General features: G+C 39.6%; 34 protein-coding genes. 16 read left to right on the forward strand and 18 right to left on the reverse strand.

The window, feature by feature from the left end:
- Nucleotides 1-537 precede the first annotated feature (537 nt).
- The 4 genes from U859_RS0107560 to U859_RS0107575 are packed head-to-tail and all read right to left on the reverse strand — an operon-like array spanning nucleotide 538 to nucleotide 2,358.
- Complete coding sequence (locus U859_RS0107560; RefSeq protein ID WP_029985557.1) at nucleotides 538-1,119, reverse strand: peroxiredoxin-like family protein; 582 nt, start codon at nucleotides 1,117-1,119, stop codon at nucleotides 538-540.
- Nucleotides 1,120-1,166: 47 nt separating this feature from the next.
- A complete protein-coding gene (locus U859_RS0107565) occupies nucleotides 1,167-1,430 on the reverse strand; it encodes a hypothetical protein (RefSeq protein WP_025142801.1) in 264 nt (87 codons plus the stop codon).
- 60 nt (nucleotides 1,431-1,490) lie between these two features.
- On the reverse strand, nucleotides 1,491-1,757 hold the full coding sequence (locus U859_RS0107570) for a zf-HC2 domain-containing protein (protein WP_025142802.1): 267 nt from the start codon (nucleotides 1,755-1,757) through the stop codon (nucleotides 1,491-1,493).
- 1 nt (nucleotide 1,758) lies between these two features.
- A complete protein-coding gene (locus U859_RS0107575) occupies nucleotides 1,759-2,358 on the reverse strand; it encodes a sigma-70 family RNA polymerase sigma factor (protein WP_025142803.1) in 600 nt (199 codons plus the stop codon).
- Between the two features lie 130 nt (nucleotides 2,359-2,488).
- Between U859_RS0107575 and U859_RS0107580 the strand changes: the two genes are divergently transcribed.
- The 3 genes from U859_RS0107580 to U859_RS0107590 are packed head-to-tail and all read left to right on the forward strand — an operon-like array spanning nucleotide 2,489 to nucleotide 4,806.
- Nucleotides 2,489-3,277 (forward strand): DUF1223 domain-containing protein, encoded by a 789-nt coding sequence (locus U859_RS0107580; RefSeq protein ID WP_205314378.1) that lies wholly within the window; start codon nucleotides 2,489-2,491, stop codon nucleotides 3,275-3,277.
- A 37-nt stretch (nucleotides 3,278-3,314) separates the two neighbouring features.
- Nucleotides 3,315-4,031, forward strand: coding sequence for a cytochrome b/b6 domain-containing protein (locus U859_RS0107585; RefSeq protein ID WP_025142805.1), 717 nt, complete (start codon nucleotides 3,315-3,317; stop codon nucleotides 4,029-4,031).
- Nucleotides 4,015-4,806, forward strand: a complete 792-nt coding sequence (locus U859_RS0107590) for a molybdopterin-dependent oxidoreductase (RefSeq protein ID WP_025142806.1) — start codon at nucleotides 4,015-4,017, stop codon at nucleotides 4,804-4,806. Before U859_RS0107585 ends, U859_RS0107590 begins: the two co-directional genes overlap by 17 nt.
- Nucleotides 4,807-4,858: 52 nt before the next feature.
- Here the strand turns inward: U859_RS0107590 and U859_RS0107595 are convergent, their stop codons facing one another.
- The gene (locus tag U859_RS0107595; protein WP_025142807.1) at nucleotides 4,859-5,041 is read right to left on the reverse strand and encodes a twin-arginine translocase TatA/TatE family subunit; all 183 of its coding nucleotides are present in this window, start codon (nucleotides 5,039-5,041) and stop codon (nucleotides 4,859-4,861) included.
- 156 nt (nucleotides 5,042-5,197) lie between these two features.
- Here U859_RS0107595 and U859_RS0107600 point away from each other — a divergent pair, with 156 nt between their 5' ends.
- The 12 genes from U859_RS0107600 (at nucleotide 5,198) to U859_RS0107655 (ending at nucleotide 13,958) form a co-directional block, all read left to right on the forward strand.
- Nucleotides 5,198-5,428, forward strand: coding sequence for a hypothetical protein (locus U859_RS0107600; protein WP_025142808.1), 231 nt, complete (start codon nucleotides 5,198-5,200; stop codon nucleotides 5,426-5,428).
- A gap of 144 nt (nucleotides 5,429-5,572) precedes the next feature.
- On the forward strand, nucleotides 5,573-6,688 hold the full coding sequence (locus tag U859_RS0107605) for an XdhC family protein (protein WP_025142809.1): 1,116 nt from the start codon (nucleotides 5,573-5,575) through the stop codon (nucleotides 6,686-6,688).
- Nucleotides 6,689-7,279 (forward strand): NTP transferase domain-containing protein, encoded by a 591-nt coding sequence (locus U859_RS0107610; protein WP_025142810.1) that lies wholly within the window; start codon nucleotides 6,689-6,691, stop codon nucleotides 7,277-7,279.
- Nucleotides 7,276-8,256 carry a GTP 3',8-cyclase MoaA gene (gene moaA, locus U859_RS0107615; protein ID WP_025142811.1) on the forward strand — a complete coding sequence of 327 codons (981 nt, stop codon included), beginning with the start codon at nucleotides 7,276-7,278 and terminating at the stop codon, nucleotides 8,254-8,256. The genes U859_RS0107610 and moaA overlap by 4 nt, the downstream gene beginning before the upstream one ends.
- Before the next feature lie 9 nt (nucleotides 8,257-8,265).
- Entirely contained in the window at nucleotides 8,266-9,444 is a 1,179-nt protein-coding gene (gene glp / locus U859_RS0107620; protein ID WP_025142812.1) for a gephyrin-like molybdotransferase Glp, read from the forward strand.
- Nucleotides 9,445-9,446: 2 nt separating this feature from the next.
- Nucleotides 9,447-10,187: a sulfite exporter TauE/SafE family protein gene (locus tag U859_RS0107625; protein WP_025142813.1), complete on the forward strand. Its 741-nt coding sequence runs from the start codon at nucleotides 9,447-9,449 to the stop codon at nucleotides 10,185-10,187.
- A gap of 1 nt (nucleotide 10,188) precedes the next feature.
- Complete coding sequence (locus U859_RS0107630) at nucleotides 10,189-10,686, forward strand: molybdopterin-binding protein (RefSeq protein ID WP_025142814.1); 498 nt, start codon at nucleotides 10,189-10,191, stop codon at nucleotides 10,684-10,686.
- Between the two features lie 4 nt (nucleotides 10,687-10,690).
- The gene (locus U859_RS0107635) at nucleotides 10,691-10,924 is read left to right on the forward strand and encodes a MoaD/ThiS family protein (protein WP_025142815.1); all 234 of its coding nucleotides are present in this window, start codon (nucleotides 10,691-10,693) and stop codon (nucleotides 10,922-10,924) included.
- A gap of 5 nt (nucleotides 10,925-10,929) precedes the next feature.
- Complete coding sequence (locus tag U859_RS0107640) at nucleotides 10,930-12,036, forward strand: ThiF family adenylyltransferase (RefSeq protein WP_025142816.1); 1,107 nt, start codon at nucleotides 10,930-10,932, stop codon at nucleotides 12,034-12,036.
- Between the two features lies 1 nt (nucleotide 12,037).
- A complete protein-coding gene (locus U859_RS0107645) occupies nucleotides 12,038-12,481 on the forward strand; it encodes a molybdenum cofactor biosynthesis protein MoaE (RefSeq protein WP_025142817.1) in 444 nt (147 codons plus the stop codon).
- 1 nt (nucleotide 12,482) lies between these two features.
- Nucleotides 12,483-13,391 (forward strand): bifunctional molybdenum cofactor biosynthesis protein MoaC/MoaB, encoded by a 909-nt coding sequence (moaCB, locus tag U859_RS0107650; RefSeq protein ID WP_025142818.1) that lies wholly within the window; start codon nucleotides 12,483-12,485, stop codon nucleotides 13,389-13,391.
- A 225-nt stretch (nucleotides 13,392-13,616) separates the two neighbouring features.
- Nucleotides 13,617-13,958: a hypothetical protein gene (locus U859_RS0107655; RefSeq protein ID WP_025142819.1), complete on the forward strand. Its 342-nt coding sequence runs from the start codon at nucleotides 13,617-13,619 to the stop codon at nucleotides 13,956-13,958.
- Between the two features lies 1 nt (nucleotide 13,959).
- Here the strand turns inward: U859_RS0107655 and U859_RS0107660 are convergent, their stop codons facing one another.
- The 9 genes from U859_RS0107660 to U859_RS0107705 all read right to left on the reverse strand — a co-directional run bounded on the left by U859_RS0107660 (nucleotide 13,960) and on the right by U859_RS0107705 (nucleotide 29,000).
- On the reverse strand, nucleotides 13,960-14,493 hold the full coding sequence (locus U859_RS0107660; RefSeq protein ID WP_162799896.1) for a hypothetical protein: 534 nt from the start codon (nucleotides 14,491-14,493) through the stop codon (nucleotides 13,960-13,962).
- Between the two features lie 384 nt (nucleotides 14,494-14,877).
- Entirely contained in the window at nucleotides 14,878-15,066 is a 189-nt protein-coding gene (locus U859_RS0107665) for a cold-shock protein (RefSeq protein ID WP_025142821.1), read from the reverse strand.
- A 137-nt stretch (nucleotides 15,067-15,203) separates the two neighbouring features.
- Nucleotides 15,204-15,479: a hypothetical protein gene (locus U859_RS0107675; RefSeq protein WP_025142822.1), complete on the reverse strand. Its 276-nt coding sequence runs from the start codon at nucleotides 15,477-15,479 to the stop codon at nucleotides 15,204-15,206.
- Nucleotides 15,480-16,851: 1,372 nt separating this feature from the next.
- Nucleotides 16,852-19,275: a DUF4982 domain-containing protein gene (locus U859_RS0107680; RefSeq protein WP_410477221.1), complete on the reverse strand. Its 2,424-nt coding sequence runs from the start codon at nucleotides 19,273-19,275 to the stop codon at nucleotides 16,852-16,854.
- 20 nt (nucleotides 19,276-19,295) lie between these two features.
- Nucleotides 19,296-21,791 (reverse strand): hypothetical protein, encoded by a 2,496-nt coding sequence (locus tag U859_RS0107685; RefSeq protein ID WP_025142824.1) that lies wholly within the window; start codon nucleotides 21,789-21,791, stop codon nucleotides 19,296-19,298.
- Between the two features lie 241 nt (nucleotides 21,792-22,032).
- A complete protein-coding gene (locus U859_RS0107690) occupies nucleotides 22,033-23,085 on the reverse strand; it encodes an arabinogalactan endo-beta-1,4-galactanase (RefSeq protein WP_025142825.1) in 1,053 nt (350 codons plus the stop codon).
- Nucleotides 23,086-23,240: 155 nt separating this feature from the next.
- Nucleotides 23,241-24,353, reverse strand: coding sequence for a SusE domain-containing protein (locus U859_RS0107695; protein WP_025142826.1), 1,113 nt, complete (start codon nucleotides 24,351-24,353; stop codon nucleotides 23,241-23,243).
- An 11-nt stretch (nucleotides 24,354-24,364) separates the two neighbouring features.
- Entirely contained in the window at nucleotides 24,365-25,972 is a 1,608-nt protein-coding gene (locus U859_RS0107700; RefSeq protein ID WP_025142827.1) for a RagB/SusD family nutrient uptake outer membrane protein, read from the reverse strand.
- A gap of 28 nt (nucleotides 25,973-26,000) precedes the next feature.
- Nucleotides 26,001-29,000 (reverse strand): SusC/RagA family TonB-linked outer membrane protein, encoded by a 3,000-nt coding sequence (locus tag U859_RS0107705; protein WP_029985562.1) that lies wholly within the window; start codon nucleotides 28,998-29,000, stop codon nucleotides 26,001-26,003.
- 1,935 nt (nucleotides 29,001-30,935) lie between these two features.
- Between U859_RS0107705 and U859_RS0107715 the strand changes: the two genes are divergently transcribed.
- Nucleotides 30,936-35,018, forward strand: coding sequence for a two-component regulator propeller domain-containing protein (locus U859_RS0107715; RefSeq protein ID WP_025142830.1), 4,083 nt, complete (start codon nucleotides 30,936-30,938; stop codon nucleotides 35,016-35,018).
- A 296-nt stretch (nucleotides 35,019-35,314) separates the two neighbouring features.
- On the opposite strand, the gene U859_RS0107720 is transcribed toward U859_RS0107715, so the two are convergent.
- The 4 genes from U859_RS0107720 to U859_RS0107735 form a co-directional block, all read right to left on the reverse strand.
- Complete coding sequence (locus tag U859_RS0107720; RefSeq protein ID WP_025142831.1) at nucleotides 35,315-36,205, reverse strand: SMP-30/gluconolactonase/LRE family protein; 891 nt, start codon at nucleotides 36,203-36,205, stop codon at nucleotides 35,315-35,317.
- Between the two features lie 128 nt (nucleotides 36,206-36,333).
- Nucleotides 36,334-38,094 (reverse strand): ABC transporter ATP-binding protein, encoded by a 1,761-nt coding sequence (locus U859_RS0107725; protein ID WP_025142832.1) that lies wholly within the window; start codon nucleotides 38,092-38,094, stop codon nucleotides 36,334-36,336.
- Nucleotides 38,078-39,814, reverse strand: a complete 1,737-nt coding sequence (locus tag U859_RS0107730; protein WP_025142833.1) for an ABC transporter ATP-binding protein — start codon at nucleotides 39,812-39,814, stop codon at nucleotides 38,078-38,080. Before U859_RS0107730 ends, U859_RS0107725 begins: the two co-directional genes overlap by 17 nt.
- Before the next feature lie 172 nt (nucleotides 39,815-39,986).
- Entirely contained in the window at nucleotides 39,987-40,589 is a 603-nt protein-coding gene (locus tag U859_RS0107735; RefSeq protein WP_025142834.1) for an LURP-one-related/scramblase family protein, read from the reverse strand.
- Between the last annotated feature and the right edge of the window lie 164 nt (nucleotides 40,590-40,753).

Consider the following 40,753-nt stretch of genomic DNA (forward strand, 5'->3'; position numbering starts at 1 on the left):
ATCTTAAAAAAAGATGCAATAAAATTATTATATAAGTTCTTTCCCCTAAAAGATGGTCCACCAACTAATTGAAAAACAAACCAAATAGTTTTTTGAAGCGCAATACCTGTGCAAGCAAATCAGTTGATTCCTGTGTTACGCTTTACGCTTTCCCGAAAGTTCGGGATGCCTCGTTGCTGTCCCGAAACTTCGGGATAACGTTTCACCCGGGGCTAAATGGTTATTACAACATTTCATTTTAACGGTTGCAGGGGCACAAACCCTTATTCCTAAACCCGATTGTAGCGAACATCCCGATTTTTTCTATCGGGATAAAGCGAAAAGCGGGACCAAAGCTGCCAAGAACCACAAGCCATCCATTTCCAAATCATAAAAAAGATACAGTAGCGTTCAAAATTTTATTTGGCAAGAATTGCGTTTAAGATTTGTATAAATTCCCGCTCTTAAACGAAAATGTAAATACCGAAAAATATTCCAACAAAAAACACCCGGCTACATTAAAATAACCAGGTGTTTTTAAACTAATCAATAAGTTTCTTAAAGTTTCGAAAGCAGAAGCTGTACCGAAGCCCTTTTTTGATAATTTGGGTCGAAATGTACATACTTGATCTTACCCGATCGATCAATGATATAGGTTGCTGGTACAGGTAGTATATGGCGATTATTGCCATTGTTAGCTTCCAAATCGATACCATAACCCTTATATTTGGTAAAAGTGGCCTCATCCATCATAAAATTCACTCCATAAGCTTTCATAATTTCGTCGTCTTTATCCTGCACAATCGAAAAGCCTGCTTTTGTCTTTTTAATGGTCTTATCAATATTTTCTTTTGTTTCGGGCGTGATGCCGATTACATAAGCATCTTTTGCAGTAAGCAGGTTTAAAGAATCCTGAAGTTCTTTGATGTGTTTGTTGCAATACGGACACCACTGCCCGCGGTAAAAAAACAGTACAACAAAACGGTGCGTTTTAAGTGCACTTTTCAGGCTCACCGTTTTGCCGTTTTGATCGATCCCGGTAAATATCGGGGCCTTATCTCCTTCTTTTAATCCTTTTTGAGCTTTTACCTGTAACGAAACAGCAACAATTAAGCTTAGAAATAGTATAATTTTTTTCATATTAGGTGATTAAATTTAGGGAGGCTTTAACCTCCCTAAAGCTGTTTTTACATTTTACTTTTCGACATTTTATCTTTAGCCATTTTAGATTTCTCCATTTTGGCTTTTTTCATCGAATCGGTTTTCATTTTGTCCATTTTACTTTTTTCCATTTTATCCATTTTCTTTTTGTCCATTTTTTCTTGTTTCATTTTAGACATTTTTTCCTGAAGCGGACTGTTTGCTGAAGCAAATGTTGGTAACGAAAGACTAGCCACAACTAAAGTAGCCATAAACAATTTTCCTGCTGATTTTAAGATTTGATTTTTCATGTTGTTTTGTGTTTTATTTAGTCCTTAGTCGAAGCAAAAATTAAAACCTTACAATTAAAATCAATTTTTATTTATTTCTTTTTCAATATTTTCTTTCATTGTTTTTTTAAAGGCTTCGTCGAGTTTAAAATCCTCGTTATTAAACCCCACAAACACCTGGTTAATCAATATACTTTGTTGCTGATAGATTTTACAAACGGAGCAACCGGCCAAATGGATATGCAATTGCAGGGTTTCGGCAGCGGTAATTTTTCCTGCAAGCTTTTTTTCGATCAGAAAAGTAGCCTGTTTGCAATTATAAATGATGTTTTTCAGTGCGCTTTTCATATCAGTTCCAGTTTTTTTGAAGGCAGGCCCTCAGGTTAAGTTTCGTGCGGTGCATAATTACCCAAAAATTAGCCGACGTAAGTTTAAGTTCGGCACAAATCAGTTCTGAGGCAAGATCGTCCAGGTGTTTCATCGAAAACACCGAAAGCCACAATCCGGGGAGCTTGCTTAAACATTCATTCAGTATTGCCCCCAGTTCTTTCACCAGCAAAGGATTATCTACCTCTAATCCAAACGCCTGCGGACGGTATTTTTCATTCCAATGGCCAGTGTCTGCATCAAAAAAATCCTGCTGTTCCTGCACAGCATCCTTTTCCTTTAGCTCTTTTAAGCCACCTGAAGAACGTTTCCGGTAAAAATCAGCAATCTTATTTTTTAAAATGGCGGTGAGCCAGGTTTTCTCGTTACTGTTTCCCTTAAAACGCTCTGCTTGTTGCAAACCAGCCAAAAAAGTATCCTGTACCAGATCTTTGGCTACTTCTTCATCCCGCAGCCTCGACATGGCAAACCCGTACAGGTAATCAGCATATTTTTCAACCCAGCTTAGTGGATCTGAATGAAGTTTTTCGGCCGTTATATCCCGGCCAGTATCGTTTTGCATCTTTTTAGATTATCTTGTATAAATATAATGCTTAATCTTTTAGTCGCATGCGGTACTACATCCTTACAATTATTTTATTTTTTCTGTAAGGATTGTAAATCAGAAACGACTAAACTTAAAATTGATGACCATGATCAGAAAAATAGCATTGCCTCTGTTGTCGATAAGCGTTATTAGCGTTGCTTTTACCGCAGACCTTAGCACTACACCAAAATCCACTGATACTGGTTTTGCAGTTGTAGAACTTTTTACTTCTGAAGGCTGCTCAAGCTGTCCACCGGCCGATGCATTACTGGCCGAGATTGAAAAGGAAACCCCAAAAAAACCTGTTTATCTGCTTGCTTTCCATGTAGATTATTGGGACAGACTGGGTTGGAAAGACAGCTTTAGCAATGCAAAATTTTCTGCCCGACAGAATGAATACGCCAATTGGCTCAACCTCAAAACGGTATATACTCCTCAGGCAGTGGTAAACGGAAGTATGGAATTTATCGGTTCGGATGAAAAAATTTTGCGGAACAGGATCAATACAATGCTTACAAAACCATCAACAGATCATTTAGAAATCTCGTTAGGGAAAACCGACAGGCACAACCTTATTTTAAATTATAATACCAATCAGCAAACCAATGGTTATGTGCTTGCAGTTGCGTTGGTAACGCAAAAAGCGAGCAATAAAGTTTTAAAAGGTGAAAACAAAGGCAGAACACTTAGCCATGTTCAGGTTGTACGGCAGTTCGACACTTTCCAGCTGCAAGGCAAAACCAATGGATCGGTAAATGTGCAGGTAGATCAATCAAACGGAGAAATCCCCTCAGAACTGATCGCTTTTTTACAGCACGCCAAAACGGGTAAAATAACCGCAGCATCAAAACTAAATACATTGTTAAATAGCCAATTAAGCAATAAATCCAACTGATAAGCCTTTGCGTTTATCAGTTGTAAACCGCCCCACCATGAAAGTAATCAAAGAAAAACATTCGCTTTTAATGCGGTGGACACACTGGGTAAATTTCCCTGTACTTGCCATTATGATCTGGAGCGGATTATTCATTTATTGGGCCAACGATGCTTATGGCATTTCCATTTTCGGATTTACGCTCATCAAATTTTTCCCCGAATGGTTTTATGATTATTTCCATATTCCACAGCGTTTGGCCGAAGGGATGGCCTTTCATTTTCTGTTTATGTGGTTCTTTTTCATCAACGGACTGCTCTATGTTGTTTATACCGTTTTTTCGGGCGCATGGCGTGAACTTTTGCCTAATAAAAACTCGTTTAAAGAAGCCTGGCTGGTGTTGCTGCACGATCTTCATATCCGAAAAACGGTTCCCCCGCAAAAGAAATATAATGCGGCACAGCGGATAGCCTATAGTGCGATCATTTTTATGGGCTTAGGCTCAGTGATTACAGGATTAGCCATTTACAAGCCCGTTCAATTCTACTGGATCTGCTGGTTATGTGGTGGTTATCATTTTGCACGAATCCTCCATTTCGCGTTAACGATAGGTTATGTATTTTTCTTTCTGATCCACATTGTCCAGGTTGCGCTGGCCGGCTGGAATAATTTTAGGGCGGTAATTGCCGGATTCGAAGTGATAGAAGATCAGGCTCAGCCGAAAGTTCAGGAATTAACGATTGAAACTGAAGATAAAGATGAAAACAAATCATAAAAAAACGGTTAAAATCCCTTTAACCGTTGATCAAAAAATCAAGAGGCGTACTTTTATTTCATTCGGTACTTTTTTAGCACTTGGAAGCGGTGCATTTGTAGGCTGGAAATGGCTTTTAAATGCACCTGAAGAAACTGCGGGTATTACTGCAGGCGCGAGAGCCCCTTTACGCAGGGCGTTAAATAAAACAGAACTCTTTTTCCGTAATTTTTTCAGCAATAAACACCTGGTTAAAACCTATCCAAAAGAGGAAGCCGCAAAAATACCAAGGATAAACAGTTTGATCGGTATCGAAGATGATGAAGACTTCGACATTGCCACATGGAAACTTCAGGTTAAACTTAACAACCAGAAAAACAGGTACATTACCATAGAAGAGATAAAAGCCTTACCCAAAACAGAAATTGTGTACGATTTTAAGTGTGTGGAAGGTTGGGACGAGATCCAACATTGGGCTGGCGTAAAATTGAGTGATTTTCTAACACATTTTCAACTCGAAAACGAAGCAGAAAAACAATATATGGGTTTAGAAACCCCAAATGGCGCCTATTATGTGGGTTTAGAAAGAGAAAGCATCCTCCATCCCCAAACGCTCTTAGCTTATGAAATGAACGGTAAAGCCATCAGTACTGAACATGGCGCACCTTTAAGGTTGATTATACCTGTAAAATATGGCATCAAAAACTTAAAACGGATCGGAATGATGTCTTTTAGCAATAGCAGGCCAAAAGATTATTGGGCCGAGCAGGGTTATGATTATTATTCGGGTTTATAGCTGATCTGGAGATAAATAACCTCCAGATCAAACCATCGGTGCGATTGAATTATTAAGCCTGTTTCGGAACTTCCGGTTTCTCTTCTTCCTGCCCCGCTTTAAATTCTTTTATTCCCTTGCCAAGACCTTTCATTAATTCAGGGATTTTTTTACCGCCGAACAATAATAAAACAGCAACTCCAACAAGGATCAGTTCAGGCCCTCCAAGTAAGGCGGCAATGGTTGTATTTAACATTTTGTTTTGATTTAAGTGATACCTCTACACTTACGCATAAAACAGTGTTTTGGTTCTCGGTTGTGAAATTTAAAATAAATTAAAAAAAATGATTTTATTTTAAAGTAATTTTCAAACTGAAACGTCTACCCCTACAACAAACCTAAAATCTTCTTTATGATAGCCGTTTTCAAAACAAATGTATCCTCAGATAGCGAGTTAAATGAAATCAGTCCGTTACTGAACAGCCGCTTCAAAGAAATCAAATGGAACATCGATCTGTGGGATAGCGATAAAATCCTCCGGGTAGACTCGCCGAGAGATTGGACCAAAGAAATAACCGAACTCTTTAACAGCATTGGTTTACGTTGCATTAATCTCGAAATTTTTCATTCTGAGCCATTTTGATTTAATTTTAAAAAAATTATAAAGCATATCTGCATGAAGATCACCTTCAGCATATAAATTTTTATTGCCCAAACAAAGCTATATCTTTCTCTTTCACCATTTGTAATAGATTATCATTAAATTGCAGCTATTACATCATCCTTAATGAAAGAAATTACCGATATACTTAGGGCCTATCAAAAAGCGACAAAGGAAAAGAAGCAAACTGCCTTAGTAACGGTGGTTAAAGTAGAAGGTTCTTCTTACCGAAGACCAGGTGCCAGGATGCTGATTACCGAAGATGGCCAGTTAACCGGCGCCATTAGCGGAGGCTGTTTAGAGGGTGATGCTTTACGAAAAGCACTTTCGGCAATTGTACAACAGGAAAACAGGCTCATTACATACGATACTACCGACGAAGATGATGCCAAATTTGGTGTTCAGTTGGGTTGTAACGGCATTGTACATATCCTTTTCGAACCCATTATCGAAACAGATAAATTAAACCCAATTGCTATCTTAACAGCATTGCAATATAAAAGAGAAGATGCCATATTAGTAACACTTTTTGCCTTAAATGGGAAACAGCAGCCGGGAACCAGTATGCTTTTTAGAAAAGATACTATCCTGTCAAAAATACCTAAGGAAATTGAAGAGGCTATAAAAAAAGATGCCGGAAAAGTTTTTGCCGATAAAACAACAACTTTTAAAGTATATCCTTATGGTGATCAGGAAATAGATGCTTTTATAGAACTCATCCATCCTCCTGTTTCTTTAATGATAGCAGGAGCTGGAAATGATGCACAGCCTTTGGCCGAAATGGCCTACCTTTTAGGCTGGGAAGTAACCATAATTGATGGCAGACCTACCCATGCCACAGCACAGCGTTTTACAAATGCGACCAAAATCCTGGTAAGTAAACCCGAAAATGTATTAAACCAAATCGATACAGATGAGCAAACCGCTTTTGTATTGATGACACATAATTACAATTATGATATCGAGCTGCTTAAACACTTATTAAGTACCAAAGCGCCATATATCGGCACACTGGGGCCAAAGAAAAAACTCCTTAGAATGCTGGGTGAACTAAACCTTGCCACGCCTGAAAATGAAAACCGCGTACACGGACCAATCGGCCTGGATATTGGTGCAGAAACAGCCGAAGAGATAGCCATTTCCATCCTGGCAGAGATAAAATCGGTATTTACAGGTGCTTCAGCAGTTTTTTTAAAGGATAAAAAGAACCCGATCCATGTTTATGGATTAACCAATAATTAGATGGATACTACGATCATCATTTTGGCAGCAGGCAATTCTTCTCGCATGGGAACACCAAAGCAACTTTTAAATTATAAAGGTAAAACGCTGCTTCAAACTGTGATAGATGAAGCTTTAAAAACAAATCCCCTTCTGCTTACTTTGGTTTTAGGCGCAAATGCTGACGAAATATTAGCAAAACATCAAAACAATCAGGTCAATTTTGTAATCAACCAAAATTGGGAAAGCGGAATGGCTTCGGGCATTGCTGCAGGACTTTCTGCTGTGATCGAAAAAAACGACAAAACAGAAACTATCATTATTGCAGTAGCTGATCAGGTTTTTATAAAAATGAGTACCTTTAATAACTTAATCGAAAAGCATCAGGAAACCGGCAAAAATATCATTGCCAGTGCTTATGCCGGAACGATTGGTACCCCTGTTTTGTTCGGAAAACATTATTTTGATGCACTTTTAGCCCTAAAAGGGACCGAGAGCGCCAAAAATATATTAAAACAGCATCCACAGGATGTAGAAACAGTGGTTTTTGAAGGTGGTGAATTTGACATTGATACAGAAACCGATTACAATAATTTAATCAGCCAGGAATGATAGCAGATTCTTTCGGAAGAGTACATGATTACCTGCGGATATCGCTTACCGATAACTGTAATTTTCGCTGTTTTTATTGCATGCCGGAGGAAGAGTACGATTTCACTCCCGCTTCCAGGTTAATGCAAACCGACGAAATTATCAAACTTGCGGAAATTTTTGTGGCCAATGGCGTAAAAAAAATCAGGCTTACAGGCGGAGAGCCCTTGGTAAGGAAGGATGCGGCCCAAATTATTGCTGCATTAGGCAAACTTCCGGTAGAATTGGTAATCACCACCAATGGAACCCGCATTGCCGAAATGCTGCCTGTACTAAAAGATGCAGGTATTAAAACCATCAACATCAGCCTGGATACCTTACAGCCCGAAAAATTCTTTATGGTTACCAGAAGGGATGTATTTCATCAGGTGCGTAGCAATATAGAACTGCTTTTGCAGCATAAAATTAGGGTAAAGATTAACATGGTGGTGATGAAAGGCCTTAATGATAATGAAATCAACGATTTTATTAACTGGACTAAACACAATCCTATTCAGGTTCGTTTTATTGAATTTATGCCCTTTAGCGGCAATAGGTGGACAAGTAACCAGATGTTTTCTTTAGCCGAAATTCTAGCGCTTGTTGAAAAGAATTTTTCGGTATTGCCTGTTAAGGGAGAACCTAATGATACAGCCAAACATTTTATGATCCCTGGTCACGAAGGTTCTTTTGCCATTATCAGTACCATGACACACCCTTTTTGTGGTACTTGCAACCGTATGCGACTAACCGCTGATGGAAAACTAAAAAACTGCCTTTTTTCTGACAGCGAAACCGATTTGCTTACTGCTTTGAGGAAGAACGAAGACGTGCTTCCTTTAATCCAATCGGCAATTTGGAGCAAAAAACAGGCCTTAGGCGGACAATTATCCAGCGATTTTGAAAAAATAGACGCTGCAGCCATTCAAAACAGAAGTATGATTACTATTGGAGGATAAAAAATTTTCATGATCAGCGTAAAAGAAGCAAAAGACCTCATTTCTCAACATATTAGTCCTTTAAACCCAATCAGTATTGATCTGGCAGAAGCAGCTGGCCATATACTTGCAGCTGATATTTATGCCAAATTTGATATCCCTGCCTTTAGTCAATCTTCTATGGATGGTTATACCTTAAAATTTGAAGATCATGAAAAAGAACTCAACTTAACCGGCGAAATGGCCGCCGGAACTGCAACCAACATCACCATCCAACACGGTGAAACTGGTAGGATTTTTACAGGTGCACCATTACCAAACGGAGCCGATACCGTAATAATGCAGGAAAAAATAACCCGATTAGGTGATAAAATTACCTTACAGGATCCCAATTTAAAATTGGGTTTAAACGTGCGCAATAAAGGTTCGGAAATTAAGGCTGGGGCTTTAGCCATGGAAAAAGACAGTTTGCTTAGTCCTGCCGCCATTGGCTTTCTTGCGGGGATTGGCGTAAACGAAGTAACAGTTTACCCTATGCCGAAAATATCGATTATTGTAACCGGAAAAGAATTGCAAAAACCAGGCGTGCCCTTGGCATTCGGTCAGGTTTACGAATCTAATTCTTATTCACTTTCTGCCGCGCTAAAACACGAAGGCATTGATCAGATCAATGTTTACGAAGCTGATGATGATCTCGAAATCCTTAAAAAAGTATTGCAAACAGCAATAACAAACAGCGATGTAGTTTTACTTACAGGCGGCGTTAGTGTAGGCGATTACGATTTCGTAATCGAAGCAGCAGCTCAATGCGGCATTAAACAGATTTTCCATAAGGTAAAACAGAAACCAGGTAAACCGTTGTTTTTTGGAACACATGGTGAAAAACTAATTTTTGGACTTCCTGGAAACCCTTCATCTGTGCTAAGCTGCTATTACAATTATGTACTTCCAACCATTAAAATATTATCTCAAAAAAATAACAGTGTAACCGAAGTACAGGCAGAACTTACCCATTCCTATAACAAGCCACCGGGCTTAACACATTTTTTGAAAGGAAAATACGAAAATGGAAAAGTTACCCCTTTAAACGCACAGGAATCTTACCGGTTGAGTTCTTTTGCACAGGCCAATTGTTTAATATGCCTTAACGAAACACAAACGCATTTCGAAAAAGGCGACATCCTAACTGTAATGATTTTACCAAATTAACCATGCAAGAAAGTTTTATCCTGTTTTACTGTTTACTTTTTATCGTTGCCTTTTTATATGCCTCTGTGGGGCATGGTGGTGCAAGTGGTTACCTGGCACTAATGGCCATTTTTGCCATTTCGCCTGCCATTATGAAACCAACAGCATTATTGCTCAACCTTTTTGTTTCTTCCACTTCCTTTATCCAGTTTTATCGTGGTGGCCATTTTAAATGGAAAACCTTTTGGCCATTTGCACTCGCTTCCATCCCACTCTCTTTTGTTGGCGGTATGATGGCAATTGAAAGTTCTATTTATAAAAAGATTTTGGGCGTACTTTTATTGATCCCGGTAATCCGTTTCTTCTTTTTCAAAAACACCGATCCAAAAGATTTCAAACCCTCAAACATTCTTTTATCATTAGCTATTGGTGGTATTATCGGCTTGCTCTCGGGTATGATCGGCATTGGCGGTGGCATAATCCTTTCGCCTGTTCTCCTGCTCTTAAAATGGACCGATCAGAAACAAACAGCAGCCATCAGTGCGGCTTTTATCTTTGTAAATTCAGTGGCAGGTTTAGGCGGACAGCTGATCAAAGGCTTTGAATTTAACAGCCACATGCTTGCTTACGTGGGTGCGGCATTTGTTGGCGGCATCTGTGGCGCTTATTTTGGTGCCTTAAAATTCCCGCAAACCGTTTTAAAAAATGTTTTGGCCTGCGTATTGGCATTGGCCGCTTATAAATTATTATTTACACATGCATAACATGAAATATACCATCATTGCCCTGTTATTTTTAGGTTTTACGGCGAAAGCGCAAGAAAGCAAACAATTTACCATCGAAGGAAAGGTTAAAGTACCATTAACCATAACCTTAGACAATTTAAGTGCATATAAATCCGTTAGTTTGGATAGTATGACAATTTTTAACCACCTGATGCAGCGAAAAAGCAGCATTAAAAACATTAAAGGTGTGCTTTTAAAAGATATTTTGGCCAAAGTAGAAATTGATGCCGCTTCGCCAAAAACATTGAGCGAATTTTACCTTGTTTTTACGGCAACCGATAATTATAAAGTGGTGTACTCATGGAATGAGATTTTTAATTCGCCAACCGGAAATCAAATATTGGTTCTAACGAGTTATGATACCAACCCTGCAAAGGCCGAGAAAGGAAATATTGCTATTATTACGCCAAGCGATTTCGCTACCGGAAGAAGATTTGTAAAAGGATTGAGCAAAATCACCATCTTACAGGTAAATTAGCAGCATGGAAATCGAAATCATCAGTTTTGGCAAAATCTCCGAGTTGATCAGCAATCAAAAAATTGATTTTGATGGGATTGCCGATACCGATAACTTTAAACTACATCTTGAACATCAGTTTCCTGCTTTAAAAAGCATGAAATACAAACTTGCCCTGAACAAAAACATAGTTCAGGAGAACACCCAAATCATCAACAAGGCTACTATAGCCATTATGCCTCCATTTTCTGGCGGTTAAATCATATGAGTGCAGAGCGATATAACAGACAGATCATCCTGAAAGGATTTGGAGAGGAAGCACAACAACAGTTGTTAAAAGCTAAAGTATTGGTAATTGGTGCTGGTGGTCTGGGCTGTCCTGCACTGCAGTACCTGGCCGCTGCTGGCATAGGCCATATCGGTATTGTGGATGATGATACCATTTCGCTATCCAACCTGCACAGGCAGATATTATTTACCACGGCCGATATCGGAAAATTGAAAGTAGAGGTTGCGGCTAAACGGTTGCAGGAAATGAACACCCAGATCGGAATCATCCGTCACCCCATCCGTTTACAGAAAAACAATATCCTTGATATTGTATCCAGATATGATTACATATTGGATGGTACAGACAATTTTGAGTCAAGATACCTGATTAATGATGCCTGTGCCTTGCTTAACAAACCGCTTATATTTGCAGCAGTTTCGGGTTTTGAAGGTCAGCTGGCTATATTTAATACACCCGATCATTTAACACCGAGTACCAATTACCGCGATCTTTTCCCTGTGCCGCCCGATAAAGGCGAAATCCCTAATTGTGCTGAAAATGGCATTATTGGCGTATTGCCCGGGATAATAGGAACCATGGCGGCAGCAGAAACCATTAAACTGATTGCTAAAATCGGGCAGCCGCTCACCAATAAAATATTAAATTATAATTTACTTACACAAGAACAATATACCATCAACATCAGTCATGGGGGCGATTATACATTACCCAAAACGGTTGATGAATTTTTAAATATGAATTATCAGGATACCAGCGAAGGACCACAGGGATATATAGAAATTGATGCCAGCGAACTGGTAAAACTGCAACAATCAGAATCTACCATTTTAATCGATGTCCGCGAAAAACACGAAGTTCCGGTACTGGATAAGCAGATTTACACCCAGGTACCCATGTCGGAGTTTGGTGCATTCCTGAATAAGGAATTTTACCAAAAACACGTGGTTTTAATCTGTCAGCACGGCATTAGAAGTGTTGCCGCAGCAGAGGCCCTGCAAGAAAAATATGGCGATGCCAAAAAGATCTACAGTTTAAAAGGTGGTATTGTAAAATGGAGAGATCATTTTTTAAGATCGTAACATGAGCGAAAAGAAGATTAAAAATATATTTGTTAACGGTCCCATAACGCCTGCTTTTATAGCCGACAGCATTGCGAAGCACAGCAGCAAAACGGCCATCGGTGGGCATAGCATTTTTATGGGTCAGGTGCGGAAAGATGAAATTGACGGTAAATTTGTTGCTGCGATTGAATATACTGCTTACGAAGAGCTTTCGCTCGAAAAAATGCACCAGATCAGGGAAGCCATTTTCGAAAAATACCCGCTTAACTGCATGCATATTTACCATAGTTTGGGTACGGTAAAAACTGGCGAAATCTGCCTTTTTGTTTTTACTTCCTCTGCACACCGCAAGCCTGCAATATCCGCTTGCAGTGAAGTGGTAGACCGTTTAAAAGCTGAATTACCGATCTGGGGTAAAGAAATATTCGAAGACGAAACACATCAGTGGAAAGAAAATATATAATATGGTAAACATCACCAAAAAATCCAACACGCTGCGCATCGCCATTGCCACCGCTACGGTAAAGGTATCGAAGCAGGAAACCATCGATGCCATTGAGCAACGCAAAATACCTAAAGGTGATGTATTTGAATTTGCACGTGCCGCGGGATTATTCGGTGTTAAAAAAACCAGCGATGTAATTCCTGATTGCCACCCACTTCCGATAGAATATACAGCCATTACCTACGAAATTGTGGGTTTAACCATTATGATTACTGTTGAAGTACATACCATTTATAAAACCGGTGTAGAAGTTGAAGCCATGCATGGTGCTTCGGTTACTGCATTAACCATGTATGATATGTTGAAACCAATCGATAAAGGCGTAGAAATAGAAAACATCAGGTTAATAAAAAAGTCAGGTGGTAAATCTGACCTTAAAAATGCCCAATTCCCTGAGATAAAAGCGGCCGTTGTGGTATGTTCTGATTCTGTTTTCGAAAATAAAGCACAGGATACTTCCGGCAAAGCCATTATTTCGCGTTTGGAACAATGGGGTATCAATACAGCGAAATATGAAATTGTTCCCGATGAAATAAATGTGATCAGAGATAAAGCAAGCGAACTAAGCAAAAGCGGCTATCAACTGGTTATTTTTACGGGAGGTACAGGCCTTTCGCCCCGGGATGTAACCCCAGAGGCCATTGCGCCATTGCTCGACCGTAATATTGAAGGCATTATGGAAACCGCCAGGCGTTATGGACAGGAACGCATGCCTTATGCCATGCTTTCACGTGGCGTAGCCGGTTTTATCGGCAAAATGCTTGTGCTTACCTTCCCAGGCTCAAAAAATGGTGCAGAAGAAAGCATGGACGCCTTATTCCCACAGGTTTTACATTTGTTTAAGGTGGTTAAAGGAGAGAAACATTAAATTAGTTAGTCGGGATTTGTAGCCTATATCTATTTGTCATTCTGAACGCAGTGAAGAATCTTTTAAAGAATGTTAGTCGGGATTATAAAACCGGATTATAAATCCGGAGACCAAAGGTCAGGATCACAGATCCTGACCAACAAGCTTATTACATTGGTCAATAATATTATATCTAAACAGCAAAAAACTCTTTTGCGATAAAAAATTAAGTCCTATTTTTGCGGCATGTCGTCTAAATATAAGATTTTATACTTTTTCCAAAATTCAGATACCGCTATTCTAGAAATCCAACGCCTTAATCTGCCCGACAATGCAGATGCAGAAGCAAAATACCACTGGCTTTATTATGATAAGCTTACAGGCTCACTAATTAAATTATGGTTTAGATCTTTGGATTCTTCTACTGAAATTGAAGAACGTTATTTTGAGCAGGGTTATTTAAAATTCAATAAAACGGAGGCTACATATATCGAAAAACACAATTCGTCACAACAAAAACTTAATAATATGGGTAACAGAGCGCTTGGTGATGAAATCAGTGCGTTGTTAGATAATTATCTGAAATAATTCAGGCCATTTCTGGCAATTCCGATTCGAGTCCAACTTTACTTAAAGGATATCTTGAAGCATGAAATGTTTTAAGGGAATTGCAAAATTCAGGATACCATTTTTCATTTTGCATTTTTTCTAAAAGTTGCGTACATGAAAGTACATCGGCATCAGCCTGGCTAATGGCTTTTGCAACATCACTCACCACATCCCAAATGCCTTCCATCATAAAGAACCTGAAGGTAGATAGAATTGCTGACCACTGTACTTTTTTGGCCTGTAATAAAAAAAACCTTGAAACCGGACTACATAAACGTTTAAAAGCCATATAATCTTCCTCGGCACCCTCAAGATTTAAAAACCCATCGCTATAAGGAAGATTTACAACTTCTGCAGCAATTTTATCAAGTCCATGGAAATAAACACTCCCGGCACAAATAGATGAGATTGATATCAACGATAAATGATCATAAATTTCGGGATGCATCTTTAATTTACCATTACGAACAAACACGAGTCCACCTTTTTTAGTATTTCCGTTCTGTGTATTCATGGCCGACAGGCTTAGAAGCTCAAATTCTGTGGCAAAGTTTAACGCCATCACAAACTGCGCCGCAGCCATAAAAGCGCCCCGATCAAGAGGTTTGTTATTGATAACAGGTTCCCGAATTGAAAAAATAGAAAGTTGCAAAAATCTTAATTTGTTTGGTTCCGGCCGACTAGATCGACAATAACAAAAATAAAAATCCAATCCACAAAACAGCTATGCAAAACACAGTTAAAGCAGTTAAAATCGGTAATCAGCTAGAAATGAGAAGGAAATTTTTTCAATCTTTTTGTTCAGTAATTGAGCTATTGGAGTTGAATATTATGATGCTGAGGTATGGGCAAAAAAAAAGCAGGACTAAATCCTGCTCAAAATCTTTTTGGGGAAGAATTAAACAACTCTTACTTTCACTGCATTAAGGCCTTTTTTGCCTTCTTGAACTTCGTATTCAACTGTATCATTCTCTCTGATTTCGTCAATCAGGCCTGATGCATGCACAAAAATCTCAGATCCACTTTCTTCTTTAATGAAGCCAAAGCCTTTTTCTGAGTTAAAAAATTTTACTGTTCCGTTTTTCATTATACTGGATGTTTATTAAATTAAAACTCAAAAATAGGATTAAAACGCAAAAACCAAAATTACTGGCAAACAAAATTGAGTTTACGGCAAAAAAAGATTCAAAACAGCAAAATTTGAAAATATTAAAGTGAATTTCTCTACTTAAGTGAAGAATACCAATTGATGGGATGCGACCTTAAATTCATGCCATCACTTTCGATGTGGTAAAGGATAATGGGCATACTAAAATCTACAAAACGCTCTACCTGACGGGAAAGTTTACCCAGAAAATCCATACTCGATATCCCTTCCTTTAAATGAACGTAAATTACACTGCCTGTTTTAAACTCAAAGCGCTCCACCACTCCCGGCCACTCTGCTTTTATCCTGGTGAGGAAAGCTTTGATTTTGGTTTCTTCTTTTAGATTTTCCATAAGCTTATCAGGTTTTTATGAATATATGCTAATTTAAAAAATTATTCCAAATAAGATTAAAATGTAACAGTACCTATACATTCTGAAAGATTTATGTCATTCTGAGCACAGCGAAGAATCTTTAATATTCCGATAGGTTTTTAGCCACAAAAGCACTGAATTGTAATGTTACTTAAAAGAAAATAAAAAATAGGCAATAGCATTAAGATTCCCACCTGCGTGGGAATGACGGCCGGATTTTTGGGCTTAGCGAGATGCTAAGCCCAGAACTTGTTGAAATGTAACAGTACCTATACATTCTGAAAGATTTATGTCATTCTGAGCGCAGCGAAGAATCTTTAATATTCAGATAGGTTTTTAGCCACAAAAGCACTGAATTGTAATGTTACTTAAAAGAAAATTAAAAATAGGCAATAGCACTAAGATTCCCACCTGTGTGGGAATGACGGCCCGGTTTTTTGGTCTTAGTGAGACGCTAAGACCAGAACTTGTTGAAATGTAACAGTACCTATACATTCTGAAAGATTTATGTAATTCTGAGCACAGCGAAGAATCTTTAATATTCCGATAGGTTTTTAGCCACAAAAGCACTGAATTGTAATGTTGCTTAAAAGAAAATAAAAAATAGGCAATAGCATTAAGATTCCCACCTGCGTGGGAATGACGGCCCGGTTTTTTGGTCTTAGCGAGATGCTAAGACCAGAACTTGTTGAAATGTAACAGTACCTATACATTCTGAAAGATTTATGTCATTCTGAGCACAGCGAAGAATCTTTAATATTCCGATAGGTTTTTAGCCACAAAAGCACTGAATTGTAATGTTACTTAAAAGAAAATTAAAAATAGGCAATAGCACTAAGATTCCCACCTGTGTGGGAATGACGACCGGATTTTTTGGTCTTAGTGAGACGCTAAGACCAGAACTTGTTGAAATGTAACAGTACCTATACATTCTGAAAGATTTATGTCATTCTGAGCGCAGCGAAGAATCTTTAATATTGCGATAGGTTTTTAGCCACAGAAGCACTGAATTGTAATGTTACTTAAAAGAAAATTAAAAATAGGCAATAGCACTAAGATTCCCACCTGTGTGGGAATGACGACCGGATTTTTCGGTCTTAGCGAGACGCTAAGACCAGAACTTGTTAAAATGTAACAGTACCTATACATTCTGAAAGATTTATGTCATTCTGAGCGCAGCGAAGAATCTTTAATATTGCGATAGGTTTTTAGCCACAGAAGCACTGAATTGTAATGTTACTTAAAAGAAAATAAAAAATAGACAATAGCATTAAGATTCCTATCTGTGTGGGAATGACGACCGGATTTTTTGGTCTTAGCGAGATGCTAAGACCAGAACTTGACGAATCTATTACTTCACAGAAACAATTTCCACATTTCCGTTTTCCAGGCCTTTTCCTTTCACACTCAATTGAATTGGCCCAACTTTTTTGCCTGATTGAACAACCACCACCAACTTTCCGCTGAATAGTTTCATCGTTGGTTTAACAAACGATTCCAGTGAAGTGGCATCACCATTACAAACCGCTTTGAATGCCCCGGCGCCTTTGACTTCAAAATTTAAGGCATTAGTAGCGGTAGGACAAGATATTCCATTTTTATCGACCACCGATACCGTTACGTAAGATAAATCTTTGCCATCAGCGCTAATTTGTTTTTTATCTGGCGTTAATACAATTTTATAGGGCTTACCCGCCGTGGTGATTTTTTCTTCCGCTACAGGCTTTCCATTGTCGTCAAGCGCTACTACTTTTAAGGTTCCTGGTTCGTATTTAACATCCATCCACATCAACCTGTATCGGTTCTGCGGAGTTGATTTATCTTTTTTCCTTATACCCAAACTTTTTCCGTTTAAAAAAAGTTCGGCGCTATCGTAACTGGTGTACACAAAAACAGGCGTGGTTTGACCTTCTCTTCCCTCCCAGTTCCAATGCGGAAGTAAGTGAAGCGTGGGTGCTGTTTTATTCCAGCGGCTTCTGTACAAATAATAACGATCTTTAGGCAAACCAGCAACATCAGAAATCCCGAAATAGGAACTTCTTGATGGCCAGCTGTTATCATAAGGTGTAGGCTCACCAAGATAATCGAAACCTGTCCAAACAAACTCCCCGATCACCCATGGTTTATCATCCTGCATTACAAAATCATCATCAGGTACGTTAGACCAGCTGCAATATTCGAGATCATATGAAGATGATTGAAAATCCGGATATTGTTTATCAAAACCTTTTACAACCGGAAACTTATAAATCCCCCTCGAGCTTACCGTTGACGCCGTTTCTGATCCTAAAATAAATCCCTGCGGAAAAACCTTGTTGGCTTCTTCATAAAGGTGTACCCGATAATTCAAGCCTGGAATATCCATCAGCGCGCCAAAACCTGATTGCATGGTGGCCTTCACCTGGTCCATTCCTACCGTAACCGGGCGTGTAGGATCTTCGCGATGGAAAATTTCCTGCAGCCATTTGGCTCTCTTAACTCCTTCGGCACCAAACTGATCCGGCACTTCGTTCCCCGAACTCCACATTACGATACAAGGGTGGTTTTTATTCGCCTGCACCAGGTTTACAATGTCTTTTTCAGCATCGGTATTAAAATATAGGTGATAACCATTTTCTACTTTGGCTTTTGCCCATTCATCGAAACTTTCGGCGAGGAACATAAAACCCATTTCATCACACAATTCCAGTTGCTCCGGCGAAGGCATGTTGTGCGAACTTCTGATAGCATCGCAACCCATTTCTTTTAAAATGGTGAGTTGCCTTCTTAAAGCTGCTGTATTAATGGCCGTTCCAAGCGGACCTAGATCGTGGTGTAAACAAACGCCTTTAAACTTTCGTACTTTACCGTTCAAACTAAAACCTATCCCTGGACTAAAATTGATTGTTCTAACACCTAATCTTGTTTTTACGACATCTTTCAATACATTTCCTTCATATACACTCGATACCGCAGTATACAGATACGGGCGCTCAGGACTCCAAAGAATAGGATTATTAATCTCTAAATTCTGATCAGTCTCATTGCCAAAAATGCCCTTTGCAGTATCAATGGCCACCTGCTTACCCAAACTATCTAAAATCTGCGTAACCACACGTACACCTTTACCGGTTAATTTGGTTTTGATATTTACTTTGGCAAATTCTTTTTTAACAATAGGCGTAGTAACGGTGATCCCCCATTGATCGATGCTTTTTTCTTCTTTAATGATCAAATGTACGTTACGGTACAAGCCCGCTCCCGGATACCAACGTGACGATTTTGCCATATTCTTCAGGTGAACGGCCAATAAATTATCATTCGCTTTTAGGTCATTAGTAATATCGATATAAAAGTAATTGTAGCCATAATTCCATTCGCCAACCAACTTTCCATTAAGGTAAACTCGTGGCTCGCTCATGGCGCCATCAATTTGTAACAGTACTTTTTGGTTTGGTTTAAGTGACGGAAGACTGAGCTTTTTTCTGTACCAACCCTCACCGATATAAGGTAAAGCTCCGGTCCTACCCGTTTTCTCACTGGCTTTGGTTTCCCCATTTTGGGTAATTGCGATTACCTGTTTATCTATTTCTTTGTCAAATGGCCCACTAATGGCCCAATCGTGTGGAATAGTTACGGTTTCCCAGCGTGTATCATTGAAAGTAGCCTCGGCAGCATTGGGGAAATTTCCCTTTGAGAATTTCCAGCCTTCATCTAACAGGATCTCAGTTCTTTGGGCAGCGGCATTTAAATAAGTAACGCTAACCATAAAAATGGTAAAAAGTATTTTCTTCAATCGGAACATGTAATTGACGGTTATTTTAAATAAATAGATTCGATAGCAATATTGATCGGTTTGGTACTGGCCCCATAACCAAAAGTAATTTCGAGCTTTTCGGCATTTTTCAAGTCGAATGCAGCTTTGTTTGGTGATTGATAATAAAGTGGCAAAAAGCCAGGATAAGGACGCGGAAGCAATAACTGTGCATCATTTTTAAGCTGATTTAATGGAATTTCGATTAGTTGAAAATCTTTTCCCGCAAGGATTTCTGTGGAGAAAAAATGGGCATCTGTATCAATTAAGCCCACCTTAACTTTAGTGTTTTCGGTACTTGCCTTTATTTTGATGACCAATTTTCTTAAATTATTCAGTTCCGAAACTCTTCCAGTCATTTTATCAGCGAAAAAGCTTTGAAAACCCATCAGTTGGGTACTTTTAGGCATATTGATTGATAGCTTCATACTTAAAACAGATGGATTTTCATCTGAAACGTATTCTACTTTACTATTTCCCCAATCGGGATTATAAATATTACTGTTTTTCCCATCTAAAGCTGCATTGAAGATTTCTACCCTGGCATTTTTAGCTGCAACATAAGTCTGGTAGCTTTCGGTTTCGAGTTTATCCCATGCATTTGGATTCCCATTTACTTGGGCAGGAAAAGTAATGTAATCGCCATTAGCCTTATGGATTATGATCTGATAGCTCAATAAGCCATTTTTCACCAGCTCGGCAGGAATTGTTGCGGCATATTGGTACTCCTGAGTTTTTTGAAGTAGAATATTTTTCCAGCGGTTTGCAGTATTTAACCGAACAAAGGCAGAATCTTTTAAGCCTAAACCTGTAATTTCTGCATTGATTTGGAAAGCAACATCTTCTGAAACCGTTGTTAAAGGCTGATGTTTGACAAAAATATCTCCTTTTGAAGCTTTTGGAGCAACAAATTCTCCCAAAGCAATATTCTGATAACTGTTTTGCGCATTTAGATTGGTTTTCAGGTTTTTCTTTACCAACAGATAAGCTCCGGGAGAAACATTAAACCAATTTTTAACAGCTACCGAATTAATCATATTACCTTGATTTAAACCTTTAACTGTAAAATTGGAGCCTAAATCGGGCAGATCGATATCCATTGGTAAGGTAGACCAGATGATCCGTGTAACTTCTTTTTCAGGCGACGCTTTTTCAAAAGGATCTCTGATCTGAACTGCATCAGGCATCACTTCCAAACGCCATACCCCGGCAGCAACCTGATCGATAAAGTAAGCTCCCCTACCATCATATTGAACAATTTTTGAGCTTCCAACCCCCGCAATATGTTTTAGCTTTTTGGCATTAATTATTTTCGATGAGGTGGAATTGGTATAATAAAATTCTTCGGCAGTATTCATTTCGCTCAGCGAACTTTTGTAATCGATTTTAAAGGGGCCGAATGCATTGCCATTGTTTAACGCATCTAAACGGGCTGTTTGATGAAAAACCTTTGAAGCAATTAACATACTGATTGCTTTTGAAGGTGTATAAGCAAGGTTTAAATAATGGGTTTGGTATTCGGTGTTGGCATAAGCGGTAGCCATGGGATCGTAGGCAAATTGTGTAGCCCATTGAAAACCAGCAGCCCTGAAACTTCTGGCCATTGCCGGATACATGATCGGCGCCATTACATCGCCCGCATCAAATTCGTACACCGCTTTAGCGCGGTTTTTAAATGCCGGAATGGTATCGAAAGGAATTTTGTACTTCGCCACATTCGGGAGGTAATTGCCTTGCAAAGTATGGCCGGCAACCAAACCTGTAGGGTACCATTGAAAAGTATGGCCCTGAACATTTGCCTTTACAATGGCATCGGCGTACCAGGGCGATTCGCTGATGTTGTAGAAAATGGGTTTCGTCCAGCCGGTACTTTTTATGGCGGCAGTCATGCGGTTTACATATTCCGTAGCTCTTTCTTTTGGTCCGCTGTGATGGGGTTCGTTATTGATTTCTGCAGCCAAAATATCGGCATCCTGCTGATAGGTTAAACCGGTGTAAGGATTTTTGTGTTTGAAAAACTGTTTCAGGTAATTTTCCTGTGCTTTAAAGGCTTCTTCGCTAACTACCGATTTATCTTTACCGTATTTATTGGCAAAACTCCCTGTTTTTTCATCCTTCTCCGGATAACCATTTCCCCAAAAGGCGATGGGTGTAACCAGGGTTTTGATCTTGCGTTTCTTAAGTTCTGCGAGTAGAAAATCGAAAAGACGCAAATGTTCATTATTGATCAGATTTCCTTCAGCATCTGATATTTCCTGATCCCAAACATGTACACGGAAGGCATCCAAACCCAAACGCGAGAAATGATATACATCGTCTTTTATTGCTTGTTCGGCCGTAACACCCATTCGTAAAATGGCACGATTGCCATAAGCAAAAGGTGCGGTATAGTTTGTACCGAAAAACGCGGCTTCTTTATGGTCTTTCTCCCAACGGATTACACCTGATGCATCTACATAAACACCCTGTTTATTTTGGGCATGGGTAAGCGTTGTCATAAGGACAAAAGCAAGAAGAAGAGGCAGCTTTTTGAGTAAAATCATAAATAAAAAATGCTTTTAGGGATTTGTAGTCCCGAATTTATTAAGCGTTGTCATTTCTTTATGTAATTCGTGGAGACACGAACCACGACCACAAGTTAGGTTATGTTAGTCGGGATTTGTAATCCCGACTGCACTAACTACGGATTTAAAATCCGTTTCTCGTTAGGCCCGGATTACAAATCCGGACCAACTCATGTTAAGGCAAAAACGCATCCATTGCAACCGTTGGTTTACCCGAATCGTCAAAAGCGCCCAATTTATAACCGCTCCAGCTATTGTAAGATTGCGGTTCCCAATAGAAAACCCCTAACCCTTTGTTATTTGGCAACGATTTATTCTTCGCTATTAAATCTTTAATAAAAGCTTTGCAGGCTACCGCTTCTGAAACTGGCATTCCCAATTCGCAGATCATTACTTCCGATCCATAGCGAGAAACCATATCCGTCATATTGGCCAAACACTGGGTATTTTTTGTCGACCAATCAGCAGCGGTAGGATACATCGACATGCCGATTACATCCCATTTGGCACCATTGTTCTTTAAGCCATCAAATATCCACCTAAATAAACTATTATCGTAACCATTGGAGATATGCACCACCACTTTCGAGGTCGGATTTACTGCTTTTACACCATTATATCCCGAAAGTACCAAATCTGCAAAGTTTTTCATATTTGCAGATGCTTTTCCATCGTTCCATAACATGCCGTTATTGGTTTCGTTGCCTACCTGTACCCATTCAGGCACAATTTTATTGTTTTTTAAAACCGTTAAAACCTCAACGGTATGGTTATAAACTGAAGTTTTCAAGGTAGCAAAATCCTGCGAAGCCCATGCGGCAGGTTTGTTCTGCTGTCCGGGATCTGCCCACGAATCGCTGTAATGAAAATCAATCAGTAAACGCATGTTCATGGCTTTTGCCCTTTTTGCCTTTGCCAAAACATCGGCGGTATTGCAATAGCCGGCAGCTGGATTCACCCAAACCCTCAATCGAATGGTATTGATGCCTTTATCTTTCAGAATCTTCAACAAATCCTGTTGATCACCCGTAGCATTGTAAAACTTTTTGCCCGCAGCTTCCATTTCCGTTAGCCAGCTTACATCGGCTCCTAAGGCATAAGTGCCTACCGGATCGGGAGCAGGATAAATCTGCGTTTCGCCTTTTATTGTTTTTTTGCAACCTGTATTGATCAGACTGAGCATTAACATAAGGCCCAGCCAGTTTATGGTTTTTATTTTTTTAAACATTTCTATATTCTTTAAATAAGTATTGAACTTAATCTTTGTATTATAGTTTATTCTAAATCGCCCGTCATTCCCGCGCAGGCGGGAATCCTAATATTCCATATACCTGCCAGCGCTTTAAGGTTCCCAATCTAGTTGGGAATGACGAAACGAGAAATTTATTTAATCGAATAAGTATAATTTCCGTCACCGGCACTTAAATCTAAAGTAACGGTGAATACACCTGTTTTGGTAACCGGGATATTAATACCGCCCCAGGTTGGCGCACCTGCATAAATCAATGCGCCATTGGCATCTACTTTATAACTGATATCGTAACCGCCGTTACAGGTAAATACGAAAGTTTTGCCCGCGGTTAAGGAAACATTTGCTGCAACCCATTTACCGGTTGTTGCATTATATATCAATGGCGTTGATGAAGTGCTCCAGGCATTGTCATCACCGGAGATAAAGAATTTTACGGGTGTATAGGTAATGGTTAAAGCATCTACATCAGCGTTTACTTTCATGTAAGCTGGTGCTGGTGTAAGGTATAAATTACCGCCGGTTAAGCTCATGGTTGTTGAAGTACCTCCCCAACCGTAAACTTTACTTGCATCTTTTGTTGATACCAGTTGAAAAGCATCGCCACCATAGCCATCGGCATTTGGTAAATTTAAATATCCCTCATATTTAGAATTGAATTTAGTTGAAGTGAGTACAAAACCATTGGTCCTTGCGGTTGGTGTTTTCCAGGAATTGCCTCCTTTTACCATCAGCGCCGGGTATTCGATGGTAGCTTTGTATGGATTAACCGTCATGGTTAAGCTCGAGTAGATTGGTTTGATGGTAGAAGCTGTTCCTGTATTTTGAGTTACTTCTGCTTTTAACCTTACAACTAAGGTACTTACGGCACCTGTTGGCAATAACAATTGATTGGCCAAAAGCGAATTAAAATCGGCACCCAAATAAGCTTTTTCTAAAGTACCTGTTGCAAGTTTAACGCTTATTGCATTGGCCCATGCATTTGCGCCTAAGGTATCGGCAGGCACATCAAACTCTAAAGAGTAAGTTGGGATAACACTCACGCCAAAGTTTGCCGCCTTAAAACTGAAGGTCACCACATTGGTGGCATCAGTTGCGGAGGTTAACACTAGAGCGGCTGCAGAGCTTTTAAAAGCGAGACTGCCTGCACTGGGTGGAGTAACTACATTTGTGCTATCATCTTTTTTGCAGCCGAAGAACAGGCTGATTAAAAGCAAAGTATAAAGGATATGAATAAATTTTTTCATGATAATTTAGATTAATAACCTGTATTCTGACGAAGATTTGGATTGGCCGAAAGATCGGTTGGAGGCAAAGGATAAAGATTGTACTTGCTGTTTACTGCTGTACCACCTTTAACACCGCCTTTCCATGCCCATAAATAGGCTGCAGTGGTAAATTTCCCGAAACGGATTAAATCTGTCCTTCGGGTGGCTTCGTACCAAAGTTCACGTCCGCGTTCATCTAAAATAAAATCGGTGGTTAAAGCACTCGACGTGATATTTCCGGCTGTACTGCCATTATAGGCACGGGTACGCAACTGGTTAATGTAAGTTAAGGCCTGCGTTAAACTGCCACCTGATCCGCCACGTAAAATAGCTTCGGCATAAGTTAAATAGATTTCGCCTAAACGGAATAGAGGAAAATCGATATCCGAAAAATCTTTGGCAATATCCTGATGCGGAGCCGGGCCACCAGAACGGGTTTTGTTGCGGTATTTGGTGCTCGAATAACCATCATTCGAAGTGTACAGATCGTTCACCTCCATATTCTGTCCTGACATATAAAACTGTGCCCTCGTATCTGTTGCGCCTGTTTTATCAGCAAAAAGATTCACAAACTGCTGGGTAATCCTTAATCCGCCCCAATCGCCATTCGATCCTGAAACTTCTGCCGGAACGTGTGCCGGACCATGCATCAGGTAAGTTGTGCCACCATAATTTTGAGTACTGGTACCATCGTAATTAATGGTAAAAATATTCTCATCCGTATTTAAGTGGTTATCGGCAATGGTTAGCTCGCGGTAATTACCATGAAGTGTATAACCCGCAGCGGTAATTTTGTTGCAGTAAGTAATCGCATCAGTATATCTGGCGGTACCGGTATATACTTCGGCATTTAAATATATTCTCGATAATAATGCCCACGAGGCAGCCTTATCGGCTCGGCCATATTCGTTAGCTTTCGGTGCTGCTAAATCATTTTCGATGGCCTTAAGTTCTGATTCTACATAAGCGAATAAATCTTTACGGCTAATCTGTTTTGGTAAGTCCTTGCCTCCTATTTCGGTAGTTTCGGTAACCAATGGCGGATTTCCGTAAATATCCATCAATACGGCATACTGATAAGCCCTGATAAAACGGGCCTCTGCCCTGAACTTTCGTACCTGATCTGCGTCAGCACCAACGATTCCTCTTTTATTTAAATTATCATCAGAAGATTGGTTGATGAAATCGTTACAAAGCGTAATCTGAAAAAATGAACGGTAATATAAACCATTAATGATCGAATTGATGGATGACCATGTCATTTCATGCAGGCCTTGAATACCGGCATCGTTCTGCCATGACCAAACGGCTTCATCAGTGGTGAGTTCCTGCAAATTCCAGTATAAACGCAAGAAATCGGAGTTTCCTTCATCTTTGATAATCTCTACCGGTATATCCGGCTGGCCAACCGATGCATTCCCGGTAAGGGCAAAAGCGCCGTAAACCTTAGCCAACGATTGTTTATAACCCGCGGCCGAAGTATATACTTTATCTGCAGTAAGATCATTGGTTGGTACCAGATCTAATTTATTGCACGATGTGGTAAAAATTACCGCAGTGCAAGTCAGCATGAATAGTTGTAAAACACGTGGTTTCATATATTTTTTGTTAAAGCAGTTCATCATCTTAAAAATTAACATTTAAGCCTAAAGAGAAAATACGTGGTCGGGGATAGATATTGTTATCCACTCCAGAGGCAACTTCCGGATCTAAACCTTTGTATTTGGTAATTACAAACACATTCTGTACGCTGGCAGTCAAGGCTAAGTTTGCTTTGGTTTTTAAAATCTGACCAAAAGCATACCCCAGGTTAACATTGTCCATTCTCAGGAATGAGGCATTTTGAACGTAGTAATCGCTCAATAACTGTTGTGTTTTAAAATTGGTAGTAAGGTAATTTGGCGAAGCATTTAAAATAACTGCCGTACCTAAAATCTGGTTTAGGTTACCGCTCTGGCTATAGTTATTATTGTACAAATAGTTACCTAAGTTAGCCCTAAGGGTGAAAGACAGGTTCCATTTTTTGTAGCTTAAATTATTGCTAAAACCCAGAAATACTTTAGGATCTGCCTGTTTTCCTTTTTTGAAATCGTTTTGGTTGATAACGCCATCCCCATTCTGATCTACATAAACGCCTTCAATCGGGTTTCCGTTCTGATCGTAAGTCTGCTCAAATAAGTTGAAGGTATTCTTCGGTCCGCCAACTGCATTGATAAAAGCATTTTGGCCCCCAACGCCGCCTGAAATGGTTCCACTTGGAAAGCCTGCATAATTTGGATCGTTAGGTACCACCGTTAAATTGGTAATGATATTTTTGTTATAAGTAGCGTTAAAGCTGAAATCCCAATTGAAGTCTTTTTCTTTTACCGGATTAAAGTTCAGGGTTAACTCCACCCCTTTATTTTCCATATCGCCAACATTTACAACTGCAGTTGCGGCAAAATTTGTTCCGGCAGGCTGAGGGATTAAATTTAATAAATCGCTGGTTTTCTTGCGATAAACTTCCAATGTTCCCGTAATGCGGTTATCCAAAAATCCGAAATCTAAACCGATATTGGCTGTGGCGGTTTCTTCCCATTTCAGATTAGAGATGTAAGCACTTGGACGGTACATCTGGTAAAAGATATTTCCAAATTGATAGGATGCATTTAGCGAGCTCAGGCCATAAGTAGACATATATCCGTAGTTAGGAATTCCATCCTGTTGCCCTGTAATGCCATATCCCAAACGTAATTTCAATGTAGAAATGATTTTGCTATCCTTTAAAAAAGACTCATTTTTAATTGTCCATGCTAAAGCTGCCGATGGGAACACCCCATATTTATAAGCAGGCCCGAAACGTGATGAACCATCTCTGCGGATTGTTCCCGTTAACAGGAACCGATCATCGTAATTATAGTTTAAGCGCCCAAAGTAGGAGATTAAACGGTTTTGTGGTTTGTTAAAAGCAAAAGCAGGGGTAGCATTGGTCTGATTTCCACTTGCATCAAAATTTGCATAAAAATACTGTGTGGTTAAATAATCATTATAAGAATAACCTGCCGTTGCATCTACCCTACTTTTGATTGATTTAAATTCTTTAACATAGTTGAGGTAAAAATCCAGAACGGTATTTCTCCTGTTTTGTTTATATTGATTATTTACACCATTGCCAAGGCCATTTAAATTACCTACAAATGCTTCGGCTGCGTTTGGATCAACGAAAACAGTACCTTTTCCTGAAGCCACATCATAAGCAGCGTTTAAATTAGCGTGTAATTCTGGCAAAAAATGAAAACTATAATCCAGTTGAACGTTACCGATGCTACGCATTGGTTTTGCACGGTCTTCTCTTTGCTCCAATAAACCCACCGGATTACGGCCAACCAGATTCACCAATCCTGTTGGTGTAGTAGAATCCAGCCATTCCCAATAGCCATTATAGTCTGATCGGTTGGTATAAGTAGCTTGTGTAGGGTCGAAACTTACCGCACCACCAATAGCGGCCGTATTTGCGAAACGCGTTTTCTGCATACTTCCTTTCAGGTTAATATCCAGTTTGAGGTGATTATCAAAAAACCTTGGATTAAAAACAAGTGCAGCTGAAGTTTTCTGCAATTGATCAGTTCTTAACACACCAGTTTGATTTTGATAACCAATGGATAAACGATAAGGCAGTTTTTTAATCCCTCCACTTATACTGATGTTGTTATCGGTAGAGAAACCGTCCTGATAAATCAAATCCTGCCAGTTGGTATTAAATGTACCCAATTGTGCTTTTTGTGCTGAAGTACCTTTTGCATTTACAATCGAGCGGATTTCATCAGCACTCAACACATCTAACTGTTTGGTTAATGTAGAAACAGAATTAACTGAATTGAAAGTCACTTTTAAGGCATCACCCAAACCTTTCTTCGTGGTGATGATGATTACCCCATTGGATGCCCTTGCACCATAAATTGCAGCTGCGGAAGCATCTTTTAACACCGTGAAAGTTTCAATATCATTCGGATTAATAAAACTTAAAGGATTTGATGCACCTGAAACACCCCCACTTTCCAAAGGTACCCCGTCGATCACGAATAATGGATCGTTACTGGCATTTAATGATGAACCGCCACGGATACGGATGGCGCTCCCGCTTCCTGGCTGACCGCTGTTTGAAGTAATGGAAACACCCGATACTTTACCTGATAACATTTGCTCTGGTGTGCTGATACTCCCTTTTTGGAAATCCTTAACACCTACCACTGCTACAGAACCGGTAAGATCTTGTTTTCGCGTAGTTCCGTAACCTACCACTACCACATCATTTAAAGTAGAAGCATCTTCTATTAAGGTGATGTTTAAAGTGGTGCTTTTAGAGACCGGAACTTCCTGAACTTTATACCCCACCGAGGTAAATTCGAGGATGCCGGCTTTCGCAGGTATTTTGATACTAAAATTTCCGTTTGCATCAGTAGAAGTGGCAATCGCGGTTCCCTTTAAGCGAACACTTACACCTGGCATACCTAAATTATCGGGGGCTGTTTTAACAACTCCGCTAATGGTGGCTTGCTGTGCAAAAAGATATCCATGGGTAAAAATCAATAGTAAAAGCATTAACATTCGCTTGTTACTCCTGATGAAAGATGTAAAAATGTGCATAGAATATTATGGTTAGAATTAACGATACAAATGAAGGCTTTATGGCTTTATCAGCTTTGTGCTATTGTTCATTTCTTTTGTGCTAATCGACATATTATTGGTTTGAATCGCGTATTAAGCGTTATTTTAATACAATCGTTCTAAACGCTTTGCGTCATTCCCGCGCAGGCGGGAACCTTAATGCAAACTAAAAACCTCGCTAAAGCATTAAGATTCCCAATCAAGTTGGGAATGACGATACGCGGCTAACTCACGCGCCCGTCATTCCCGAGCAGGTGGGAACCTTAATGCAAACTAAAAACCTCGCTAAAGCATTAAGATTCCCAGTCGACCCGATAGCTATCGGGTTGGGAATGACGATCGCGCCTTAACCCCTCATACGTCATTCCCGCGCAGGCTTGAAGCCCAATGTAACCTACAAATCAGCGAAAGCTTTAAGATTCCCAATCAAGCTGGGAATGACGATACGCGGCTAAACCCCTCGCCCGTCATTCCCGCGCAGGCGGGAATCCTAATGCAACCTACAAATCAGCGAAAGCTTTAAGATTCCCAATCGAGTTGGGAATGACGATCGCGCCTAACCCACTCGCCCATCATTCCCGAGCAGGCGGGAATCCTAATGCAACCTACAAATCAGCAAAAGCTTTAAGATTCCCAATCGAGTTGGGAATAACGATACGCGGTTAACCCAATCGCCCGTCATTCCCGCGCAGGCGGGAATCCTAATACAAGCTACAAATCAGCGAAAGCTTTAAGATTCCCAATCAAGCTGGTAATGACGATACGCGGTTAACCCAATCGCCCGTCATTCCCGCGCAGGTGTGAACCTTAATGCAACCTACAAATCAGCAAAAGAATTAAGATTCCCAATCAAGTTGGGAATGACGATCGCGCCTAACCCAATCGCCCGTCATTCCCGCGCAGGCGGGAACCCTAATGCAATTTGCAAATCAGTGAAAGCATTAAGATTCCCAATCAAGTTGGGAATGACGATCGCGGCTAATCCAATCGCCCGTCATTCCCGCGCAGGCTCGAACCCTAATGCAACCTACAAATCAGCGAAAGCTTTAAGATTCCCAATCAAGTTGGGAATGACGATACTCGGCTAACCCAATCACCCATCATTCCCGAGCAGGTGGGAACCTTAATGCAACCTACAAATCAGCGAAAGCGTTAAGATTCCCAATCGAGTTGGGATTGACGATCGCGGCTAACCCAATCGCCCGTCATTCCCGCGCAGGCGGGAATCCTAATGCAACCTACAAATCAGCGAAAGCGTTAAGATTCCCAATCAACCCGATAGCTATCGGGTTGGGAATGACGATCGCGGCTAACCCAATCGCCCGTCATTCCCGCGCAGGCGGGAATCCTAATGCAACCTACAAATCAGCGAAAGCATTACGATTCCCAATCAAGTTGGGATTGACGATCGCGGCTAACCCACTCGCCCGTCATTCCCGCGCAGGTGTGAACCTTAATGCAACCTACAAATCAGCGAAAGCCTTAAGATTCCCAATCAAGTTGGGAATGACGATCGCGGCTAACCCACTCATACGTCATTCCGCGCAGGTGGGAGCCCTAGTGCAACTTACAAATCAGCAAAAACTTTAAGATTCCCAATCAAGTTGGGAATGACGATACGCGGCTAACCCAATCGCCCGTCATTCCCGCGCAGGTGGGAGCCCTAGTGCAACTTACAAATCAGCAAAAACTTTAAGATTCCCAATCAAGTTGGGAATGACGATCGCGGCTAACCCAATCGCCCGTCATTCCCGCGCAGGCGGGAATCCTAATGCAACCTACAAATCAGCGAAAGCTTTAAGATTCCCAATCAAGTTGGGAATGACGATACGCGGCTAACCCACCAACCCATAAAAAAGGTTCATAAAAATCAATTATCTTTATCGCCTCAGAACCATCCCACCAAACAATCAAATGAACGCGTTAACGAGAACCATTCTCCTGCTCCTCCTTATTTTTTCAACAGGGAACATCAGCGCGCAAAATTTAAAGTTTAAACACGTTAGTGTAGAAGACGGACTATCGAACAGTACCATCGAATGTATTTTTCAAGATTATAGGGGTTTTATCTGGTTTGGCACACGAGATGGCTTGAACAAATATGATGGCAATCAAATCACCGTTTTTAAACACAGCAAAAACGAAAACAGCATCAGCGATAATTTCATCAGGTGTATTTTTGAGGATAAAAACCACAACCTTTGGATCGGTACATCAGATGGGCTGAACAGGTTTAATGCCGAGAAAAATAATTTCACAATCTACAGATCCATAGACAAAAAAAACCAGACCAATAATATCATCACTTCGGTTAAAGAAACAACAAAGGGGATTTGGATTGGCACATATGGTGGCGGACTTAACCTGCTTGACAAAACCACGAATACCTTTAAACGATATCCAGATCCATCTGATCAACCAAAAACCAGCCGAAAAGATTACATCAACGATTTATACTGCGATGCTGCAGAAAATGTCTGGATGGCTACTGATGCCGGCATTCATGTTCTAAACCTTAAATCAGGCAGCCTAAAAGCCATAAAAACATTAGAAAATGAAACCTTTAGGGTAATTAAAAAAGATCAAGATGGTTCATTTTGGTTTGGAACAGAAGAAAATGGTTTAATCCATTACGATCCCAGCAAGAACATCGTTAAAACCTATCAACATCAGGAAAAAAACAGCAATAGTATTGGCAGTAATCTGGTGAGGGCTATTGTTTTCGATAAACAGAAGAACCTTTGGATAGGTAGTATAAATGGAGGTTTGAACCTCTTTAACCCCAAAACCGAAACATTTACACATTATCAGAATGAACCAGGCAACGCCCTTAGTTTATCGCAACGCACCGTTTCGGCGCTTTTTGTAGATCAGCAAGAAAATTTATGGATCGGCACTCACCGTGGAGGGGTAAATCTTTATAGTCCGCAGGCAGAAAAATTTAAACTGGTACGTCAGGAGCCTAATAAAAACAGTTTAAGTTATAATGATGTTAGGGCCTTTCATGAGGATAAAGCTGGCAATATCTATATCGGAACCGATGGTGGCGGACTCGACATCTATAACAAAACAAGTAAAACCTTTATCCACCATCGCTATAACCCTTTTAATCCCAATAGCATCGGTGCAGATGCCATTTTGGATATCACAGAGGTAAAAAACGGCATGTTACTGGTTGGTACATGGGCTGGCGGATTAAACATGATGCATAGCGATGATTCTTTTACCCGCTTTAATCACAGCGCTAATCCTAATTCTATTTCTTCGGATTATGTACAGAAAACCTTTGAAGACAGTAACGGAAACATCTGGATAGGCACTTACTACGGCGGATTGAACCTTTTTGATGCACAGACTAAACAATTTAAACGCATTACAGAAGGGAAAAACGGCAGTAAATTAAGCGGAAATAACATTGTTGCCATTAATGAAGATCAATATAAAAACCTTTGGATTGGTACAGATGACGGTGGCTTGAACTGTTATAACCTCAATACTCAGGTATTTACGCATTATTTTATGGGTGATGGGAAAAAGCCCGACTTAAGGGTAATTTTTATCGACAGCAAAAGCAATTTATGGATTGGGCAGGCCGGACTTTACCGTTTTAACCGTACAAAGAACAAATTTGAGCTTTATACGACTAAAGCAGGCTTATCAACCGAGTTTATAAAAGGAATTACGGAGGATGACAAAGGCAATTTCTGGATCTCTACGGCCCATGGTCTTACCAGATTTAATCCTCAGCACGAAAATTTTAAAAAATACAATACCGGCGATGGTTTGCAGGGACTTGAATTTGAAACCAATGCGTACTTAAAAACACGGAGCGGAGAAATGTTTTTTGGAGGAATAAACGGTTTCAACTCTTTTTTTCCAGATGATATCCAAACCAATAAATTTATTCCACCCGTTTACCTCACGGAGTTTCAGATCTTTAATCAGAAAATCTCACCAAATACAGAAGGATCTACTCTAGAAAACGACATCAGTTATACCAAAGAAATCAAACTGGATTACGATCAGGCTTCGATATCGTTCCGCTTTGCCAGTTTAAACTATGTATCAAATGAAAACAACAATTATGCTTATAAACTGGAGGGTGAGGATAAAGACTGGATTTTTGCAGGCCATGTGAAGCAGGCATTTTACACTAATCTCGATCCCGGAACATACACTTTTAGGGTTAGGGCATCAAATAATGACAACGTTTGGAATACTACAGGAACAGCTTTAAAAATTACTATCTCTCCTCCTTTTTGGGCAACCTGGTGGTTCAGGCTAATCGTTATAGCAACTGCTTTATACTTAACCTATTTGGCACTCAGTTTTAAACGCAGATTGGAGATCAGAAAAATAGAGGAAGAAAAAAGAGAAGAAATCCACCAGACTCAACTGCAGTTTTTCACCAATATTTCGCATGAGTTCCGCACTCCCCTTTCGTTAATATTGGGGCCGATTGAGCGCCTGTTGAAGGAAGATACACAAGAAAGTTTCCAAACATACTATAATACCATCCACCGTAATGCCAACCGTTTACTGAGACTCATTAACGAATTAATGGATTTTAGAAAAACAGCATCAGGTGCTTTAAAACTTAATGTAGTAAACGGAAACCTGAATCTTTTTATTGATGAAGTAGCAGAAGAGTTTTCGGAGATGGCGGCTGAAAAATCGATCAGTTTTACGGTTGAAAAAGAAAATCTTCCAGCCGATATTTGGTTCGACAGACAGGTGATCGAAAAAATCATCCTTAACCTGATTAATAACTCCATTAAATATACTAAAGCTGGTGGAACGCTTAAACTTCAGGTATTTACAGATCTGAGCGATCGCAAACCGGCTTTCGAAAACCAATTACTGATTAAAAGTGATTATGAAGCCAATTCCTACATCTATTTCCGCGTAGTGGATAGTGGTATCGGAATTTCGAAAGATTCTATCCAGCATTTATTTGAGCGTTATTACCGGATCACCGAAACACATTTGGGCTCTGGCGTAGGTTTGGCTTTTGTAAAAAGCTTAACCATGTTACATAAAGGATTGATCCAGGTATCGAGCGAGCGGAATGAAGGAACAGAAATTATTATCGGTATTCCAGGCAATAAAGCAGATTATACGTTAAGCGAACAGTTTAGTCAAAACAATGAGCCTGGAGGAACCCGTTTAGAAAGCATCAGCTATCGATCAGAAACTGAAGTAACACAACCGGTTACTGAACAAACACCTGCAGATGCTACTACCAGTATTCTTATTGTAGATGATAACGAAGAATTAAGGGCATTTTTAAAAGATACTTTAAGCTCTTTTTATGCTATTTCAGAAGCTTCGGATGGCCATTCAGGACTTGAGAAGGCTCGAACAGACCTCCCCGATCTGATTATTAGCGATGTAATGATGCCCGGCATGAACGGAACTGAGTTTTGCAGACGCATTAAGGAAGATATAGAAACCAGCCATATTCCATTTTTAATGCTCACGGCCAAAAATAGCATTGAAGCCGAAATTGAAGGGGCTGCTTCTGGTGCCGATCTGTATTTCACTAAACCCATCAACACTAATCTATTGCTGCTCACCATCAAAAATATTTTTGAGCAGAGGCAAAAATTGAAAGAGCATTATCTAAAAAATAAGGATACTGAACCCAGGGCACTTGCCCATTCGGAAAAGGACAAAGCCTTTTTAACTAAGCTGCTTTCAATCATTGATGCCGAAATGATTAATCCTGAATTGGATATCGACTATTTATGCAAAGAAATCGGCATGAGCAGAACCAAACTTTACCAGAAAATAAAATCGATCACAGGTCAATCTATTGGGGAGTTTGTTAGATCCGCAAGACTCAGAAAAGCGATAGAAATTATGAAAACCGAAGATGTACTTATGACAGAGGTAATGTACCGCATAGGTATACAAACACAATCGTACTTTACAAAGGCTTTTAAAAAAGAATTTGGAGTAACGCCAACAGGCTACATGCAGAATTTAAAATCCTGAGATGGATTATTATAAATTCGTCACCCTGAGCGTAGTCGAAGGGACTATCTGTTCAGTACACTTAACCAAACCCTTTAGCATCTGAAACCTTATCTATAGGATCAAATAAAAGTAAAAAAGCCCTTCAATCCTGAGAGGGCTTTTTCATAGTCGTCTATCCCTATAAGTAGGAACCCAAAACTAAATAATGCGTTTAATATTTTTAGGGGTTGAATAAACTGAACAGAAAAAAATTTTGATTTAGTTCACACTCGTTTTTCTGGCTTTAAATGCTTTTAAACGACTAAAATCATCAGTTACTCTACTCCTTTTGCGTTTACCGGAATAACGTATATCGATTTTGAAGCCGTGATAAATAGCATATTTCTATCCTTTCCACCGAAACAAATGTTACCACACCACTCTTCAGGCACATCAATATGGGCTATCTTTTCGCCATTTGGTTTGTAGATATTCACTCCTTTTCCAGTTACGTAAATATTTCCATTGCTATCTAAAGTCATCCCGTCAGAGTGCTGGTTAAGGATAAGCTGCCTTTCTGATAATTTGGCATCTGCGCCAATCGCATAACGGTAGGTTTTGTTTGCGCCCATATCGGCTACGTACAGGAATTTACCATCAGGCGTACCTACAATGCCATTTGGTTTTACCACATCATCAGCCACAACAATGGCTTCTTTTTTACCCTTTGGAAGATAATATACTTTTTGTCCCTGAATTTCAGGTGATTTTCTGGTCCAGTAATCGCGTTGATAATATGGATCGGTAAAATAGATACCATCTTTATTATCCAACCAGATATCGTTTGGTCCGTTTACCTTTTTGCCTTCATAATCACTGAAAAGCACTTTTATTTTTTTGCTTTTATTGATAGACCAGATTTGGTTATTTTCGTCGGCACAAACAATAAGGTTGCCTTTTTTATCAAAATAAGTACCGTTTGCCCTTCCCGATTTATCCATATACAAACTCAGTTTGCCATCAATGTCATATTTCCAGATTTTATCATTAGGCTGATCCGTAAAAAAAACGTTCCCATTTTTATCAACCGATGCACCTTCTGTAAACTTAAATTGTGAAGAAATCAATTTTAAACTATCCTGAACAAAAAGATTTTGCGCGGCACTTTGCGCAAAAGAAGCCAAACTTAAGGCCGAAAAGGCCAGAGAGAAGAAATATTTTTTCATTTGTGTTTTTTATTAATGTTAGTCGGGATTTGCAATCCCGTCTATTCGAACCAAGGATTTAAAATCCTTTATTGGATTGCAAATTCACAACTCATACAGTCGAGATTACAAATCGCGACCAACCTAAATTAACTTACCCGTTTCCCTTTCAGTAACATATTCAGTGCATCGTTCAGTGTTCCTGCTTTTTGCACTTCACCTTCATTTACAAAATAAATTTCATCGGCGTTTTCGATGGTATTTAAACGGTGGGCAATAATCACCAGCGTGGTTTCTTTCGAAAGTTTGTTTAAAATACTGCCCAAAAGCTGTTCAGTGATGGTATCAATGTTTGCGGTAGCTTCATCCAAAATCAATAGTTCCGGATTCCGTAAAACCGCACGCATAAAAGCAATCAGTTGCTTCTGCCCTAAACTGATGCTATCAGATCCTGAAGTAATCTGTGTGTTTAGTCCCTCATCAAAAATAGCCAAAAGAGCATTCAGGTTGGCTTCTTCGATTATTTTTTCAAGCTCGGCATCGCTAACCTCTTTATATTGACTGTTACCATATAAAATGTTTTCTTTTACAGTTCCGGTAAATAAAAATGGTTCTTGTAAAATGAAACCTATTTTTTGTGTCCTTTCTTCAGCAGAAAATGAACGGATGTCTTTTCCATTTAATAAAACGGTTCCCTTGGTGGCATCGTACAAACGGGAAATTAACGAAGCTGTTGTGGTTTTTCCGCCACCTGTCGGACCGATCAATGCATAAGTTTTACCCTTCTCGAACCTTAAATTGATGTTATGCAGGATTTCTTTACTATCATCATAAGAAAAGTGTACATTTTTGAATTCCAGCAAGGCATCAGAAGTAACCGTTTCATTCACTGCTATTTGTTTTAAATTACTCTCTAACGATAAGATTTGCGAAATCCTGTCCCAACTTGCCATGGCCACCTGAAAACTGGTCCAAAGTGCTGCTAACTGTCTTAATGGGTTATAAAAATTTGTCGTGTAAGAAATATAACTCACCAATAAACCCAGCGTAAAATTGCCTGTTGAAATTAAATGAATACCGAACAACAAGGTGATCAACTGGGCTACACTAGATAATAAGCCATAAACGGGTACAAATATATTATTGGCCAAACCTGCGCCAATTGCTGTTTTGTAGTTTTGATTATTTGCCTCGTCAAAACGTTTTCTAAAATAATCCCTGCGGTTAAAGGCAATAATCACTTTAAAATTATTGAGGCTTTCCTGGATTTCAGCACTCATTCCGCCCACACTTTTTAAGTTTTTAGCATTTTTTGCTTTTACCCAGGGCGATAATGCCACTGTAAAAAGTACAATAATCACGGCAGGCGCAAGTGTAGCGGCTCCTAATTCCAGGTTAATGGAAAGCAGGAAAATACCGGCCCCAATCATGGTTACAATACTGCCGATAAATTGCATTAACGACTGCGAGAAAAACTGGTTCAGTTTGTCCGTGTCGTTATTTACCCTCGAAATCAGATCACCTGCCTTATTCTGGTTAAAAAATGAAACCGGAAGTTCCTGTAATTTATTAAATATCGCGTTACGTAAAGTATAAAGCATCCGCTGCCCTACACCACCCATTAACCTGGTTTGAGTATAACCAGTAGCCATGGCAATCATATACATCACCAATAAGATACCGCCAAAAATAAGCACACCATGAAACTGTTTGGTGCGGATATAGGTATCAACCGTATGGCCTATCAATAACGGGCCTAAAAGCAATAAACCAGAATTGACTAAAATGGCAATCAGTGCCAGCCACAGGTTTCGTCGTTCGGCAGAAATCAGTTTTAGCAGGCTTTTCAGCGCTTTATAAGTCGATTGCTTTTCCTGCTTGTTGCTGAGCTGGTTAAGATTGTAGTTCATAATTACTGGTGCTCTGTTGTGAATTGTAAATCTGAACATATTCAGGACTGCTTTTCAGCAATTCCTGGTGGGTTCCTTCTGCAATAATCTCGCCCTGCATCAGCAGGATTACTTTATCATAATGTTCAACAGAAGCTATTTTTTGGGTAATGGAAAGTAAAGTTAAACCCGGATAATTCTGCTGAATATTCTCCAGAATCCTCTTTTCAGTATTGGTATCAACACGGGCGGTAAAATCATCCAGCAATAAGATCTTCGGATTTACAGCCAGTGCACGCGCAAGCATGATCCGCTGTTTTTGTCCACCAGATAAGCTATTTCCCCGTTCAGAAACAATTGTGTTCAATTGATCAGGCAAAGCATCAACAAAATCTTTCAGCTCGGCTGTGGCAATGGCTTTAGCTAAAGATTCATCCGTAACCGTATCGCTAAAGGCAATGTTCTCCCTGATGCTCATATTAAACATAATGCTATCCTGAAAAACAAAACCCACCTGTTGATGAAAATCTTCCTGTTTATATTGTTTAATCTCCTGCCCATCATATAACACCGATCCAGTATCAGCATCGATCAAACCTGTTAATATATAAAGCAACTGTGTTTTACCCGCAGCTGTTGGGCCAATAATCGCTGTTTTAGATCCTGCTTTTGCAGAAAAAGAAACCGACTTTAAAATTGGTTTTTGTCCAAAACTTAAGCTGATTTCTTTCGCTTCCACATCTCCTCTTAATGATGTAGTCAATGTTCCCGGATGGTTAATTTCCTTGGCATTCAGCACACTCTCAATCCTTTGATAAGATGCTGTAGCCTGTGCAATGACGTTGCTCATAAAGCCGATTACCAAAATCGGAAATATAATCAGTGTGAGATAACTGCTGAAAGCGGTAAATTCTCCCAAGGTCATCGAATTGGTAATCACAAAGTGACCACCCAATACCAAAATACATAATCCAGCTAAATTGGCCGTAAAAACAATAACCGGAATCAGCGCTGCAAACATGCGGAGGATAGATATACCTAAATCTCTTGCTTTCGCATTAGCGTCTAAAAACTTGTTGTATTCCAGCATCTGCGAATTGATTACGCGGATCAAAGCCGAGCCCATTATACTTTCGCTGATTACCTTGTTGAGCCAATCGATTACTTCCCTGCTCTTTTTAAAAAGCACCCTTACTTTGCTCAATACATAAAAAAATGCACCGCCTATAATGGGTACAATCGCAATCACACATAATGCCAGTTTCCAGTTAATCATAAGCAGCAGGATACTGGCCCCAACAATTAAAAAGATAGATGAAGCAATGGAAACAATGGCCTGCGAAACAAACATCTTGATTGAATCGGCATCTGCAGTAAGGTTGGTAAGCAATTTAGAAGGATTGGCCTGAATAATATAAGCGTGGCTTTGCCTCGAAATCTGATCAGAAAGTTTTGTCCTTAAATCTTTTGCCACACGCTCTGAAGCATAGGTTTGCACAATACTTTGTAAATAAGTAAAGATAAAAACAAGTACAATAGCCAGCGAAAACTGGAAAAGTATGCTTTTTAAGTCGAAGGTTTTGTTGGTATAAGAATCGATACCGCTGGCAATAATCTTTGGTAAAAGCAAATTAATGCCATTACTGAGCAGGGCAAATAGGATCAGCAGAAAAATTAAGCCCCGATAATTTCCAAGTAAACTGAAAATACCTGGCTTTTTGGCTTCTTTGGTTTTTTTCATATCAATGAAGATACCTTAAATTGTTGATCCCAAATTTAGCCGAATTAATTGATATCGTTTGTAAGAAAATTATTGATGAAGAAGGTTTTATTATAAATAGGCGAGTAATTAATACATTAAATTACTCGCCCACCCAACAGTTAATCAATTAACCGTTTAAACAATTAACCAGCTATTTACTTTCTTTCAAAACCATATCAATCGTAATCGCAGTAGCCACAATCGCAACTTTCTGATTGCTTTCTGCGTAACTGGGATCAATGGAAACATTGTATTTATCGGCAGTGGTAAAAATTTCTTTCATGGCACCCGCCCATTTTTTGCTGATCTTGCCCATTTCTGCACCTGCGTTATTGGTGATGGTAAAATTCCAGGCTTTCCAATCGCCGGATATTTTGGCAATTTCTTCTCCTGTTGCCGGACTTGAAATGGTAAACGTTGGCTTGAAAAATTTAAATTTTTGTTTAATAATGCCCACTTCAACACCAAGCGGATCGGTAACCATAATTTTCGACATCCAGAAGGTCCAGCCCCTTGTAATGGTAGCCTGTAACTGATCGTTTGTATCGGTAATTTCAAGTTTAAAGGGCATCATACGTTTATCAATCAATAAAGTTAAAGCCTTTTGCCATCCTGAAATGCGCTGTTTAATAATCCCGATCTGAGCGCCCTGATCGTTGTACACCTTGTACTCGTTTGCAAACTTTAAAAAGTTGACTTTCTCATCAATAAAATATTCGTCGCTTAAAAAAAATGGAGGAATCTGCTTGTTCATTCTGTAGATATATTTTTAGGTAAGCCGCTAAAATATATAATTTTTTTTTATTGCCCACACCAATGCAGGTTGTCATCCTGAGCCTGTCGAAGGAGCCACAGATGCACAGATTAACAAGGAGGCATTTCTGCAATATGCCAACCAATGAACAAATGACCAGTGAA

This window comes from Pedobacter jeongneungensis, from assembly GCF_000633455.1.
Lineage (GTDB): Bacteria > Bacteroidota > Bacteroidia > Sphingobacteriales > Sphingobacteriaceae > Pedobacter > Pedobacter jeongneungensis_A.

Bases quoted from the DNA above. Each gene is read 5' to 3' on its own strand.
- U859_RS0107560 (WP_029985557.1), bottom strand. From the start codon at position 1,119: ATGAAAAAAATTATACTATTTCTAAGCTTAATTGTTGCTGTTTCGTTA.
- U859_RS0107565 (WP_025142801.1), bottom strand. From the start codon at position 1,430: ATGAAAAATCAAATCTTAAAATCAGCAGGAAAATTGTTTATGGCTACT.
- U859_RS0107570 (WP_025142802.1), bottom strand. From the start codon at position 1,757: ATGAAAAGCGCACTGAAAAACATCATTTATAATTGCAAACAGGCTACT.
- U859_RS0107575 (WP_025142803.1), bottom strand. From the start codon at position 2,358: ATGCAAAACGATACTGGCCGGGATATAACGGCCGAAAAACTTCATTCA.
- U859_RS0107580 (WP_205314378.1), top strand. From the start codon at position 2,489: ATGATCAGAAAAATAGCATTGCCTCTGTTGTCGATAAGCGTTATTAGC.
- U859_RS0107585 (WP_025142805.1), top strand. From the start codon at position 3,315: ATGAAAGTAATCAAAGAAAAACATTCGCTTTTAATGCGGTGGACACAC.
- U859_RS0107590 (WP_025142806.1), top strand. From the start codon at position 4,015: ATGAAAACAAATCATAAAAAAACGGTTAAAATCCCTTTAACCGTTGAT.
- U859_RS0107595 (WP_025142807.1), bottom strand. From the start codon at position 5,041: ATGTTAAATACAACCATTGCCGCCTTACTTGGAGGGCCTGAACTGATC.
- U859_RS0107600 (WP_025142808.1), top strand. From the start codon at position 5,198: ATGATAGCCGTTTTCAAAACAAATGTATCCTCAGATAGCGAGTTAAAT.
- U859_RS0107605 (WP_025142809.1), top strand. From the start codon at position 5,573: ATGAAAGAAATTACCGATATACTTAGGGCCTATCAAAAAGCGACAAAG.
- U859_RS0107610 (WP_025142810.1), top strand. From the start codon at position 6,689: ATGGATACTACGATCATCATTTTGGCAGCAGGCAATTCTTCTCGCATG.
- moaA (WP_025142811.1), top strand. From the start codon at position 7,276: ATGATAGCAGATTCTTTCGGAAGAGTACATGATTACCTGCGGATATCG.
- glp (WP_025142812.1), top strand. From the start codon at position 8,266: ATGATCAGCGTAAAAGAAGCAAAAGACCTCATTTCTCAACATATTAGT.
- U859_RS0107625 (WP_025142813.1), top strand. From the start codon at position 9,447: ATGCAAGAAAGTTTTATCCTGTTTTACTGTTTACTTTTTATCGTTGCC.
- U859_RS0107630 (WP_025142814.1), top strand. From the start codon at position 10,189: ATGAAATATACCATCATTGCCCTGTTATTTTTAGGTTTTACGGCGAAA.
- U859_RS0107635 (WP_025142815.1), top strand. From the start codon at position 10,691: ATGGAAATCGAAATCATCAGTTTTGGCAAAATCTCCGAGTTGATCAGC.
- U859_RS0107640 (WP_025142816.1), top strand. From the start codon at position 10,930: ATGAGTGCAGAGCGATATAACAGACAGATCATCCTGAAAGGATTTGGA.
- U859_RS0107645 (WP_025142817.1), top strand. From the start codon at position 12,038: ATGAGCGAAAAGAAGATTAAAAATATATTTGTTAACGGTCCCATAACG.
- moaCB (WP_025142818.1), top strand. From the start codon at position 12,483: ATGGTAAACATCACCAAAAAATCCAACACGCTGCGCATCGCCATTGCC.
- U859_RS0107655 (WP_025142819.1), top strand. From the start codon at position 13,617: ATGTCGTCTAAATATAAGATTTTATACTTTTTCCAAAATTCAGATACC.
- U859_RS0107660 (WP_162799896.1), bottom strand. From the start codon at position 14,493: ATGAATACACAGAACGGAAATACTAAAAAAGGTGGACTCGTGTTTGTT.
- U859_RS0107665 (WP_025142821.1), bottom strand. From the start codon at position 15,066: ATGAAAAACGGAACAGTAAAATTTTTTAACTCAGAAAAAGGCTTTGGC.
- U859_RS0107675 (WP_025142822.1), bottom strand. From the start codon at position 15,479: ATGGAAAATCTAAAAGAAGAAACCAAAATCAAAGCTTTCCTCACCAGG.
- U859_RS0107685 (WP_025142824.1), bottom strand. From the start codon at position 21,791: ATGACAACGCTTACCCATGCCCAAAATAAACAGGGTGTTTATGTAGAT.
- U859_RS0107690 (WP_025142825.1), bottom strand. From the start codon at position 23,085: ATGTTTAAAAAAATAAAAACCATAAACTGGCTGGGCCTTATGTTAATG.
- U859_RS0107695 (WP_025142826.1), bottom strand. From the start codon at position 24,353: ATGAAAAAATTTATTCATATCCTTTATACTTTGCTTTTAATCAGCCTG.
- U859_RS0107700 (WP_025142827.1), bottom strand. From the start codon at position 25,972: ATGAAACCACGTGTTTTACAACTATTCATGCTGACTTGCACTGCGGTA.
- U859_RS0107705 (WP_029985562.1), bottom strand. From the start codon at position 29,000: ATGCACATTTTTACATCTTTCATCAGGAGTAACAAGCGAATGTTAATG.
- U859_RS0107715 (WP_025142830.1), top strand. From the start codon at position 30,936: ATGAACGCGTTAACGAGAACCATTCTCCTGCTCCTCCTTATTTTTTCA.
- U859_RS0107720 (WP_025142831.1), bottom strand. From the start codon at position 36,205: ATGAAAAAATATTTCTTCTCTCTGGCCTTTTCGGCCTTAAGTTTGGCT.
- U859_RS0107725 (WP_025142832.1), bottom strand. From the start codon at position 38,094: ATGAACTACAATCTTAACCAGCTCAGCAACAAGCAGGAAAAGCAATCG.
- U859_RS0107730 (WP_025142833.1), bottom strand. From the start codon at position 39,814: ATGAAAAAAACCAAAGAAGCCAAAAAGCCAGGTATTTTCAGTTTACTT.
- U859_RS0107735 (WP_025142834.1), bottom strand. From the start codon at position 40,589: ATGAACAAGCAGATTCCTCCATTTTTTTTAAGCGACGAATATTTTATT.